Origin of the sequence: Shewanella sp. SM29 (assembly GCF_025654245.1) — a bacterium.
Taxonomy (GTDB): Bacteria; Pseudomonadota; Gammaproteobacteria; order Enterobacterales; family Shewanellaceae; genus Shewanella; species Shewanella oncorhynchi.
Window position 1 is genome coordinate 173,014 of record NZ_JAKKRN010000004.1, and the last position, 57,671, is coordinate 230,684.

Annotated in this window: 45 protein-coding genes and 1 riboswitch (2 of these 46 only partly in view); of the genes, 31 read left to right on the forward strand and 14 right to left on the reverse strand. The window is 46.1% G+C overall.

Annotated elements, in window-relative coordinates; translation table 11 throughout:
• The 12 genes from L5L77_RS04330 to L5L77_RS04385 all read left to right on the forward strand — a co-directional run.
• Positions 1-464, forward strand: the final stretch of a protein-coding gene (locus tag L5L77_RS04330; protein ID WP_105250274.1) for a cytochrome b. Its footprint begins 751 nt before the window's first position; 464 of the gene's 1,215 nt are visible here — the last part of the coding sequence; its start codon lies beyond the left edge, outside the window; its stop codon occupies positions 462-464.
• Entirely contained in the window at positions 464-1,162 is a 699-nt protein-coding gene (locus L5L77_RS04335; protein ID WP_105250273.1) for a cytochrome c1, read from the forward strand. The genes L5L77_RS04330 and L5L77_RS04335 overlap by 1 nt, the downstream gene beginning before the upstream one ends.
• 96 nt (positions 1,163-1,258) lie before the next feature.
• Positions 1,259-1,888, forward strand: a complete 630-nt coding sequence (gene sspA / locus L5L77_RS04340) for a stringent starvation protein SspA (protein ID WP_006080065.1) — start codon at positions 1,259-1,261, stop codon at positions 1,886-1,888.
• Positions 1,888-2,325 (forward strand): ClpXP protease specificity-enhancing factor, encoded by a 438-nt coding sequence (locus tag L5L77_RS04345; protein ID WP_263192085.1) that lies wholly within the window; start codon positions 1,888-1,890, stop codon positions 2,323-2,325. Before sspA ends, L5L77_RS04345 begins: the two co-directional genes overlap by 1 nt.
• Positions 2,326-2,504: 179 nt before the next feature.
• Positions 2,505-3,089, forward strand: a complete 585-nt coding sequence (locus tag L5L77_RS04350) for an anthranilate synthase component II (protein WP_263192086.1) — start codon at positions 2,505-2,507, stop codon at positions 3,087-3,089.
• 179 nt (positions 3,090-3,268) lie between these two features.
• On the forward strand, positions 3,269-5,749 hold the full coding sequence (locus L5L77_RS04355) for a prolyl oligopeptidase family serine peptidase (RefSeq protein WP_263222151.1): 2,481 nt from the start codon (positions 3,269-3,271) through the stop codon (positions 5,747-5,749).
• Between the two features lie 205 nt (positions 5,750-5,954).
• A complete protein-coding gene (locus L5L77_RS04360; RefSeq protein WP_263192090.1) occupies positions 5,955-7,100 on the forward strand; it encodes an HDOD domain-containing protein in 1,146 nt (381 codons plus the stop codon).
• Positions 7,101-7,154: 54 nt separating this feature from the next.
• Complete coding sequence (locus L5L77_RS04365; protein ID WP_263184501.1) at positions 7,155-8,066, forward strand: alpha/beta hydrolase; 912 nt, start codon at positions 7,155-7,157, stop codon at positions 8,064-8,066.
• A gap of 308 nt (positions 8,067-8,374) precedes the next feature.
• A complete protein-coding gene (locus tag L5L77_RS04370; RefSeq protein ID WP_105250267.1) occupies positions 8,375-9,592 on the forward strand; it encodes an aspartate aminotransferase family protein in 1,218 nt (405 codons plus the stop codon).
• A 127-nt stretch (positions 9,593-9,719) separates the two neighbouring features.
• Entirely contained in the window at positions 9,720-10,739 is a 1,020-nt protein-coding gene (gene astA / locus L5L77_RS04375; RefSeq protein WP_105250266.1) for an arginine N-succinyltransferase, read from the forward strand.
• 9 nt (positions 10,740-10,748) lie between these two features.
• Entirely contained in the window at positions 10,749-12,209 is a 1,461-nt protein-coding gene (gene astD, locus L5L77_RS04380; RefSeq protein WP_263184500.1) for a succinylglutamate-semialdehyde dehydrogenase, read from the forward strand.
• A gap of 209 nt (positions 12,210-12,418) precedes the next feature.
• Positions 12,419-13,222 (forward strand): DUF1338 domain-containing protein, encoded by an 804-nt coding sequence (locus L5L77_RS04385; protein ID WP_212599655.1) that lies wholly within the window; start codon positions 12,419-12,421, stop codon positions 13,220-13,222.
• Between the two features lie 103 nt (positions 13,223-13,325).
• Here the strand turns inward: L5L77_RS04385 and L5L77_RS04390 are convergent, their stop codons facing one another.
• The 4 genes from L5L77_RS04390 to crp all read right to left on the reverse strand — a co-directional run bounded on the left by L5L77_RS04390 (position 13,326) and on the right by crp (position 16,371).
• The gene (locus L5L77_RS04390) at positions 13,326-14,654 is read right to left on the reverse strand and encodes an ATP-binding protein (protein WP_131523982.1); all 1,329 of its coding nucleotides are present in this window, start codon (positions 14,652-14,654) and stop codon (positions 13,326-13,328) included.
• A complete protein-coding gene (locus tag L5L77_RS04395) occupies positions 14,651-15,325 on the reverse strand; it encodes a response regulator transcription factor (protein WP_131523983.1) in 675 nt (224 codons plus the stop codon). The genes L5L77_RS04390 and L5L77_RS04395 overlap by 4 nt, the downstream gene beginning before the upstream one ends.
• On the reverse strand, positions 15,306-15,653 hold the full coding sequence (locus L5L77_RS04400; RefSeq protein WP_105250261.1) for a PepSY domain-containing protein: 348 nt from the start codon (positions 15,651-15,653) through the stop codon (positions 15,306-15,308). Before L5L77_RS04400 ends, L5L77_RS04395 begins: the two co-directional genes overlap by 20 nt.
• Positions 15,654-15,735: 82 nt before the next feature.
• Complete coding sequence (gene crp, locus L5L77_RS04405) at positions 15,736-16,371, reverse strand: cAMP-activated global transcriptional regulator CRP (protein ID WP_006080082.1); 636 nt, start codon at positions 16,369-16,371, stop codon at positions 15,736-15,738.
• Between the two features lie 431 nt (positions 16,372-16,802).
• Between crp and L5L77_RS04410 the strand changes: the two genes are divergently transcribed.
• Complete coding sequence (locus tag L5L77_RS04410) at positions 16,803-17,582, forward strand: tetratricopeptide repeat protein (RefSeq protein ID WP_105250260.1); 780 nt, start codon at positions 16,803-16,805, stop codon at positions 17,580-17,582.
• 112 nt (positions 17,583-17,694) lie between these two features.
• Here the strand turns inward: L5L77_RS04410 and thpR are convergent, their stop codons facing one another.
• Complete coding sequence (gene thpR / locus L5L77_RS04415) at positions 17,695-18,240, reverse strand: RNA 2',3'-cyclic phosphodiesterase (protein ID WP_198571946.1); 546 nt, start codon at positions 18,238-18,240, stop codon at positions 17,695-17,697.
• Between the two features lie 200 nt (positions 18,241-18,440).
• Here thpR and L5L77_RS04420 point away from each other — a divergent pair, with 200 nt between their 5' ends.
• The 7 genes from L5L77_RS04420 to L5L77_RS04450 all read left to right on the forward strand — a co-directional run bounded on the left by L5L77_RS04420 (position 18,441) and on the right by L5L77_RS04450 (position 27,972).
• Positions 18,441-20,660 carry a putative bifunctional diguanylate cyclase/phosphodiesterase gene (locus tag L5L77_RS04420; RefSeq protein WP_263184498.1) on the forward strand — a complete coding sequence of 740 codons (2,220 nt, stop codon included), beginning with the start codon at positions 18,441-18,443 and terminating at the stop codon, positions 20,658-20,660.
• A gap of 103 nt (positions 20,661-20,763) precedes the next feature.
• Complete coding sequence (hrpB, locus tag L5L77_RS04425) at positions 20,764-23,337, forward strand: ATP-dependent helicase HrpB (protein ID WP_263184496.1); 2,574 nt, start codon at positions 20,764-20,766, stop codon at positions 23,335-23,337.
• Positions 23,338-23,428: 91 nt separating this feature from the next.
• Positions 23,429-25,747 carry a penicillin-binding protein 1B gene (mrcB, locus tag L5L77_RS04430; protein WP_198572030.1) on the forward strand — a complete coding sequence of 773 codons (2,319 nt, stop codon included), beginning with the start codon at positions 23,429-23,431 and terminating at the stop codon, positions 25,745-25,747.
• A 159-nt stretch (positions 25,748-25,906) separates the two neighbouring features.
• Positions 25,907-26,185 carry a peptidylprolyl isomerase gene (locus tag L5L77_RS04435; RefSeq protein WP_006084190.1) on the forward strand — a complete coding sequence of 93 codons (279 nt, stop codon included), beginning with the start codon at positions 25,907-25,909 and terminating at the stop codon, positions 26,183-26,185.
• Positions 26,186-26,274: 89 nt separating this feature from the next.
• Entirely contained in the window at positions 26,275-26,670 is a 396-nt protein-coding gene (locus tag L5L77_RS04440) for a DUF2391 family protein (RefSeq protein WP_006080091.1), read from the forward strand.
• A 158-nt stretch (positions 26,671-26,828) separates the two neighbouring features.
• Complete coding sequence (locus L5L77_RS04445; RefSeq protein WP_006080092.1) at positions 26,829-27,059, forward strand: hypothetical protein; 231 nt, start codon at positions 26,829-26,831, stop codon at positions 27,057-27,059.
• Positions 27,060-27,270: 211 nt separating this feature from the next.
• On the forward strand, positions 27,271-27,972 hold the full coding sequence (locus L5L77_RS04450) for a DUF3581 domain-containing protein (protein ID WP_263139755.1): 702 nt from the start codon (positions 27,271-27,273) through the stop codon (positions 27,970-27,972).
• 76 nt (positions 27,973-28,048) lie between these two features.
• Here L5L77_RS04450 and L5L77_RS22715 read toward each other — a convergent pair whose 3' ends face one another.
• The 4 genes from L5L77_RS22715 to dsrO all read right to left on the reverse strand — a co-directional run bounded on the left by L5L77_RS22715 (position 28,049) and on the right by dsrO (position 34,654).
• Positions 28,049-29,353, reverse strand: coding sequence for a PAS domain-containing methyl-accepting chemotaxis protein (locus tag L5L77_RS22715; protein ID WP_317629702.1), 1,305 nt, complete (start codon positions 29,351-29,353; stop codon positions 28,049-28,051).
• Between the two features lie 303 nt (positions 29,354-29,656).
• Positions 29,657-32,764, reverse strand: coding sequence for a tetrathionate reductase subunit A (locus L5L77_RS04465; protein WP_263222152.1), 3,108 nt, complete (start codon positions 32,762-32,764; stop codon positions 29,657-29,659).
• Positions 32,765-32,799: 35 nt separating this feature from the next.
• On the reverse strand, positions 32,800-33,882 hold the full coding sequence (gene nrfD / locus L5L77_RS04470; protein WP_025008365.1) for an NrfD/PsrC family molybdoenzyme membrane anchor subunit: 1,083 nt from the start codon (positions 33,880-33,882) through the stop codon (positions 32,800-32,802).
• Positions 33,872-34,654 carry a sulfate reduction electron transfer complex DsrMKJOP subunit DsrO gene (gene dsrO / locus L5L77_RS04475; RefSeq protein WP_263184494.1) on the reverse strand — a complete coding sequence of 261 codons (783 nt, stop codon included), beginning with the start codon at positions 34,652-34,654 and terminating at the stop codon, positions 33,872-33,874. Before dsrO ends, nrfD begins: the two co-directional genes overlap by 11 nt.
• Before the next feature lie 281 nt (positions 34,655-34,935).
• On the opposite strand from dsrO, the gene L5L77_RS04480 reads away from it, so the two are divergent.
• The 7 genes from L5L77_RS04480 to L5L77_RS04510 all read left to right on the forward strand — a co-directional run bounded on the left by L5L77_RS04480 (position 34,936) and on the right by L5L77_RS04510 (position 46,029).
• Complete coding sequence (locus L5L77_RS04480) at positions 34,936-36,957, forward strand: sensor histidine kinase (RefSeq protein ID WP_263184492.1); 2,022 nt, start codon at positions 34,936-34,938, stop codon at positions 36,955-36,957.
• Positions 36,947-37,567 carry a response regulator transcription factor gene (locus tag L5L77_RS04485; protein ID WP_263184490.1) on the forward strand — a complete coding sequence of 207 codons (621 nt, stop codon included), beginning with the start codon at positions 36,947-36,949 and terminating at the stop codon, positions 37,565-37,567. Before L5L77_RS04480 ends, L5L77_RS04485 begins: the two co-directional genes overlap by 11 nt.
• Before the next feature lie 359 nt (positions 37,568-37,926).
• The gene (locus tag L5L77_RS04490; protein ID WP_219253255.1) at positions 37,927-41,601 is read left to right on the forward strand and encodes an ATP-binding protein; all 3,675 of its coding nucleotides are present in this window, start codon (positions 37,927-37,929) and stop codon (positions 41,599-41,601) included.
• Entirely contained in the window at positions 41,601-42,254 is a 654-nt protein-coding gene (locus tag L5L77_RS04495) for a hypothetical protein (protein WP_006080105.1), read from the forward strand. The genes L5L77_RS04490 and L5L77_RS04495 overlap by 1 nt, the downstream gene beginning before the upstream one ends.
• Positions 42,255-42,302: 48 nt before the next feature.
• Positions 42,303-43,523, forward strand: a complete 1,221-nt coding sequence (locus L5L77_RS04500) for a hypothetical protein (protein WP_011790750.1) — start codon at positions 42,303-42,305, stop codon at positions 43,521-43,523.
• The gene (locus tag L5L77_RS04505; RefSeq protein ID WP_263184486.1) at positions 43,511-44,383 is read left to right on the forward strand and encodes a hypothetical protein; all 873 of its coding nucleotides are present in this window, start codon (positions 43,511-43,513) and stop codon (positions 44,381-44,383) included. Before L5L77_RS04500 ends, L5L77_RS04505 begins: the two co-directional genes overlap by 13 nt.
• A 401-nt stretch (positions 44,384-44,784) precedes the next feature.
• Positions 44,785-46,029, forward strand: a complete 1,245-nt coding sequence (locus L5L77_RS04510; RefSeq protein ID WP_263222154.1) for a dicarboxylate/amino acid:cation symporter — start codon at positions 44,785-44,787, stop codon at positions 46,027-46,029.
• Positions 46,030-46,146: 117 nt separating this feature from the next.
• On the opposite strand, the gene L5L77_RS04515 is transcribed toward L5L77_RS04510, so the two are convergent.
• Positions 46,147-46,638 (reverse strand): TIGR00645 family protein, encoded by a 492-nt coding sequence (locus L5L77_RS04515; RefSeq protein WP_105250244.1) that lies wholly within the window; start codon positions 46,636-46,638, stop codon positions 46,147-46,149.
• Positions 46,639-47,209: 571 nt separating this feature from the next.
• Here L5L77_RS04515 and L5L77_RS04520 point away from each other — a divergent pair.
• Together L5L77_RS04520 and L5L77_RS04525 are read left to right on the forward strand one after the other, a co-directional pair.
• The gene (locus tag L5L77_RS04520; protein WP_263222156.1) at positions 47,210-47,779 is read left to right on the forward strand and encodes a DUF7010 family protein; all 570 of its coding nucleotides are present in this window, start codon (positions 47,210-47,212) and stop codon (positions 47,777-47,779) included.
• A 218-nt stretch (positions 47,780-47,997) separates the two neighbouring features.
• On the forward strand, positions 47,998-48,345 hold the full coding sequence (locus L5L77_RS04525) for a BON domain-containing protein (RefSeq protein WP_263222158.1): 348 nt from the start codon (positions 47,998-48,000) through the stop codon (positions 48,343-48,345).
• A gap of 722 nt (positions 48,346-49,067) precedes the next feature.
• Here L5L77_RS04525 and L5L77_RS04530 read toward each other — a convergent pair.
• The 3 genes from L5L77_RS04530 to L5L77_RS04540 form a co-directional block, all read right to left on the reverse strand.
• Positions 49,068-50,555, reverse strand: coding sequence for a hypothetical protein (locus L5L77_RS04530; protein ID WP_113939121.1), 1,488 nt, complete (start codon positions 50,553-50,555; stop codon positions 49,068-49,070).
• Positions 50,556-50,648: 93 nt separating this feature from the next.
• Positions 50,649-51,638 (reverse strand): NERD domain-containing protein, encoded by a 990-nt coding sequence (locus L5L77_RS04535; RefSeq protein ID WP_263222162.1) that lies wholly within the window; start codon positions 51,636-51,638, stop codon positions 50,649-50,651.
• Between the two features lie 398 nt (positions 51,639-52,036).
• On the reverse strand, positions 52,037-53,035 hold the full coding sequence (locus tag L5L77_RS04540) for a class 1 fructose-bisphosphatase (protein ID WP_263222163.1): 999 nt from the start codon (positions 53,033-53,035) through the stop codon (positions 52,037-52,039).
• A gap of 266 nt (positions 53,036-53,301) precedes the next feature.
• Between L5L77_RS04540 and L5L77_RS04545 the strand changes: the two genes are divergently transcribed.
• A complete protein-coding gene (locus L5L77_RS04545; protein ID WP_263222165.1) occupies positions 53,302-55,614 on the forward strand; it encodes a S9 family peptidase in 2,313 nt (770 codons plus the stop codon).
• Between the two features lie 95 nt (positions 55,615-55,709).
• Here the strand turns inward: L5L77_RS04545 and arcA are convergent, their stop codons facing one another.
• On the reverse strand, positions 55,710-56,426 hold the full coding sequence (gene arcA / locus L5L77_RS04550) for a two-component system response regulator ArcA (protein WP_006080127.1): 717 nt from the start codon (positions 56,424-56,426) through the stop codon (positions 55,710-55,712).
• Positions 56,427-57,014: 588 nt separating this feature from the next.
• Between arcA and L5L77_RS04555 the strand changes: the two genes are divergently transcribed.
• Complete coding sequence (locus L5L77_RS04555; protein ID WP_173247481.1) at positions 57,015-57,449, forward strand: DUF3293 domain-containing protein; 435 nt, start codon at positions 57,015-57,017, stop codon at positions 57,447-57,449.
• 100 nt (positions 57,450-57,549) lie between these two features.
• Positions 57,550-57,671, forward strand: a riboswitch (Lysine riboswitch) (it continues 53 nt past the right edge of the window).

The window sequence follows — 57,671 nt, forward strand, 5'->3', positions numbered from 1 at the left end:
GCTTCCTGATAGTGTTCTGCTATGTGTTGTTCTTTATTCCTGAAGGCGGTGGTTACTTCCTTGAAAAGCCAAACTTTGAAGCGGCTAACTCGATGAAGACTCCTGAACACATTGCACCCGTTTGGTACTTTACTCCTTTTTACGCCATTTTACGTGCTGTGCCTGATAAATTGGGTGGCGTGATAATGATGGGTCTGTCGATTGCAGTGCTGTTCGTATTGCCTTGGTTAGATCGCTGTAAAGTGAAGTCAGTTCGCTACCGTAGTACGCTACATAAGCTGAATATTGCCCAATTTGCTATATCTTTCATAGTATTGGGTTATTTAGGGGTAGTGCCTGCCACACCGACGCTGACGATAGTTGCACAGGTGTTTACTTTCACTTACTTTGGTTTCTTTGTGGCGCTGTGGGTATACAGCAAGAATGAAAAAACTAAACCTGTTCCAGCGAGGTTGACACACTAATGAAAAAATTATTGATTGCATTAGTTACCTTGTTGCCGACGTTGGCTATGGCCGCGAGCGGACATAAAATTCATTTAGAAGATGCCAATGTTGATCTGCATGATAAAGCTTCTTTAGAGCGTGGTGTGGACCTGTTCCAACATTACTGTTCTGGTTGCCACAGCACTCAGTATCAACGTTATGAACGTGTAGCGACCGATATCGGTATCTCTGCGGATGATATGCGTAATAAGTATATGTTCACCGATGCTAAAATTGGTGAGTTGATGCAAAACGCTATTCCACCTAAAGATGCTGCTAAATGGTTTGGTGCTACACCGCCAGACTTAACTTTAGTTGCTCGTGTGCGTGGTGAAGATTGGGTTTATTCCTATCTGAAAGGCTTCTATAAAGATCCAAGTCGCCCATTTGGTGTGAATAACACAGTATTCCCATCTGTTGGTATGCCACATGTACTCGAAGAGTTACAAGGCACACCAGTTAAACAAGAAGATGGCACTATTGTGGTGACTGGCGGTAAATTGAATGCGGAAGAATACGACCAAGCAGTACGTGATATCACAGGCTTCTTAGTTTATTCGGCTGAACCTGTTAAGCTAGAGCGTCAAGCTATGGGCTGGTGGGTACTCGGATTCCTATTTATATTCTTTATTGTGGCCTACCTCTTGAAGAAAGAGTATTGGAAAGATGTACACTAGGCACCAATAACGGGTAAAATGTAATATCCGCATAGTGTAAACGGGGGGCTTTGCCCCTCGTTTACTTTTGTTTTATTTCGATTCTGGAGGGTATCAATGGCTGTTGCTGCCAACAAACGCTCTATCATGACACTGTTTTCAGGTGCTGATGATCTGTATAGCCATCAAGTACGTATCGTGTTAGCTGAGAAAGGGGTTACTGTTGATGTTTTACAGGTCGACCCTAACGAAATGCCTGAGGATTTGCTCGAAGTAAATCCATATAACTCAGTGCCCACTTTGGTAGACCGTGAACTCGTTTTATACGAATCACGCATTATCATGGAATATTTGGATGAGCGTTTTCCTCATCCGCCTTTGATGCCAGTTTATCCTGTGTCTCGCGGCCAAAGCCGTTTGATGATGCATCGCATCGATACTGACTGGTATTCGCTCGTTGACCGTATCCGTAAAGGTGATCGTGTTGAAGCGGCTCGTAAAGAGTTGACTGAAAGCCTGATCGCAATTGCGCCTATCTTCGGTGAAGTGCCTTACTTCATGAGCGAAGAATTTGGTCTAGCGGATTGCTACCTTGGCCCATTGTTGTGGCGCTTACCTGTATTAGGTATTGAGCTAGATAGCCGTGTAGCTAAAGATATCAAAGCGTATATGACACGTATTTTTGAGCGTGAATCGTTTAAAGCTTCTTTAACTGAAGCCGAACGCGAAATGCGTATGGGTATGTAATGAAACCTTTGACTCCAAATCGTCCTTATTTACTAAGGGCTTACTATGATTGGTTGATGGACAACCAATTGACTCCTCACGTTGTGGTTGATGCTTTTGTTGAAGGCACTCAAGTACCGCAGCAATACGTGAAGGATGGCCAGATAGTGTTGAATATTGCTGCTGGCGCAGTGGGCAATTTGCAAATTAGCAATGAGTGTGTGGAGTTCAATGCGCGTTTTGGTGGTGTTCCTCAGCAGGTGATGTTGCCAATGGCGGCGATTGTCGCTATTTATGCCCGTGAAAACGGTGCTGGCACTGTCTTCGATATCGAAGATGCTTACCTGATGGACGATGAAGTCGATTCATCTTTATCTGTTGTTGAAACAACAGATAAAGCGTTTGAACCGACAGATGAGCCTCCTAAGCGTCGCAGTCATTTAACTGTGGTTAAATAACTGTGGTGAAATGCCCAAGTCGTTTAAAAACTAAGCCAGTCTAATGACTGGCTTTTTTGTCGCTGTATTTTAATCCCCACAATTGGTTAAACCTTAAGTACAAGGTGTGATAGCATTTGCGCCCGCATTCATCCGTTAGATATGCGTTACCTTTACCCATTTAGACCAATGGATCTTGTATGTTGCTAATAATCGATAATTACGACTCTTTCACCTTTAACTTAGTGCAGTATTTTCAGCAGCTAGGGCAAGAGATAGTGGTTAAGCGTAATGACGAAATTAGCCTAGCCGACATAGAGGCGCTTGCGCCGACTCATCTGGTGATTTCGCCCGGACCTTGCACACCTAATGAGGCGGGGATCTCCCTCGCGGCGATTGAACATTTTGCTGCGCGCATGCCAATCTTAGGTGTCTGTTTAGGGCATCAGGCGATGGCACAGGTTTTTGGTTCCAATGTAGTGCGTGCCGAACGGGTAATGCATGGCAAGGTCAGTGCCATTACGCACACTGGCCAGCGGTTATTTAAGGGATTAAATCAGCCTTTAACCGTGACACGTTATCACTCGTTACTGGTTGATGCTGTGCCTGAAGGTTTTGTACTCGATGCTTGGTTTGACGATGCAATTCACGGCCGAGAAATCATGGCCATGAGCCATCAAGACTTACCGCTTTATGGGGTGCAATTTCATCCCGAATCAATTCTCACCGAGCAAGGTCTCGAACTGTTAGCCAATTTTTTAGCGCAACCGGCTGTGCCCGTATAATTTCCTCGCCTTAAAAACTCTCCACACTATCAATTTCTGTTACAAGATTTATCCTTCTTTTAAGCAAGTTTAGCGATTAACTATGCTATAACTGCCGCAAAACTACGCGAATAGGCGAAACCAGCAGATAAGTAGACTGGGTCATTTAGCCATTGCGATAACAATAAAAGGAAGGATAAATGAGAAGCGTAATGCGAAATTTGGGTTTTAGTGCGTTAGCGGTTGCCGTATTGGCAGGGTGCGCAGCGACATCGACTGAAACTGCAACTCCCGTAATAGCTCCGCCAGCATTCCAAGTTCCCTTAGCCCAACCGCCACAAGTTTCACAGGCGCTTACGCTTAATCAAATTATGGCAAATCCTGATTGGATGGGGATCTTTGCCAAAGAGGCTTACTGGAGCGACGATAGCCAAAGCGTGCTATTTGCCCGCCAAGCGAGTGCTTCACCTCTGCGTAGCTATTATCAGCAAGGCATCAATGACAGCCGCGCCGTCGAGCTAGCTCTCGATAAGTTATATGCGGCAGATCAGCAGTTTGGCGTGTTTGATCGCACTAAGTCCCACAAGGCTTACCTATATCAAGGCAACATTTTTGTTAAGCAATTAAGCACGGGTAAGATCAGCCAATTGACTCGCCAGCGCACCGCCATCGATGGTGTGCGTTATCTCAATAATGGCGATATTGCCTATTGGCAGGGCGACAATGTTTTCCAAATTCATCAAGATTCAGGCTTAGTCGAGCAACTTGCTGAAATTAAAATGGCGAAAGCACCAGAAGCGGTAAAAGAGCCGACGTCTTATATTGCGAAACAACAGCACAGATTGATTCAGTATGTAGCGATGCAGCAAGAAAATGCTAAAGCTAAAGCGCAGTACCAAGATGAATTACAAAAAAACGATCCAACGCTCGCCGCCAGCACTTGGTATTTAGGCGATAGCGAAGTGGTGTCAGAGCTGAGTTTATCACCCGATGGCCGCTATATTTTAGTTGCGCTTACAGATAAAAATTACACAGGTAGCAGCGAACACGACATCATGCCTAATTACTTAGGTAGCGAAGGTTATATCGACCCTGTGCCAGTGCGTGCGCGCGTGGCTGAAGATACGCCACCAGGGCAACGTTTTGTTGTGCTTGATTTAAAACAACATAAAAAAGTCGATATCACAATCGAGGGCCTTACTGGTTTTGATGAAGATGTGCTAGCCAAAGTGAAAGCTGAAAATGCTAAAGCGAAAGGCGAAACTTATCAAAGTACTAAATCGCCACGTAAAATTCAGTTGATGCAGGATTGGGGCTGGACTCAGAGTGCGATTCAATGGCATGAGTCGGAAAATAAATTAGCCCTGATGCTAGAAGCAACTGATAACAAAGATCGCTGGATCGCCAGTGTCGATCTTGCTAAGGGTAAATTCATTACCGAACATCGTTTGCATGATGATGCATGGGTGAATTACGACTACAACCAATTCGGTTGGTTACCGGATACGGATACCTTGTATTACTTGTCAGAAGAGTCCGGTTATTCGCAGCTTTATATTAAAGCTCAAGGCGAAAAGCCGCGTGCGTTAACCCAAGGCAAGTTTGTGGTGAGTGATATTACGCTGTCACCGGATGCCAATTACATCTATTACAAAGCGAACCAGAGTCACCCCGGCATTTATAACGTTCACCGCGTGAATCTTGCCACAGGTAAAAATGAGCAACTAACCCAGTGGGATGGCAACTTAGATTACAGCTTAAGCCCCGATGGCACTCAGCTATTACTCAATGCCTCACGCCGTACTCAGCCAAATGAGCTTTATGTTCAACCTATTGGCGGCGAGTTAAAGCAGCTGACGTCTTATACCAGTGATGCCTTCAAAAATTACCCATGGCAAGCGCCAGAAGTGGTAGCTGTACCTTCAAATCATGGTGCTGGCAATGTGTACGCTCGAGTTTATCTGCCGCAAGGCTATGATAAGTCCCGCGCTGAGAAATATCCTGCGGTTATTTTCAATCACGGCGCAGGTTATCTGCAGAATGCCGATTATGGTTTTAGCGGTTATTTTCGCGAGTTTATGTTCCACAACCTGCTGACTCAACAAGGTTATGTTGTGATGGACATGGATTACCGTGGCTCTAAAGGTTACGGCCGAGATTGGCGCACCGCTATTTATCGCAATATGGGTCATCCAGAAGTGGAAGACTTAAAGGATGGCGTAACGTGGATGGCGACTCATACCCATGTCGATACTAAGCGTGTCGGTACTTATGGTGGCTCTTACGGTGGATTCTTAACGTTTATGTCTTTGTTTACCGCGCCGGACTTGTTCCAAGCTGGAGCTGCATTGCGTCCTGTGGCGGACTGGGCACATTATAATGCGCCTTATACCTCTAATATCTTAAATACGCCTGATGTCGATCCTATCGCCTATGAGCGCAGCTCTCCGATTGAGCATGCCCAAGGATTAACTAAACCACTGCTTATCATGAGTGGCGTAATGGACGACAACGTTTTCTTCCAAGACAGTGTGCGTATGGTACAGCGCCTCATTGAACTGGAAAAACCAACCTTTGAAATGGCGATTTATCCTGTTGAGCCCCATGGTTTCCGTCAACCTTCTAGCTGGTTAGATGAATACCGCCGCATCTATAAGTTATTTGAACAAGAACTTAAATAATTCAGTTCGATTTCTTTTAAAGGTCTCCTAGTCGAGGCCTTTTTATTGGGTAACTGACTAGGAAATATCCGATATAACTCTTTGTTTGCGTTCTGCGACTTTGCATTATTGCTAAGATTAAGTGTATGTGCTGAAATTGTAATGATTTTGAGAGTTTGATTGTGTTGACGTCACTCGGGCATTAGCGATATAGGAAAGATTTATAGTGGCGATTTCGGTTGCGGGCGGTGTAAGACCCGGCAAAATTATAGAGATAGAACATAGACTCTATCAACAATTGATCCTCGGAAAGCAAAAAGCGAGCCCGACTCTTTTGGATGAACTCGACCTTGAATTAGAGGCCGATGCAAATAAGTTAGATGTTGAACGCGAAGCCATTTTGGTGCGTTTGATGAAACAAATTAAAGCTAAAGAAGTGTTTGAAGCCGTATCGAGCCAGTTGCATGAAACTGTCATTAACGCCATCGAGCATCAACTCGCGTCCCCTGAATCTGTTTTGGCTAAGTCAGATATCAATGAGTCGCAAATCCTCTTGTTGGAATTATTGCTGGCAAAAAATCTCGATGCAACGCGATTAAGGCCATTGATCAGTAGCTTAAATTGGTTGTGCCGCGACTTAACCAACATGGTCAACAGCCCATCTTTTCGCGCTCGCCGGTCTCAGAGCTCAGATGTGCGGGTCACTGATATCAAATTAGTGATGAATTACATCGGTATCGAAAACCTTCGCACCATTATCCCTTACTTTTGTTTGCGAAATTGGCTTCCTAGTGGCAATGCTAAGTTGTTATGGACTACCCGTAAATTATGGCGCTACAGCATAGTCAGTGGCATAGCGGCAAATGCTTTAGCTCAGCTTCATAATACTGACTCAGCCTTGGTTTATAGTAGTGCCTTACTTAATCAGTTAGGCACATCCGTTGTATTGAGTTTAAGTGCCCGTTTATTCGACCAAACATGGGGATCTTGGATAAGAGAAGCCAGTAGCAGCCGTGATAAGGAAGTGTATGATGCGGTGATTGCCACTGAGTTTCCTGCTAAGGCCGTGTTTGAACAAGTGTTAAGCCATGGCCTTAAACTTAATTGGCAATTATTAGAGTTACTTAAGTTTGAAGCGAGTCCCTTAACTCGGTTGTTAAAGGAGTTAGACCAAACCTTAAGCTATCGAGAATTGTCGCCTCAGTCGGCATTAGTCGCGCGGGCAAACTGTTATGCTAAGGTGGTATTGCTCGAAGAAATGCGTCAAATCGATCCCCAAGAAAAGCGCTTAATGTTTGATTATTATGAGTTAAATGAGCAAGAAGTACTGCGCTTAAAAGCACAAAACTATAGGAAGTTAGATCTGCTGTAATCCTCGGTCTGCTACGTAGCGCCATGATTGCGGCGTTTAAGTAGAGGAAGGGATATGCCAAGTTGGCAAGCATCTGTACTAAATACCATTTTATCCTATGTCGCTAGGCCATCCATCAGTCGTGGACAGGCCAAAATGCCCTTAGCGCAAGTGCGTGAAAAGTTGCTTGAGCTTGATAGACGTTGGCTCCCTTGGCCGGATAAGTTAGTCAGCGCTACCATCCCCTTACAACACTCAAACTTGTTACATTATGTGCTTCTCAACGAACCTTCTCGCCTTGGAAGTCTGTTTTATATCCGTGGCGGAGGCTTCTGTTTTAAAACGCCCCATGCCCATGCAAGACTGGTCGCAGATATCTGCCAGCGTTGTCAATTAGATGCTTATATTCCTGATTATCGTCTCGCACCTGAGTATCCTTTCCCCGCGCCATTTGATGATGTACTTGAAGCCTATAGACGGTTAATTGAGCTGAAAGGCACGGAGAATTTGATCCTCATGGGTGACTCGGCGGGCGGCAATTTAGCCTTGAGCTTGTTGCTGGAATTAAAGCGTTTAGCCCTGCCTTTACCGACCGCCTGTATCTTGCTATCGCCCGCGTTAGACTTAGCACTTACGGGGGATACTGAGTTGATACTCGCAGCCGACGATCCCTTCTTCACCATAGAGGCATTGCTGCGCTTACGTGGCGCTTATCTTGCGGGGGCCGATCCTATGTCGGCAAAAGTTTCCCCCTTACAGGGGAACTTGGCAGACCTGCCGCCTATCTTAGTGATTGCGGGTACGCGGGAGCTATTATTGCAAGATTCTGAACGTTTAGTCGCCCAAATAAAAGCCTGTGGTGGTGAGATAACGGGCTGCTTTTACCCTAACATGCCCCATGTGTTTCCTCTGTTCAATTTATTACCCGAAGCCCTTGAAGTGAGGTCGAAAATTGGCCATTTTGTACTTTCACTCTTGATTCGTTAAAATGGTGTAGTTATTCACATTCAGTGAATAGCTAGCAAAATGAGGGGCAAATAACTTTTTTTCTGACTAATTATGCTGCAAGCCATGGGCTTAACCGCTTGTATAGTTCTTAAACTGCAATCTTTATGCACTTTGGATGGAAGTGCGTGGATTGATGTTTGTGAAAAACTGGTATTTTGATCACATTTTCGCTAATAATGGTTATTAATAGACACAAGCAATCCCAGTATCACTAACTCTAGATAAAGATACCTATGGGACTCTGACGGTGCAAGGCGCCGTTAAACAAACACAAAGGACGAAGAAGAATGAGCGTTGATATGAAGTTGGACCGTGCCCAGTTTGACGCAGTGATGGTGCCTAATTATGCGCCTGCTGCCGTGATCCCTGTTCGTGGCGAAGGAAGCCGAGTTTGGGACCAAGAGGGCAACGAGTTTATCGATTTTGCTGGCGGTATTGCGGTAAATTGCTTAGGTCACTGTCATCCTGCCCTTGTGAATGCCCTAAAGACACAAGGTGAAAAATTATGGCATCTGTCAAACGTAATGACGAATGAGCCAGCCTTAGCATTAGCGACTAAATTAGTTAATAGCACGTTTGCCGACAAAGTGTATTTTGCCAACTCTGGCGCCGAAGCCAACGAAGCCGCATTAAAACTTGCCCGTCGTTATGCCTTAGAAAAACATGGCGTTGAGAAAGATGAAATCATAGCGTTCGATAAAGCTTTCCACGGCCGTACATTCTTCACCGTCAGTGTAGGTGGACAAGCTGCCTATTCCGATGGTTTTGGTCCTAAGCCGCAGAGCATTACTCACCTGCCATTTAACGATGTTGCCGCCTTAGAAGCCGCAGTGACGGACAAGACTTGCGCCATCATGCTTGAGCCGCTGCAAGGCGAGGGCGGTATTATTGATGCCGATCCTGCATTCCTAAAAGCCGTGCGTGAATTGGCTAATAAGCACAATGCACTAGTCATTTTTGATGAAGTCCAAACGGGTGTGGGCCGTACTGGTGAACTGTACGCTTACATGGGTACTGAAATCGTGCCTGACATCTTAACCACAGCTAAAGCGCTCGGTGGTGGTTTCCCTATTGCAGCTATGCTGACAACCGCTGAAATTGCCGAGCATTTAAAAGTGGGCACTCACGGTTCTACCTACGGTGGTAACCCGTTAGCCTGCGCTATCGGTAATGCTGTATTAGATGTAGTGAACACACCTGAAGTGTTAGATGGCGTAAAACATCGCGAGCAGTTATTGCGTGATGGTTTGAACAAAATCAATGAAAAATATCATGTTTTTTCAGAAGTACGCGGTAAAGGTTTACTCTTAGGGGCCGTTCTTAATGAACAATACCAAGGTCGTTCACGCGACTTTTTGGTGGCCTCTGTCGCTGAAGGCTTAATGAGCCTGATGGCGGGTGCTAACGTGGTGCGTTTTGCTCCTTCTCTGGTGATCCCTGAGGCAGATATTGCTGAAGGTCTAGCTCGTTTTGAACGTGCTGTGGCGAGCATAGCTGCCGCCTAAATGACCAAAGGAGTGCTGAATTTATTCGCACTCCTTTTTTGTCAGGGAATACTTACCTGCATCACTGCCTGTCTTTTTGAAGAGAGGTGCCTTGATGCACGGTAAGCCAAAGTGAGGAGACACTAAGATGTTAATCATACGTCCTATTCAGGCTGGTGATTTTGAGGCCTTATATCAAATTGCCGAAGAGTCTGGTCATGGTTTTACGTCATTACCTGTGAATGCGGATCTGCTCAGACATAAAATTGCTCGAGCAGAAGCCTCATTCGTCAAAGCCGTAGAGACTCCCTTCGATGAAGGTTATCTAATGGTGCTGGAAGATACCGATACCCGTGAAGTGGTGGGAACGTGCGCCATCGAAGCGGCGGTGGGAATGGAAGATGCGTTCTACCATTATCGACTCGGTACCGAAGTCTATCATTCTGAGCAAATTGACGTGCGTAACGAGGTCGAAACACTCACCCTTTGCCATGACTACACTGGCGCTGCTGAGATGTGTACGCTGTTTTTGCGTGAAGCATATCGCAAGGGCAACAATGGCCGCATGTTATCCCGCAGTCGATTTCTGTTTTTAGCTCAACATGCGAAGCGTTTTGGCGAAACTGTGATTGCCGAAATGCGCGGTGTAAGCGACGCCGAGGGGCATTCACCTTTTTATGGTTGGTTGCAAAAACACTTTTTGGGCATAGATTTTATTCAGGCGGATTATCTTTCTGGCTTAGGTAAAAAGGCATTTATGGCCGAAATGATGCCACGAAATCCTGTCTACGTTTGTCTGTTGCCGGAAGAAGCGCAGAAAGTGATTGGCGAAGTGCATACCAATACCCGTCCTGCATTAAGTCTGCTGCAGGCCGAAGGTTTTAGATGCCGCGGTTATGTGGATATTTTTGATGGTGGTCCAACGGTTGAGTGTCGTTTATCGGACATTCGCGGCGTGCGTGAAAGCCGTTTATTAACCGTCGATATTGGTGACATGGTCGAAGCCGACACTCAATTTATTATCTCAAATACCCAATTAGCCAATTACCGAGCGACGTCTGCCGCATTGGCCGTGGACGACAAATCCGAACATATTATCATTAGCCCTGAGCTGGCCGCGGGTTTGCTACTCGCAAAAGGCGATCAAATCCGTATTTTGGCAATGTAGGAATAATCAATGACACATTATATTCAAGGCCAGTGGCATGCTGGCAAAGGTCATGACGTGACCTCAATTAACCCTGCCAATGCACAATCTATTTGGACCGGTAAAACGGCCACTGCAGAACAAGTTAATGCCGCCGTTGATGCCGCGCGCGCCGCACAGTTTGATTGGTTTATGTTAGGTTTTGATGCGCGTTTAGCCATAGTTGAAGCGTATCGCAGCCAACTCGAAGCCAATAAAGCGGAACTGGCAGAAACGATTGCCCAAGAAACCGGTAAACCTCAGTGGGAAACCGCGACTGAAGTCGGCGCCATGATAGGCAAAATTGCTTTATCGGCTGCGGCTTACAATAAACGTACGGGCACAGAAGCCAATGATACGCCATCAGGACGTGCGGTTATCCGCCATAAGCCCCACGGTGTTGTGGCGGTGTTCGGTCCTTACAACTTCCCTGGTCATTTGCCGAACGGCCACATAGTGCCTGCGCTGTTGGCGGGGAATACCGTGATTTTCAAACCTTCAGAGCTCACGCCTAAAGTCGCCGAGTTGATGGTCAGCCTATGGGATAAAGCGGGTCTGCCTGCTGGCGTGCTCAACTTAGTCCAAGGTGAGGTGGATACGGGTAAAGCACTGGCTTCTCACCCGCAGCTCGATGGTCTGTTCTTTACCGGCAGCTCACGCACAGGTCATTTTTTACATCAACAATATGCCGGTCATCCAGGCAAGATTTTAGCACTTGAGATGGGGGGCAATAACCCACTGATCATTAAAGGTGTGCAGGATATTAAGGCCGCAGTGCACGATATTTTGCAGTCGGCTTATATTTCATCTGGCCAACGTTGTACTTGTGCGCGCCGTTTATATGTCGAGCAAGGCGAGCAGGGCGATGCGCTGATTGCCATGTTAGTCGATGCGGTTAAACAGATTAAAGTCGGTCCTTGGAATGCGCAGCCACAACCTTTTATGGGCTCAATGATTTCTGAAACAGCCGCTAAGGGTATGGTTGCGGCGCAGGCGAATTTGCTGAACTTAGGCGGTGTGTCTTTGGTCGAGTTGACCCATCTAGAAGCGGGTACAGGCTTAGTGTCTCCTGGCCTTATCGATGTGACAGCGATCGATGCATTGCCGGATGAAGAATACTTTGGACCTCTACTGCAGCTAGTGCGTTACAGTGATTTCGATCAAGCGATCAAATTGGCTAACCAAACGCGTTACGGCTTGTCTGCGGGATTACTTGCCGATAGCCGTGAAGATTATGACTATTTCCTCGCGCGTATTCGTGCAGGCATTGTTAACTGGAACAAACAAATCACTGGCGCATCTGGCGCGGCACCTTTTGGTGGCGTAGGGGCTTCGGGTAACCACAGAGCGAGTGCTTTCTATGCCGCCGATTACTGTGCTTATCCGGTCGCTTCGGTCGAGGCTGATGCCGTGAGTTTACCCGCGACATTAAGCCCAGGTTTGAGCTTGTAAGCGGGTAGAGATTTGACTTTTATGCGGTAAAGAATATGTGGGAAAGAGGAGGAAGGACTAATGTTCTTCCTTTTTAATAACAAGCAGTAACGTTACTTGAGTTTCTACTGTGGGTATGTGTGACGCTACAACAGTGGCATTTAGGTCGTTACATTTAGTGTTCGCGGCAAAATAACAGCAATAACCGCAGCACAATAAAAGGAGTTTTTATGCATACCGACATCAACGCGTTATTTGCCGCTCTGTGGCAAGACTATATTCAAATGACCCCTTCTGCGGCAAAAGTGCACGCGTTGTTGGGTCATGGTAAGCCGATCATCAACGACCATATTGCCCTGCGTACTTTCAATATCGCTAAGGTGAATTTGGACGTGCTAGCTAAGCATTTCACTTCGTTAGGTTATGTACCTTGCGGTGATTATAAGTTTGAACAGAAAAAACTGATCGCTAAGCATTTTGAACATCCAGATTCGACTCAGCCTAAAGTGTTTATCTCTGAGCTGTTGGTTGAAGAATTTAGCCCTGCGTTGCAAAAAACTATTCAAGGCTTAATCGCCCAAGTGGATGCTGCAGCGACAACGGCGGACAACTTTATTTACTCAGGCCGTCATTGGTCTTTAGATGCTAAAACCTATCAGGACTTATTAACTGAGAGTGAATATGCAGCTTGGGTAGCGGCTTTTGGTTATCGCGCTAACCATTTCACTGTGTCTATCAATCACCTCGATGGTTTTGAGACTTTAGAGTCAGTGAATGAAGCTCTGAAGCAAGCGGGCTTTGTGCTCAATAGTTCAGGTGGCGAGATCAAAGGTTCGCCAGAAGTCTTGTTAGAACAGTCTTCGACTATGGCTGATAAGATTGGTGTTGAATTTACTGACGCGACAGTGGAAATCCCAAGCTGTTTTTATGAGTTTGCGCTACGTTATCCTATGGCTAATGGCGAGCTCTACACAGGCTTTGTGGCGGCATCTGCCGATAAGATTTTTGAAAGCACCAATGTGAATAAAGCCTAACGTCCTCAAATTGCTTTCTGCATAAAAAAAACGCCATCAATTCGATGGCGTTTTTTATGGATATTTCAAACAAGGTATTTAATACGATTGGCATAACCTGGGGCTAGCTAAATGTCAGCTCGATCCTCAATCCACCTAAGCGAGTGCTGTGATTAAACTGCAGCTCAATCTCGTATTGCTCGGCAATTTCTTTCACTATTGATAATCCTAAACCGTGACCCATCACAGACTCATCAAGCCTTGTTCCTCTTTGTGTGAGCTTATCTAGCTCATCATCAGCAACCCCTGGACCATCATCATCAATACAAAGGCAGAGACGCTCTTGTTGACGCGATAGCTGAATGCTGACTCGGCTCTGGGCCCATTTAAAGGCGTTGTCTAGCAGGTTGCCTAAGAGCTCCATGCCATCTTCCCTGTGAATAGGCAGTCTGAGAATATTGGGATCGAGTTCGAAATCACATTCAATGGATTTATTGCGGTGAACCTTATTTAGCGTGTTGGCTAGGCTATGTAAATCCCTAGGGATCACCAATTGCGCTGCGGGGAGCATGTCGCCAGTGATCCTCGCGGCAGCCAGTTTACGCTCGACCATCTTGTGAATCGAATCAAGTTGTTGCTGCAGGGCAATGGCAGTTTCAGGATCTTTGAGGCCAAGAGCTTCAACCTGTTGCTGCATCACGGCAAGAGGCGTTTTGAGCCCATGGCTCAAATTACCTAAGTTATTGCGGCTACGTTCAATTTGCTTGGCTGTGTACTCAAGTAGTTCATTATAGGTTTTTGCTAATGGTTGTACTTCGGGAGGAATATTATTGAGCTCCAGCGCGTTAATTTCCCCTTGTCTTAGCCGAGAAAGCGCGTGCTGTATGTGCTTAACTGGCTTAAAGGATTGACGTAGGATCAAGAATATCCCCGCGATCATAGCAACTAACATCGCCAGATTGACACCAAGCTTAGTGCCATAAACTTCGCTAAACACGCGTCTACCGATACTCAAATCTTGCGCAACGGTTAAGGTGGCGCTGACATTGGCACTGCTGGAATTTAATCCCAGTGATAACAACTGCATATCGTTATTTTTTGGCCCTTTAGCTTGCCAGACGCGGGTTTGATTCGGTGCCAGTGGCTCGATATCTAACTGCATATCCCACAGGGAGCGTGAGCGAATCACTTCATTTGGCAGGTTAAGCTGAAAATAACGGCCTGAATAGGCGGGCTTGTAGAAACTGGAAAGCTGGCTTTGATCTATGCTGATCTCCCCATCGTGGATATGGGTTGCCAGCATGATATGTTCGAGATCTTCTTCTAAGCGATTGATAATAGAGTCGTGGAAGGCCTGACGTAGCATGGACTCAAACAGTATCAGTCCAATCACAGTACCTAACACGAGTAAGCCAGTTAACCATAAACTGAGCTTAGTGCGGATCGAGATCATTCAATAATGCCGTGGAAGATGTAACCTTGGCCGCGACGGGTTTCGATCGTGGTTTTACCCAGTTTCTTGCGTAGATGTGTGACATAAACCTCGACCACATTACTCTCTTTTTCATCGTCAAACTGATAGAGCTTATCGGTTAGCTGCGTCTTAGATAACAGCTTCTTAGGTGACATGAGGAAGATTTTTAACAGCCTGAATTCCATTGCTGTGAGTTCATACAGCTGCTCGGCCACTTTTACTGTTTGCTCTGCTTCATCTAAAACCACGCCACCATAACTCAATTGTTTACTTGAGGTGTTTAGACGACCATGTGCACGGTGGATTAAAGCTTGGATTCGGGCCAATAATTCCTGGGCGTGGAAAGGTTTACCTAAGTAATCGTCGGCGCCAGCATTAAAACCTTCTACTTTTTCATGCCATTGGCTGCGGGCAGTCAGCATGATGACTGGAGTGCTGATCCCTTGATTTCGCCAGCCTTCGAGCAGTTCGAGGCCGTTGCCATCGGGCAAACCTATGTCTAAGATTACGCAATCGTATTGGGTTTCTTTGATCAGATAATCGGCTTCAAGCGCTTTGTCTGTAATATCGGTTACATAGCCAGCGAGTTTGAGTTGTTTCTCCAGCTCGGTGACTAGCATTGGGTTATCTTCAACGAGTAACAGTTTCATGTTTTCGACATTCGCTCGGTAGTGCTATTGATTGATCGGCTTGACCATTTGTTGCATCAATACTGAGATTAACGATTTGGCCACGCTGAACTTTGATTTGCAAATCATAGCGCCATTTATGATCTTCTTGATAGAGATGAGCATCAATTAGTTCACCTTGGCAAAATTGGTTTACTACGGCGAGTGTACCGTTTAAGGACAATATTTGCCCAGAGTTAACTAACGCCTTGGCTTGATAATGTTCTAATTCAATAGGTTCGGCATGCAAGATTATTGGATGCACCAGCGTGAATAGGCTGAAAAAACAGATTAAAAACAGCCGTTTCATTTGAGCTCCCCAATAAAAAATGGCCTAGAATTTATTCTAGGCCACTTTAATAAGGCAGGCTTAAATCAAGCTGAAGACTAACTTAACGGGTACCGTATACCACGATTGTCTTACCATGAGCTTGGATCAAATTCTGTTCTTCTAACATCTTCAAGATACGACCCACAGTTTCCCGTGAACAGCCAACGATTTGGCCTATCTCTTGACGAGTGATCTTAATCTGCATGCCATCAGGGTGTGTCATAGCATCAGGTTGTTTAGCCAGATGTAATAGAGTTTGAGCAATACGGCCTGCAACGTCTAAGAATGCAAGGTTACCCACTTTCTGGCTGGTACTTTGTAGGCGATAGGCCATTTGCGCAGACAGCTTCATCAGAATTTCAGGGTTAACTTGAATTAACTGTCTGAATTTCTTATATGAAATCTCAGCGATTTCACAAGCTTGCTTAGCACGAACCCAAGCGGTACGTTCGGCTTGTTCTTCAAACAAACCTAGTTCACCGATAAAGTCACCTTGATTCAGATAAGAAAGGATCATCTCCTTACCTTCTTCATCTTTAATCAATACCGCTACAGAACCTTTTACTATGTAATAAAGGGTATCTGAGTCTTCACCAGCATGGATAAGAGTGCTCTTTGCAGGGTACTTATGAATGTGACAGTGTGATAAAAACCATTCCAAAGTTGGATCAGGTTTTGGCTTACCAATCAGAGCCATGTTGGTGTTCCTCGATTGATTAAAACGAAAGTAAGAGTATTCTAAATAAGCATTTTACGTCAATTAAACTCACAAAAACTTGATGGAAGTCTTAGTTTAGAATAAGTGAATAAATGCAATTAACCATCTAAAATTAGAGCTTATTTTGCTACTTTAGTGATTTAAGTCAACTAAATCGATATGAAACTCGCTGGATTCACTTAACTCTGTCGAGTTAATCACATCTTACCAGTCTATTTCAGCAGTTTTATTATAGATTATGAATAAAATATGCCACTAAATTACACAATAACATGTTTCACTTTTTAAATTTGACATTCCATTTGGCTTAGCTTCCCCCATTATCCTGAGGTTTGTGTGTATTTAGGCTCGACTTATGGGGTTAATTCTGGCTAACTTTGAGGGCAGTTGTTTTTAAGAGAGGTAAGCAAGTGAAATACAGATTATGGGTTTTAGGTGCAGGTTTAAGCTTAACAATAGGGCTGAGCTCTGCGGCGCACGCATTTTCTATCCCGCAGCCAGCAGCTGAACTTGCGGCCAGTAAGTTTGTGCATATTCAGGTGACGGCAGAGCAAGGTGATGCCGATGCTCAATTTTTGCTGGGATTAATGTATCTCTCTGGACGTTTTGTGTCGCAAGAAGTGCCGACTGGATTGCACTGGATCTCACTTGCCGCCGAACAACAGCATGAAAAAGCGCAGCAAACCTTAGCGGATCTGTCATTTGAAGGCCAATTGATCAAGCGTGACTTGTCAGTCGCTGAGCATTGGTATAAAGCGTTGAGTGAGCAGGGCAGTCGTTGGGCTCAATTCCGTTTAGGCTTTATTTATGCGTCTGGCGGTGACGGTGTGCAGCGCAACTGCGGTAAAGCGGTCGAGCAATTTTCCCAAGTGGGTGATGATGTTGCTTTGGGCAATGTGGCGTGGATTTTAGCAACTTGTCCCGAAGCAGAATATCGTGATGGCAATAAAGCGGTCGAGTTGTCCTTAAAATTACTCAAAGTGAATGAAAACGATCCTACAAATCTTGATAATTTAGCCGCGGCTTATGCGGAGTTAGGCGATTTTGGTGCTGCTATTTCGACGCAGCAGAAAGCGATCGAAGCGTTGAAAATGAATGCTGAAATGACTAAGACTGATGAGTTTATGCTGCGGTTACAAACCTACGAGCAAAAGCGTGCCTATCGCGAAACCTTACGTTTACTCGAATAGGTATTTCTTCATCATCGCTCTCTAGTTAACTGCTATTTTTATTTTAGTATTGATTCATAAGTTTAAAAATAAAGCCTGAGTGGATACTCGGGCTTTTTGTTTTTGATTAAGGTTAACCGAGTGTCCAAGAATCCAGAATGTGATATTCGACACCCGTGCTTGTGCTTTTTGAATGATATAAATGCAAATTATCGGGCGTTAACGTCAGCGTATTCATACCTTTGAGTTGCAATAAAGCCGACTCATCTAGTGTCCATTGTTTTGCTTTTCTAAATAAACTGATGTGCGGGCAAAAGCTGTGCTCACTCCGATGTAATTGCAGTAGGTCGGCAATTTCTTGCGTCTGTTTAGCTAATTGCGCTAACGGCGGCTCAATATCATCGCCTTTCAAGCAAGATACTTGCGCATTGGGCCATACATCGAGCTGGTTAAGCCGAACGCTAAATCTTGGTTTCACTAAGCGGTCAACCGCATCAAGGAGGGCGATTTTTTGCTCGTTGTTAGCTTGACCCATAAAGCAGAGTGTTAAATGCAGATTGCTGACACTCACCGCTTTCGCCTCTGGATTAAGGTGGCATATCAATTGCTGCTGCAATTCACTTAGATATACCCTTTGACTATCTGTGGGAGCGAAGCCGAGAAATAGCCTTTGTTGCATCGGTTTATCATCCTTTTGGAGCGCTTAATATGGATTATCTCAGCGAACACTTTGACGTTAAGCGCATTTGAGCGTTAATCTAGCTGTTGAATTTATCAGCTAATTTGTGACTCAAGCAGACGTTTAATTTACTGTGAGCCTATACTTAATGCACGTCGATAATACCTTAAATGGATTTTTAGGTAAGGAAGAGACTTTTCATGTCAGTAGGTTTAGCTAATCCACTCCAACAGGCTTTGGTCAGTATTTTTAGTGAATCCCCGCTAGAAACCTTAGAGCAGAATGTTGACAGAGCGCTTGAGACTATTACTTTGCAACTGCATTGTGACGGGGTATTTGTATTAACCGGAAGCCAGTCACTGGATCGTTTACGCACGCGTAATCTGTATTTAAAACCTCAATTTGCCCAAGGCCAACAAACCCGAGTCTGGCCCTTGGCACGAATGCCATTTTTTCGCTCTCTTGTCCGTACTCCGCGTCTATTAAATCTGGCTGATGTGAATACCTTACCTGCCGATGCTCAGGCTGAGCGGGCTTTATTAAGGGATTGGGACGTCAAGAGTCTATTAGTATTGCCGCCAGTCGTGTTTGGCGAAACTCGTATTGCCTTGGGGGCCGTTAATTGCTCCGAATGTTGTGAATGGAGCGAAGAGTTTATAAGTGAGTTTAATCACGCCGCTGTGATGATTGGCTCTGCGATGGAATTGACGCGTATTGCTTTAAGCATGCTTGCCAGTGAACATAAATACTGTGAAGTATTCAACCAGTTGCCCTTAGCCTGCGCCTTGTTAGATAAGCATGATCAATTGACTATGCTGAATAAAGTCGCTCTGCAAACCCTGCCAATTCAACATGGCTATGATTTATTCGACATGGTGCGTGAGGAAGAGCACGCCATGCTAACCGATACCTTACATGTGGTACGAGAAGGCGTGCTCGGCCAAGCTTGGTGTGAATTACCTTTAAAATCAATTCATCAATTAACTTGGTTGAAACTGAGTTTTAGCCAGATTAGCGGCGATAAAGATACTTTAGTCATGATTGCCGAAGATGTCAGTGAAAAGTACCGCTTAGCCGATGAGTTATCCTTCCATGCCAATTATGATGCACTTACGGGTTTACCTAATCGGCTACATTTCGAAGCCCTATTAGAAAACCTACTACATGCCCACGACGATATGCCTATTTGCGTGGCATTTCTCGATTTAGACCAATTCCAAGTCATTAACAATATCAGTGGCCATAAGGCGGGCGATAAGCTGCTTTGCCAAGTCGCATTACGTTTGAAACAGCTCGTACGTAAAGGCGATATTGTTGCCCGTTTAGGGGGCGATGAGTTTGGTATCCTGATGCATTACTGCAATGTGGACTCTGCGAAACAGATTGCTAAGCGGATTTGTACCCAGTTAGCAAATCATGAGTTTATTTGGGAAAGTCGTAGTCACAATGTCAGTGTCAGTATGGGGATTGCTAGGCTAGATAAAAAATCCGCCGATATTTATACCGTCATGAGTCAAGCTGACGCTGCTTGTCGATTGGCGAAGGATCAAGGCCGAAATGGCTGGCATTTATACAGTGCGAGCGATCCTAAAATGAACCGTCTCTACACCGAGATGATGGCCTCTGTAGATATCGTCGGCGCACTCGCATTAAACCAATTCGAGCTTTATTTTCAAAGCATAGTGCCGTTAAACCGCGAGGAAACTGGTTTACATTTAGAGATCCTACTGCGTATGGTGCAGACTAACGGCACTATAGTGTCTCCTGCTATCTTCTTACCCGCCGCCGAGCGATACAACTTGGCTTCTAAGGTTGATCTTTGGGTGATCGATAATTTGCTCAAGTGGGGTGGCAGTCATTTAGATATTTGGCAGCAATTGGATCTAGTGTCTGTGAATCTGTCGGCAACCTCTTTGGGCGACCATGAGTTTATGAATTGGCTAGAAATGCGTTTGATGGCCGAACCTGAGCTGGTGGATAAGCTTTGCATCGAGATCACAGAAACCGCGGCTGTGAGTCAGCTCGATCAAGCTACAAAGTTACTCGAGATACTTCGTCCGCTCAATTGTAAATTAGCCCTCGATGACTTTGGTGCAGGCTTTTCTAGCTTTGCTTACCTTAAGCGCCTCAATGTGGATTTTGTAAAGGTTGATGGCCAATTTGTCGTCAATATTTGCGAAGACTCTGCGGATCAGGCGATCGTAAAATCCATCTGCCAACTTGGTCAAGATATGGGGTTTGATGTGGTTGCTGAATTTGTCGAATCCCAAGAAATAGGTTGGAAATTGCAAGCCTTAGGCGTCGACTATGCTCAAGGTTACGCCATCAATAAACCGATACGCTTAGCTGAACTACAGTCAGGGCTCAGTCAACCTTGGCTCGAAAAGCGTGAGATTTTTGCTCCCTATCCACAGCTGTAATCTTGGGCATGGCAGCCTTGAGCGGTTACGTATGTCAGCACTGACTTGATAATGTTTGCTGCGAAATGGTACTCAAAGCCGATTGTTAGTACACTGACGCCCTGTGTTGGCCGCTGATGTCTTTTTCTTGAACTCTCTACCTATTCATAGCTTATTAGCACCGCTGCGCGCGGCTTTTTCTCGTCACGCTCAAGTGATCCTCGAGGCACCGACAGGTGCGGGTAAATCAACGGCGTTACCTTTGGCTATGTTGGATTGGTCAGAAATCAGCGGACGCATTTTAATGCTCGAACCGCGGCGTGTCGCGGCGCGTAGTGTGGCGCACTATATTGCCAGCTGTCGCCAGCAAAAGGTGGGACAAGAAGTCGGCTATCGCGTCCGTGGTGAAGCTAAAATCAGCGCCAATACCCGTTTAGAAATTGTCACCGAAGGCATACTGACGCGAATGATCCAACAAGATCCCGAGTTAACTGGGATTGGAATGATCATCTTCGATGAAATTCATGAACGTCACCTCACAACAGATTTAGGTCTTGCCCTAGCGCTCGAAGTGCAAGCTTCACTGCGGGACGATTTAAAGATATTAGCTATGTCAGCGACGCTATCTGCTCTTGCCTTAGCTGAACTCATGCCAGAAGCGGTGACCTTGCACAGCGAAGGCCGGAGTTTTCCTGTCGACATCGAATATCGCCCTGTGCCAACTCAGCAGCATTGGATCGATCACCTCGGCCGCTGCGTGCTCGAACTGGTCTCGGCCAGCAGCAGTGCCAGTGTTGATAAAACGGCTGCCAATAATGCCGTGCTCGTGTTTTTACCCGGTAAAGGGGAGATCTTACGATTACAGCAGTTTTTGCGCGAGCGCTTAGCGGACGATGCCTTTTTGATTTGCCCTCTTTATGGTGAACTTTCGGGTGCTGAGCAAGATAGCGCGATTGCTGCAACTATAGATGGCCGGCGTAAAATTGTGCTAGCCACTAACGTGGCGGAATCGAGCTTAACCATTGAAGATATAGGGTTTGTTATCGACAGTGGCTATAAACGACAAGCGAGTTTTAACCCTAAAACCGGCGTCACCCGCTTAGGCTTGAAACGTATAAGCCAAGCTTCGGCAACTCAGCGTAGTGGTCGCGCCGGGCGTTTATTAGCGGGTGTGTGTGTTCGCCTGTGGAGCCAAGAAGAACATGGCCGCATGCTCAGGGCCGATGAACCCGAGATCAGCCAAGCGGATCTGGTGGCTATGGCCCATGATTGTGCTTACTGGGGCGCAAAATCTTTTAGCGACTTGATGTTGTTAACGCCGCCACCAAGTGTGCATGAGGCGCTGGCGTGGAAACTGTTACAAGATTTAGGCATGGTCGATGCTCAAAATAAACTCACTCCCCACGGTAAAGCGGCCTACGAGCTAGGGTGTCACCCAAGGCTTGCTCATATGTTATTGGGCACAAAAAGTTTGGGCGCAAACAATGGGGGAGTCAATAATGCTAACGAACAAGCAACGCAATTGGGCAGTTTGGCCTGCTTGTTGTCGGGGGTTTTAGAGGCGCGCGGTTTGCCTAAAAAGGGCGCCGATATCATGAATTACCTACACTTTGCCTGTCATGGACAAGCTGGGCAACAGGCAAAACAGTGGCAGAAAAAGCTAGGATTAGCGGCGGATTTGTCTAAGATAGCGACCCATGCACACCACAGCGATGTGGGGTTATTATTAGCACTTGCTTATCCGGATCGTATCGCTAAAGCCCGCGGTGTTGAGGGCTACCAATTAGCCAATGGTACTGGCGTCGTGCTCACAGCCGATGATGCATTGGCGCAAACGCCGTGGATGGTGGTGGCGGATTTTCAAGAAACTGAAGGCAGAAACGCTGGGCGGATTTACTTAGCGAGTCAGCTTCAGCCAAGCTTGTTCGACGGCGAGCTAAAAGGTTTGCTGGACATTCATGAGATTTGTGGCTGGGATGAAGCTAAAGGTCGAGTGATTGCGCAGCGCCAATACAAGGTCGGACAAATTTTAGTAAAAACCGAGACGATTGCTAAGCCTGAACGTAAGCAAATTGTCGCGGCCTTACTGGGCTATATTCGCCAGCAAGGATTACAAATCCTCAATTGGAACGCTAACTTAGAACAGTTTCAATACAGGCTCAAACTGGCAACTGAGTTTGACGTGGGCAGTGACTGGCCCAAGGTTGATGATGAAGCATTATTAGCGAGCCTAGAAACTTGGCTGGCGCCTTACCTCGAAAATGTGAATAATCTGCCGCAATTAGTTAAGCTCGATTGCTTTGGTTTTGTGGCAAACTGTTTGAGCTGGCAGCAGAAACAGCGACTTGACGAGTTATTGCCAACTTCCTGGCCGTTAGTCACCGGTACCTCTGCGCCAATAGCATACGACGAGTCTGGGCGTGCGCTACTGCGTGTACGTCTGCAAGAAACCTTTGGCATGGCGCAGAGTCCTATGTTGGCGCAGGGTAAACTAAAGGTGACGATGGAATTACTCTCTCCGGCCCAGCGCCCATTGGCTTTGACGGCGGATTTAGCCAGTTTTTGGCAGGGACCTTATGTGGAAGTGAAAAAGGAAATGCGCGGTCGATATCCAAAACATCTGTGGCCAGACGATCCTGTGAATACACTGCCGACAAAATTTACCAAGAAGAAAACCTTGGGTTTAGCTCAGCCCTAGCACCACGCCGATGGTTTTATAACATTTTGTTATGAAACACTTTGATTCGCACCACGTTAGCTTTGTGCCTATGGCTGATGTCTTTAAATGCATGAATGATGAAGTAGATATGACAACTAAGACGACAAAAAAATCACCCGCTTCCCGTCGGGCTAATCATGGCCGCGGTTTATTTCGACGAATTTGGTCTATCAGTTGGAAATTAGGCTTGGCTGGATTAGCTGTAGTGACTTTCTACAGCATTTATCTTGATCAAATTATTGCGCAAAAATTTGAAGGCCAAAAATGGCATTTGCCAGCGCAGGTGTTTAGTCGTTCTATGGCGCTGTACCCCGGTGCGGCAGTCAGCCATCCGCAAATGATGGCTGAGCTTAAGTTGCTCGGCTATCGCAAAGTCGCTAACCCACGCCAAGTGGGAGAGTTTTCGGCATCGAGCACTCGTATTGAATTGTGGCGTCGGCCGTTTTTGCATCCAGAAGGCGATCAAGTCGAACAAAGAGTCATGATCAGCTTTGACAGCAATGGCATCAGTTCGGTCACTCGAGTCTCAGACAAGCGTCAACTCGCCATATTCCACCTTGAGCCTGTATTGCTCGACCGCATTATTACTGGCGATGGTGAAGACAGGCTGTTTGTGCCGACCGAAGAAATGCCGAAGTCGATTGTGCAGGCGTTACTGCTGGTGGAAGATCGTAGTTTTTATGAACACCATGGTGTGAATCCCTTCGCGATTGCGCGCGCGGCTTTTGTGAACATCAGCGCCGGTCGCACTGTGCAAGGTGGCTCGACGTTAACTCAGCAGTTAGCGAAAAACTTTTTCCTTTCGAGTGAGCGTTCCTTGCTGCGTAAGGTTCGCGAAGCCTTAATGGCGGTCATTATTGATTTTCGTTACAGCAAAGACGAAATCCTCGAAGCGTATCTTAACGAAGTGTATATGGGGCAGGATAAATCCCGCGCCGTCCATGGTATGGGGTTGGCCTCACGTTTCTATTTCGGCCGTCCTATCAGTGAGTTGACTATCTCCCAGCAGGCATTCTTAGTGGCTGCGATTAAGGGACCGTCTTACTACAATCCATGGAAATATCCGGATCGTATTCAAGAACGCCGTGATCTGGTATTGCGCTTGTTAATGGATGCGGGGGATTTAACCACGGCGGAGTACAAGGTGGCGGTAGAGTCACCCTTAGGGATCCGTAATCTGAATAAACCAGCACATCAAAAATTACCTTCTTTCTTCGCCTTGGTAAAACAGGAAGTGAACGAGCGTTATGGCGATGCGCTATTGAAGCAATCTGGGGTGAAAATCTATACCACGCTTGATCCTATGGCCCAAGAAGCCGCCGAAATTGCGGTGACTCAAACCCTCAAGAGCTTAGATAAGAGCAATAAATCATTGCAGATTGGTATGGTCGTGACCGACAAATACACGGGCGGTATCGCGGCTATGGTCGGCGATAAAACCCCAGGATTTGATGGCTTTAACCGCGCAGTTGAAATTCGTCGTCCTATTGGCTCGTTAATTAAGCCTTTTGTGTATGCTACGGCTTTGGCACCTAATAGCCAATTTACCTTAGCGACTCCTCTTAAAGATCAACCTATTACCTTAAAAAGCGAGCAAGGTAAGACATGGTCACCACAAAACTTTGATAAGAAGTTCAGTGGTCAGGTGCCTTTGTTAACGGCATTGAAAAAGTCGATGAACGTACCGACGGTAAATCTTGGAATTGCTGTGGGTGTGGATGCGGTCGCCACAACATTGGCTAAATCGGGTTGGCAGGAGCCGTTAAACGAGTATCCCTCCATGTTACTCGGCGCCGTCAATGGCTCGCCATTAATGGTAGCGCAAGTGTACCAAACCTTAGCTGATAGCGGTGTTTACCGTAAGTTAACCACAGTGACCGCTGTGCTAGATTCTGATAAGAACCCATTGCCAGTGACGCGATTGCCTAAAGAGCAAGCTATAGCACCTGAGACAGATTTCTTAATTCAATTTGCTATGCAGCAAGTGGTGAATACGGGAACGGCGACGCGTTTAGGTAATGCTTTCCCTGGCGTTGGACTTGCGGGTAAGACTGGCACCAGTAACGACAGCCGCGACTCTTGGTTTGCGGGCTTTGATGAGCGTAATGTCGCCGCCATTTGGGTTGGTCGTGACGATAACGGCAAAACCAGTTTGTATGGTAGCAGTGGCGCCATGGCCGTATATCTTGCCTTCTTAAAGGAACGTCCACCTATTAGTCTGCGCTCAATTCCAGTGAACGGCGTAGTGAAGGGCTTTTTTGACCGAGATACAGGTGTGGCTAAGGAATCCACTTGCAGCAATGTCGATGCGCTTCCGGCATTAGCTGCGACCTATCGTCCAGTGAATAACTGCGGCGACCCTTTGCAGTGGTGGCAGAAAATTTTCTAGGTTAATAGGGTCGATAATGGGCCAATAACGCACTTATGCGTTGGATATAAAACCTTTTAGTCAGTAGAACCTGTGCCGATGGAAGTGGTGTGATCGAGGGCAAACTCGGGGCGCCAATCTTCCCTTTGCACGGGACGTTAATCCAAAGTGAGAAATGACATGTTTAAAACCGCTGCCGCTGTGCATATTTTAGTGAAACACAAAGAACAGGCTGAGGATATTGTTAAGCAGCTGAATAATGGTGCTAATTTTGCTGTGCTCGCTAAGCGTTTTTCCTCTTGCCCTTCGGCCAAAAAAGGTGGCGATTTAGGCGAGTTCAAAAAAGGCCAAATGGTGCCACAGTTCGATAAGGTTGCATTTTCAGGTGAATTACTGGTGCCACATATAGTGAAAACTAAGTTTGGCTGGCATGTGGTTAAAGTGCTGTATCGCACTTAAACCGCAGGAATAAGCCCCAATGTAGCGTCTCTTAGCCGCACGTCATTTTCGGCTAATCAAATGGATTGGAATATTAAGGAGCGATGAGCATGACCTTTAGTTTTAATACCGAAGATGCGAGCCAAGTTTGCGTGGGGGCATTTGCGCTGGCGGTGCCCGTGGCATTTTCAGAGGAAGCTTGGCATCTCGGCGAAACCTTGCCTGTGCTCAATCTCGCCATGCTCTTTAGTTTATCGCTGTTATTTCTAGGGGTTTTTACTTACCACAGTGTGTTCCAGCAAAATATTAGTGCCAGAGTCCCTGTGTTTATTTTCCGCATCGTAGTGGCGTATTTGCTCACCGCGCTGGTGGTTTTCCTCGTCCTGCTGTGCCTCGATAAAGTGCCTTTTTTTGAAGATCCGCTGACCTCGATAAAACGGATTATCGTCATCACTATGCCAGCCTCTATGGGCGCCATTGTGGTGGATAGCTTCGATAAGGAATGATGCACCTTAGCCAAACCTCATGACTTTTGTCACTGGTGGATTAGGGTTATTTTGCGCATACTCATTCCCATACTCTGACTTTGATTGATGTCTAGAGTCGAAATAAGCCTGAGTTTTTAGCCTGATAACAATAACGCCACTAAATAAAGGAAATGACTATGAATACTGGAGCCCTCGCTTTACTTATCCCGATACTCGCCATTGTTGGCGGATATGTGGTCGCGATTATGAAAATCCGCGACAAGCAAGGTGTGTCGAGTCGTGAGCAAGAGGCCGAAAATCAAGCCTTGCGGGCCGAGTTAGCTACCTTGCGTCAGCGTGTCGAAGTGCTAGAGCAGCTAGTCACTGACGATAGTTTTCAATTGAAGCGTGAATTTAAACAAGTCTAACTATTTGTTCCTTGTTCAATGGAAGGCGCTAGCCTGTTAACCTAAGTTAATACCCTTGTAATTTGTTTGGCTTTACAAATGTGGGCAGGGTGTTACTTTGTACATCTTCCGTGGGATCAAGTCATCGGGTGAGTTAAATACCTAATTTAAGGTAGACTCGTGATAATTTTGTTATCCATCCTTGTATTGAGTTATTACAAATAGAGTTTATATGTTTCTAGCGCCTTATTTTTCCGAGCAAAATCAAGCCATTTCCGTTTCAGCACAACAAGCCAGCGACTTCGCGAAGAAAATTGCGCAGGACTTTAATCCCATACACAATGTGGGCGCAAAACGCTTTTGCGTGCCGGGAGATTTACTGTTTGCCCTAGTATTGACTCAATATGGCCTGAGTCAGAGCATGAAATTTAGCTTTGCGGGTATGGTGGGCGCGAGTGTCGAACTGCAATTCCCGGAACAAGTGAGCGAGAGTTTTTCAATTCGCGATGGCCGCGAAAAAACCTATCTTAATGTGAGCCGTCAAGGCGATGTAAGTTGTTGCGATGCGCAGACAGAATCCTTTATTCGTCAATATGTTGCTTTCTCTGGGCATAATTTTATCGATATCCTGATCCCTTTGATGAAACAACATCAAGTGATGATCAACCCAGACCGACCTTTAGTGATTTACGAAAGCATGTCGTTTGATTTAACCACCCTCGATTTTGTGCAAGTGACCTTATCACTCGTTGACCAAGATTTAAAAATCGATGGTAAACGTGGCGATGTGACACTGCACTTTGAATTACACAGTGGCGATACTTTAGTCGGCACAGGTATCAAAACCTTAGTCATGAGTGGCTTACGCCCTTACGACGAGGCGCTGGCGCAGCAAATGTGCGCCACCTATGAAGGTAGTAAAACTGATTATTGATTGACGGAACAATTGCATGGCGTTTTATCGATAGATAAAACGCCATGCAATCCTTGCGTGATGAAATGCGAGGGGATTAATGACCGTTGATTGAAAGTTGAGAGACGATTTGTGAGACGTTTTCTGCCCCGTTGCGTATTTCTCCCATCACCAAAGTTACCTCGGCTAACTGTTGTTTCCCTTCCTGTGCGATACCTTCAACTTCGTTCATCATGTCTGTTGCACTTGTGGTGAGCTGGGTATTTTTAGTGACTACGGCGGCAATTTCACTGGTTGATTTACTGGTTCTGGAAGCAAGCTGCCTCACTTCATCGGCGACAACGGCAAAACCTCGGCCTTGTTCCCCCGCTCGTGCGGCCTCAATTGCGGCATTTAATGCCAGTAAATTAGTTTGATCGGCAATCGAGCTAATGGTCGCGACTATCGCTTGAATACTTTGAGATTGTTCATTGAGTTGAGTTATCGCCAAGGTCGCTTTATGGGTTTGCTCGGCAATAGCATTAGAGGTATTTACCGTCGCATTGAGTAAATGTACGCCTTGTTCTGCTTGCTCGACGGTACGTTGTGACGTGGTCAGTGCAATATTGGCGGCTTCACGTACAGCGTGGCTTTGCTCGATCCGTTTGCTGATATCGCTCGCAAATTTAATCACTTTAACCACTTTACCTTGCTCATCCATAATAGGATTGTATGCCGCTTCTAACCAAATCGAATCGCCATAAGCATTTTTACGTTCAAAGAGACCGCTGCTATATCGACCTTGCTTTAGGTCGTCCCAAAAGTGTGGATTTTGTCGATAAAACTCATCAAAACAGAAAATACGATGGTGTTTACCAATAATCTGCTCTTTGCTAAAGCCCATTGTCTTTAAGAAGTTAGTATTGGCTTTCAAAATCGTGCCATCGGTAGTGAATTCAATAATGGCTTGCGAGCGATTCAAGGCATTAAAAATGGCCGCTTGGTCGTCAAGTTGGTGCTTATCTTCGGTGATATCAACAGCTGTTTTCATTATTTTAACGACTTTACCTGCCTGTTTGATTGGGAAGTAAATGGCTCTAAGCCAGATCTCTTGGCCATTTTTATTCACTCGTGCAAAATTACCTTCCTGTGGATGACCTGCTTTTAGATTGCTCCAAAATTGCTGGTAGGTAGCAGAATTACCATAAGCCGCCGAGCAAAATAGCTTGTGATGTTGGCCTACGACTTCATTAAGTGAATAACCTACCGTTTTTAAAAACAACGCATTAGCATCGAGAATTAAACCATCAGGCGTAAATTCTACTGTGGCAATACTGTGCTTAATCGAGTCGATGATCGACTCCGCCTCTTGGCGTTTACTTTCGCTCACTTCTAGGCTTTTACGTAATGAAGAGTTGAACACTGAGATACTCCTGATGAGTCTAACTGACTCAAAAACTGCAGTTCTTTATTGAAAGCTCGATATTTCGAGCTAGATATACTGATAAATATAGCTGTGATTTTAATATGTGGTTTATTTCTATGAAACGCGTGATCGGGATCTATATACCTAAATTGAGTAAAAAAGATCACTATTCCTCGGTTTATTCGCGAATAGGCATAGCTAGAAAGCATTAATGATGCGATTAGACTTAATCAGATTGAATTAACGCTAAAGAAAAAGCTGCCAAAGGGCAGCTTCTTAAGTGTCATCTATGCTCGGCGGTTAGCTTAGTTTTTCAATCTTAGCTGGTAGCCCTTGTCTGGCCGAAGCGCCACTTGCCCAATCCACCAGCGGGTAGCGGCCGTGGCGACTCGGATCAAACAGATTCAAGTCGTTCATATTGATGCCGACTCGGATCAGCGGATTGGCGGCGATTTTAAGGTTGTCGATCACTACGTCCCGCGCGCCGAGTTCCTTATGGCCATAACCGTGTTCGATAGCGATGCAGTCAGGGTGCACTCCGGCAACACATTCCACTAAGGCAATCACGCTGCCGTTGGACGTGCTGATCTTGACCGTGTCACCTGTGCTGATCCCAAGTCGACTGGCGGTCTTCTCGTTCAGTCGTACTGGATTATTAGGGTGCACTTGGCGCAAACGATCCGAGCCAATACTCATAGAGCTCATGGTGTGGGATTTGTAACTGCTGATCAGCAAAGGCCATTGTGATTTATTAAATGCCTTATCGAGCGGTGTGCCATTGGCTAAGGCGGGTTGATATAAGCGTGGGCAGCCACTCATAAATTCCCCTGTGAGACTGTTACGGCGACTGCCCACTTCGGGATTCCACAGCATCATAGGTTTTGGCCAAACCTTGGTTGGATTCCCCACTTCATCCCGTGCACCGCTCATATTTTCAAAGCGGCCGCCGCGGGCAAATAAGTAGCTGACTTTTTTGACTTCATCTGGCTTGAGTCTGGCGTTGAGCTCACTTTGAATACGACTCACACCGCTAAGATACATGTCCTCAGCGTTAATATCGGCGACGGCTTTACCCAAATAGGCTACATTGGCGGCGCCATAGAGTGAGTAATCCGCTGCGCGCGTTAACGGATGTAAGCTGCCATCTGCTGCCTTAACGGCATTTTCGCCAAAGCCAGGTAGTTGCAGTTTTATCGCCACTTGGCTCAAGAAAGATTCCATGCACACCACATCGCCACTGGCCATTTTTGTGACCCTTGGTTCGACAATCGGCCAGCGACCTGTCGTTTCCTTCGTCAGAGTCCCATGCCAAGAAGGGCTCCAACCCCATGACTCGTAGGTTAAGGTGTCGGGCACGATATAATCCGATAGCGCCGAGGTTTCGTTAATAAAGCTGTCGATACTGATAAACAGTGGTAGCACTTTGGGATCTTTCAGTTGTTCACCAATGGCTTCACCTAGGCCCGCTTGACCATAAATCGGATTGCCCATGTGGTTAATCCATGCTTTGAGTCGATAGGGATAACCGTGCACCGCCGCGGTTAAATGTTCGCCCAATAAGGGCGATGAAATCGGGAACCAAGGCTCCTTAGCAGGATAAGGCGATTCGCCCGCTTCGACTTTACGGCGATACTCTGAGGTTTTCTCGTAGGGGAATTTAGATCGCGATAGGAATATGCCCTTAGGCTCGACCATGCCGTCAAACTCCTGCAGATTATACCTTGGGCCTTTACCAAAGGCGGGAAAGGAACCGCCGGAAGCTAATGCGCCACCTTTTAAATTGATGTTACCTATCATGGCGTTGAGCATCATGATTGCCCACGCGCTATAAAAACCATTGGCGCTCATTGTGCCGCCGTGGGAGATCACTGCGGCTTTAGTGCCATGGCTGGTAAATTTATCCGCAAGGGCGATAATTTGCGCCTCGCTGATATCGCACTCCTTGGCATAGTGTGTTATCTCGAAGCTCTGCGCCGCTTCACTTAACAGTTGGAAACTAGATTTAACCGCAATCATTCCCTTAGGTGTGTCGACGCTTTGGTCAACGTCGAGCTTAGCTTTCTGACTTTGGCTAGCCAAAACTATCTTGCCACTCGCGGCATCGACAACCAACTGCGAGTCTTGCTCGCCATAGGCTTTGCCGTCGAAAGGTAAGCCAAGATCGCTGGCAAAGAGATATTGGCCATATCTTGGATGGGTCGGTTCGCTGACGATCAAGAAACCTGCGTTACTAAAACCACGGTAACCTGATGCTTTTGCGGCATCGACATTGGGCGCACTCAAAAAATCGGCGGCATAGCGCTCGTTATCAATAATCCAGCGCAACATGCCCATGGCGAGGGCCGAGTCGGTGGCGGGGCGGATCGGCAGCCAAGTATTGTTACCCGCGCAAGGTTGATTCGAGGTATTGGGCAGCATGGGCGACACCACCACATAACTGAAATTGGTGTTATTCACCCGCGCGTTAGCCAATTGTCTTGCTTGGCGTTTAAAGGGATTGCCCGATTGTTGCGGTGAAGTGCCGATAAAGAGTAAAAATTCACTATGATCCCAATCGGGTTTTAAGTGGGCGTATTTTTTCAAATCATCCAATAAAGCGCCCGCTCCAGCACGGTAGGTAAATCCACAGTAAGCGCCGTGGTTGGCAAAGTTGCGCGTGCCAAAGCTGTTGAAGGTGAAGCGTTTGATAATGGCATCGCGGCCTTCATCTGATGCGTTTGAGACCAGTAACTGGTTGGCCTTAGGGCCGTATTCTGGATTATTGGTATCGAGCGGCGTGGCGATATCACGAATCGCTCTTAAGCCTTCGACTTGGCCCTCACCAAATAAATCACCACCTTCGACGACTTCATTCAGCAATTGCTCAAAGCTAATGCTCTGCCATTGGCCACTGCCGCGCTTACCCACGCGTTTAAGGCATTGGGTAACGCGGTGTGGGCTATCTAATTGTTCTAGCATGGCATTACCGCGGGCGCAGGCGGTGGAACGTCCTTGCAGCCCCTGTTCTTGAAAGGCGCTAAGCCCAACAAAGGCGGTTTTGATCGGTGTATCGAAATCGATATGTTCCCGCGATGACAACGGATGATAAGGATTGCCGCTGATACGGATGATTTTATCGGTTTTTTGATCGATACGAGCGCGCACGCCGCATTTGGTCCAGCAACCTAAGCACATAGTATTGGCGATGCGTTGATCGTCATTGCTGATTAACTGACCTGACTGTAAATCGACTTTGTATTCAGGTGCTAAGGAATTGCCGTGCAGCGGATCTTGGGTTGGTTTTCCTGAGGTACCATTGACGACACCTTTACCTATTTGCGCTAATGTATGGCTATAACCCGCAGCAAATAATCCCACACCACCCGTGACAGCGGCCCCTTTGATAAAACGACGTTTACTCTTATCCATGATGGACTCCTTAATTCTGTAAACTATTTGGGTGCTCAGCGAGCAAGTTTTGCCGCAGGCGTGTGGCGAATAAGTTCGGAGACCAGCGCCATTAATGCTAACCAGAGGCCGAAGGTACCGGCTATGCCTAATAGCCCTTCAGGTCCCCAAGGCAGTTGATAGAGATAAGTCCCCGCACCGTATTTAGGATCGGTTTGCGCTTGAATTAGCACTATCCAGCGAAATCCCCACGCAAGGTGAATGGCCGTGAGGCTGACGATTAGCATTGCCATATTGGGTAAGTGACGAATGGCGAGCATCAGTGCCAGCACGGCGAGTGTGACCAGTACCCAAATCGCAGCAAGTTGCCAGCTTGGGCTGGTTTCAAGCAATAGTGCGGCTTCAGGGGCCGAGCCCTTATCGAATAACGCCCAGCCGATAAGGCATAGGGCGAATAGACCAAAACTCGCTCTTACCCAGAGTAATAGGCTGTCTTGGGTGCGCTGTTGGTAGCCCTTTAATAGTCGATTCAATACCACCAAAGTGCCACAGGCGGCGAGCAGGGCACTCATTGCCATCAAAGGTGGAAGCCAATAGGTATGCCACAGTGGCCGCGCCTTAATGGCCATGGTTTCCATGCCAGTGTAGAGGGCGATACTGCAGGCACTCAGGGCCGTGATCAGTGCGATCGGCTTGATGAATTTGTCACTGTTCCAATCACCAAATCTCAGTAATTGGCCTATTTTATTCACCCAATCTGAGTCTTGATTCGTGGTGTGCTTAGGCAGATATTGACGCAGTAGCAGCCAAGCAAACACTGCGCTGGTGCCCGAGAATACGGGCAGTAAAAAGGCGCCATACCACATCCAAGAATCAGGGCGAACTTGCGCATAAAAATGCCAAGCCCGCAGCGGTTGGTGTAAATCGGCGAGTAAGGCGATAGGGGCGACTATGCCTGCGGTTAACATTAAACAGGCGCAGAGCTTCAGCAATCTGTCATCGGGTTTGGGTTGGCTAAACAAATGTATTGTCGCTACCCATACGCTGGCGTAGGCGAGCCCCATCATAAAAAAGTATTGTACTGCCCAAGGTAGCCAAGTAATGGCGATATCAGGGGTAAAGATTTCTTTAATGACCATGGTGGATCCCCTCGCCAGTATCGGTAAGTAAGGTTCTAACGGGGGCTTGGCCGCTAATCTTGTCCTGAAAAGCGCTGCTCATGCCGATGTAGAACACCCGTGGCGCAGTGTTGGCCGTCGGTTTGAGCACCTTGATGTCGGTTTTGTTGGCGGCAAGCAGTTGGCTTATCTGGCTGTTGGGATTATTCAGATCGCCAATCACACGGGCTTCTCCTACGCAGGTTTCGACACAGGCAGGCAGTAACCCTGCATCTAACCTGTGGGCGCAGAAGGTACATTTGTCGGCGGTATTAGTATCGTGGTTGATAAAGCGCGCATCATAGGGGCAGGCTTGCACGCAATAGCCACAACCAACACACCATTCATTGTTGACGACCACTATGCCGTCCTTGCGCTGGAAGGTCGCGCCCGTAGGACAAACGGGGATGCAGGGCGGGTTTTCGCAGTGATTACAAAGTCTTGGCAGCATTAAAAACGCAGGCGGAGTGGTATTTTCCTGCTGCGAGACTTCATACTGCTGCACTGTGGTGCGAAATTGCCCGAGGGGTGGTTGATTCTCGATAGTGCAAGCGACGGTACAGGCTTGGCAGCCCACACAGCGGCGCAAGTCAATTACCATACCGTAACGTATACCCACTTGCCCTTCGCTGGCACTATGCATTTGAGGGCTGCGCTTATCATCCTGTGCATACACTTGCACGACAGGGATGAGTGCGGCGCCAACACTGACGCTGGCCATTTTGCCGAGAAACTGGCGTTTACTCTTGTCCATACAGATTTCCTTCACTACTTGCAGATGGCGAATAAACTGGCTCATAGACCTAGAGTTAAGGTTTATGGCGAGGTTTACAGGCATTCTGTAAAAGGGGAGGCGGCATAACTATAGTGGTTTTCCACATATCGGGTGTGGACTTGATCTAGCGCAACAAATATCCGTTAGAATAGCCTTCAAAATGCTAGGGTTTTATTTTTTGTTACTTGAGTTTGGCCTTTTCTTAGCTTGAGTTGGACTTGATTTTAGTGTGAGTGACTGGGGATAAAGGATTGCACTTCATGTTATTGAGGATGATGAAAACTGTGTTTCGCTTAGCTGTATCGGTCAAGTGGCCGTTATCGATTCTGAGCACTCCACATTCCGTGGTAATACCGAGAAAAAAGCCAAGGAACGCAGTGTTATTCCTATGCTTGCTGGCTTCGGTTAAGGTGTTTGCTGCGGAGCCACTGAATCAAAGTGCGCATTCGGGATTAACTGACCCTGAGGTTGTTGCTCAAGTTGCTATCGAAGAGCCCAGTTATCAAGTAGTCGATGTTGGCGTGTTAGCCATCCGCGGTTATAAGGCAACCATCAACCGCTGGCAACCTTTGATGGGGTGGCTCGAAACTCAAATTCCCAACAGTTACTTTAGGTTACATCCTCTCACCCTTGATGAGCTAGCTAAGGGCGTTGAAACCCAAGGGCTCGATTTTGTGATCACTAACCCAGGGCAATCCGTGTTGCTGGCGCGGCAATATTCCCTTACTTGGTTGGCGACCCTGCGCAGTCCGTTAAATAATGGCGCGGCAATGCAAGTGGGCTCGGCGCTGGTGGTGCGCGCCGATTCTCCCTATCAAACTTTAACTGATCTTAAGGGACGTCGACTCGGGATAGTGTCGAAAAATGCCTTCGGCGGTTACTTGACCTTAGTGTATGAAGCGCAGCTAAAGGGCATAGATTTGCCTCGCTTTGTGGGTGAGATTATTCCGCTGGGGTTTCCGCTAGACAACTTGATTTATCAGTTAGATAACAAAAAAACTTCCACAGAGCGACATCAACAGTTAGATGCTGCGGTCGTGCCTGTGTGTCAGCTTGAGCAGATGCAAACGGAAGGTCTTATTAATATCGCTCATTATCGAGTGCTCGATAATCAAGCGCCTGCGGGATTTAATTGCCAAGTCTCGACTCACCTTTATCCCAACTGGTCTATGGCAAAGACCAATCGCGCTTCCCAGTCTCTGGCTAAAAGTGTGACTCAAGCTTTGCTGGCGCTGCCCGAAGATCATCTCGCCGCTAAGTTTGCTGATTCTGCGGGCTGGACCACGGCCGTGAGTCAGCTTGCGATCGATCAACTGCTTAAAGATCTCGATATGCATCCTTTGCAGGCACCATGGTGGCAAAGGGCGTGGCAGTGGATCAAGTTACATCAACAATGGGCTTGGCTTGTTTTGGGGATTTTGGTTTTACTCAATGTGTATCATTTTTGGCTTGAATACCGCTTTAGCCGCCGCGGCCGTGAGTTGATTAACACTCAGCGCCAGCTCAATGAAAACCGTGCGTTACTGGAACATGCCCAACGTATTGCTATCGCGGGTGAGCTTGGCGCGAGTCTCTCCCATGAACTCAATCAACCTTTGGCGGCGATTGGCCATTATTGTCATGGCGCCGAAGTGCGATTACAGCGGGGGACGAGCCCTGAGGAGTTGCAATCTGTATTGGCGCTGATCCAGCAGGAAGTCACGCGCGCCGACAATATTATCAGTCGCTTACGTAATTTATTGAAGAAGCGACCTGTGTCGAAACAGCCTTTGTATTTGCATGAGCTGGTCAATGAGACTGTGCCGCTACTCGCCTATGAGTTTGAACAACATCAGATAAACCTTGCCGTCAATGTGAATGGTGAACCCTATTTACAGTCCCTCGATGAAGTTGGCATGCAGCAGTTGTTGCTTAACTTGCTGAAAAACGCCTTTGACGCCTGCGTTCAGCGGTTAGAGCTTGAATCCAGAGGCACCGAACAGATCATCACGCAAAAGCCATACACACCCACGATCGATATCGATCTTCGCTATCAAGAATGTACGCTCTTGCTGACAGTCACAGATAATGGCACAGGGTTAACCGAAGAGACCAGTCTGCTGATGCAAGCATTTTATTCCACTAAATCAGAGGGGTTAGGTTTAGGCTTAGTGATTTGCCGTGATATTGCCGAGAGCCATGGTGGTACGTTTAGCCTAGAAAGCGCTATGGGTGGCGGTTGCCAAGCGCAGGTTGCTATACCGCGTAAACCTGAACCCAATGGAGCCAATAATGAGTCTTGATCTACCTGTGTATTTAATCGATGACGATGACTCAGTGCGTCGTTCTTTGCGTTTTATGCTTGAAAGTTATGGCCTTAAGATCACCGACTTTGATAGCGCCGAAGCCTTTTTTACCGCCGTAGACTTAACACTACCGGGTTGTGCGCTAGTCGATGTGCGAATGCCGGGTTTGAGTGGTCAGCAGTTGCATCTTGAATTAGTGGCAAAAAATAGTCCGCTAGCGGTGATTTATCTCACCGGCCATGGCGATGTGCCTATGGCGGTAGATGCGCTTAAATTAGGTGCGGTGGATTTTTTCCAAAAGCCCGCCGATGGCGCTAAGTTAGCCGAAGCGGTCGTCAAAGCGTTGGAACATACCAAGGCGCATCATCAAGATAATCAGTATCTTGAGACGTATCAAGCGCTCACACCAAGGGAGCGGGAAATACTCAACCTGATTGCCCAAGGGCTGAAGAACCAAGAGATCGCCGATAGCCTCTGTATTGCCATGCGTACGGTCGAGATCCACCGCGCCAATTTGATGAAAGGCATGCAAGTGGGATCGCTGGCGGAAATGATGCTGATCTATAGCCGGATCGCTGATCGCCTGCGCCTTGAAGATAACCGCTAAAATTTACCTTTTACTGCGCTAATTGCCGCTTTGTTAGCCGCCTATTTTGGCTAAGTTGTCGTATCATTGGCGGTTAGTATTGGCTTTGCTAGTAGCTTAGTTCTGGGCTTAAAGAAGAGCTTAGTTCTGGGCCCAATTCTGGGCGTAAAGATTGTGAGCCATGGCATTAGTGCAGCGCCGCTTAATTGCCAATACACCGCGATTGCCTTATTTTAGGGGCACTATTTTTAGGTCATGATTTTAAAATCACTTTTTACAGTGCATTTTAAGGTCTGTGGCCCTCTTGGATTGTTTTCTCTTTGTCCTGTAGAAGGCTTCTGCAGCTTAGATAAGACTCTCCTGTTTGCATAAGGAATGAAATGGCAAGCTTGATTCGTATTGTGCTGATTGATACGCACCTTCCGGGCGTGGTGGAACTCGCCCTCAATGGTCATACCAACATTTGTGGTACTAACGCCTCGGGTAAAACGACATTACAACGTCTAGTCCCTGTTTTTTATGGTGAATACCCAAGCCGCGTGGTGCCTTCGACCCGCGACAGTTTCGAGCGTTGGTATTTGCCACACGATTCAAGCTACATCATTTACGAATATCAAAAGGCCGATGGCTTACTGTACCAAGCCGTGCTGGCCTCTGCGGGCGATGGTAAGGGCGTTAACTATCGCTTTATCGCTAAAGGTTTTGAGCTAAGCGATTATATTAAATCGCAAAATGGCGACACTATTCTGTGCCACACCATGGCGGAATTAGGCCGTGATTTAAAACGTGCCGGCATCGCCACCACTAATTTGCTTAATACCCGTGAATATCGCGCCATTATTCAAAACGATCGCACCCTATTAAGCACGGGCAGCAACCGCAGTGAACTACGCGGTTATGCACGCCAATTTGCCCTGTGTGAGGGCGAGCATTCGCTGCGCCACATCGAAAAACTCGCCAAAGCGGTGCACTCCAAAGAAGGCAAGATGGAGACGGTCAAATCCATGATCGCCGCCATTTTAGAGGAGGACGGGGTTAATCCGCCCAGCTCACGCTTAAACCCACAGCGCGTTGAGGCGTGGATCCGTGAGAGCCAACTTATCCAAGGCTTTGAAGTCATTCGCCCTGAGTTTGAAAAACTCGAGCAAGAATTTAACCAACTGCTCAGCGCCGAACTGCGTTTATCGAGTTTATCCCGTGGTTATCGCAACGATGAAACCTTAGAAGCCGATCGCCAAGATATTCAGCAAACCTTATCTAAAGAGCTGAATTTAAAACTCAGATTGCTCGACGATGAATGGAAAGAGCAACGCGATGAGCTTAATCTCGATTTATCGGCAGCTAAGGGCGATGTGGCAAAGTGCGAGTATGAGCTCGATGCGATTGAAGATCAGCACGCTGCCTTTTTAGATGCCAACATAGAACAAGCCAAGGCCGATCTTGAGATGCTGCCGAACTGGCGCACCGATGTTGAAAACCTAAGTGAACGCCATAAGCTGCAAACCGAGAAGCACCAAGATATTGAGGCGGCGTACAATGCCCGTCGCAGTAAGATTGGCGAGCAGTTAAACCGCGAGCTTGAAGGTTTGCATGCCGACCAAGACAAGCAGCGTGAAGCCCGCGATAAACAACGTGAAGTGGCGCGCACCGATATTGACGCCCTAGAGCTGCAATGGCGCAACCAAATGGATGCGGGCAAGGCTAGCTTTAGCGAGCAGGAATACCAATTCAAACTCACTGCCGCCGAGCTTAAATTGCGTGTTGATGGCGTGACTTACACCGAAGAAGAAAAGCTGAGTCTCGCGATTTTCGACGAGCGTATTCACCGCGCCGACGAAGAACAAGAAAGCTGCAATGCCAAGGTTGAACGCTTAAGCAGCGATGAACGCAAGCTCAGAGCCAAACGTGACCAAGCCAACGAAGCCTTGCGTATCGCCACCTTAAGGGTGAACGAGCGTCAAACTGCGTTGGATGAACTGCACCATATGCTGTTCCCGCAATCCCACACCCTATTGGAGTTTCTGCGTAAAGAATCCCAAGGCTGGGAGCAAAGTTTAGGTAAAGTGATCGCGCCTGAACTACTGCATCGCACTGATTTACATCCAAGCTTAGTGACTGAATCGAGCGAAGCTTTCTTTGGCGTGCATTTAGATCTTAAAGCGATCGATGTGCCTGAATATGCCGCCTCCGAACAAGAGCTGCGTATTCGGTTAAGCAAAGCCGAAGAAGCCCACACTAGTGCCCAAGAAATGCAGGCCGAGGCCGAATCTCAGCTGGTGGCCATTAATGGCGAGTTGGATAATCTCAGCCGTGAACTGACTTTTGCTCGCACGGCGTACAAAAATAGCCGTGACGATCTGCGTCGCCTATTTGATGAAAAGCGCAGCGAGCAAGAGAAAATCAACAAAGCATTGAGCGAGCGCAAAGCCCATGCGGGACAAAGACTGACTCAACTCGATGGTGAGCTAAAACAACTTAAACATCAGCACGAACTCTGGCTCGAAGATCAAAAAGAGCAAGCGCTCGAAGCACGCATGGAAAAGAATGCCTATTGGCAGGAAGTCATCGGCGCGCTCGACAACCAACTCGGCCAAATTAAAGCGACTATTGAAGGACGCCGTGAAAGTGCCAAAATCGAGCAGAAAGCCTGCGAGACTTGGTACAAAAACGAGCTTAAATCCCGTGGTGTGGATGAGGATAATATCCTCAAACTCAAGCAACAAATTCGTGAGTTAGAAACCAAAATCAGCCGCGCCGAACAGCGTCGCAGCGACGTACTGCGCTTTGACGATTGGTATCAACACACTTGGCTTGCGCGCAAACCTAAACTGCAAACTCAGCTTAGCGATGTGAAGCGTGCGGTATCGGAAATCGATCAACAGCTTAAGGCGAAAACTCAGGATGTTAAGGCCCGTCGTCAACAACTTGAAACCGAGCGTAAAGCGTCCGATGCGGCGCAGGTTGAAGCTTCTGAAAACTTAACGAAGTTACGTGCCGTAATGCGTAAACTCGCCGAGCTTAAGTTACCGACCAATAACGAAGAAGCCCAAGGCAGCCTAGGCGAGCGTCTGCGCCAAGGTGAAGACTTACTGCTAAAACGCGATTACCTGATGGGTTCGGTGAAGCAATATGTGGAGCATTTTGACTCAGTGATCGCCAGCAAGTCAGGTTCTGGCCTTGCCGAAACCTGGGAGCGTGCCCGCGAAGAATCGAGCTTTATCAACGATAAAGGTATTCGTCTGCTGGATTACCGTAAGTTAGTGCCACAGCTTGAGCAATTGCTGAACGTGATCGTGCCGCAATCGATTACTGCGCTGCGTGAGCAAGGACGGATTTTTGGTGTCGACTTAACCGCTTTCTACGATGTGTTAGCCGATATCGACCGCCGCATTGCCTCCCAAAGTGCGCGTATTACCCGCGAAGTGGGCGAAGAGTTATTCCTCGATGGCGTGTCTGAATCGGCTGTACGTATTCGTTCGCGCATCAGCGAGTTAGAGTTCTGGCCTGAGCTTGAACAGTTCGTCAAAGCCTTTAAACATTGGAAAGCCGATGGTTTTAATGGCTTGCCCGATGAGGATTACACCAACAGCATGCGCCGCGCCTTAGACATTATCGGCCGTGCCGCATTAACGGGGGGCATCTCCAAGTTGCTGGAAATCGAGCTGCGCCTTAAAGAAGGTAACAGCGACTTAATCATCCGCACCGACAGACAGCTTAACGAATCCTCAAGTCACGGTATGGCGTATCTGATTTTGTGTAAGTTCTTGTTGGCATTCACGCGCTTGCTGCGTGGACGCGCCGATGTGACCATTCACTGGCCAATTGATGAGTTGGGCACTTTGCACCATACCAACGTGAAGAAGATTTTTGACGCCTGCGAAAATAACAATATTTGTGTGCTGGGCGCCTTCCCGAACCCTGAGTCTGAGGTGCTGAACTTGTTCGCTAATCGTTACATTATCAACAAACAAACTAAGAAGTTGCAGGTGGTTAAGCCTAAAGTCAACCCAATTGCCGACATGTTGAATAAGCGTTTGTCGAAGGAGGCCATCTAATGAGTGATGCAACCCAAACCGTATTAGTTGGCACTGGCGCTTTGATTGAGCTGTTACTCAAGGGCGAGTTTATTTGCCGCACCACTAATGAAGAAGGCTGGCGCGCCCTTAAAAATAGCAGTACCCGCGAGCGGGTTGAAGCCTACTTAAACCAGATCAACCGTACCGTGGCGTCTGCCGCCGAAGGTGATGTGTTCTTCTGCGGTTATTTGCAGCTCGGCGATAGCGAACGTAAAGTGATTTCATCGCAGTTTAAAGATATCTGTCAGGCATTGATCCCGCTGGTGGAATGGTTGGTATTAGTGCAAGAAGCCAGTGGTCAAGATGCGCCGCTGAGCGAAGGTGCGCCCGTGCGTTTAACCGAGCTGCAAAGCCGTATCGAAGACACGCCGGCGTTTCGTGAGCAGTTAGCCAAACTCAGCCAATATCGTTTATTTGGCTCGACCAGTACCAACAGCGATGCGCAAATCAAATTAGTCTTCAAACGATTAGTCGAACTCGGCTATTTAGTGCGCCCCAATGCGGAGAAGCAAATCTATATCGCCACGGGCAAGCTGGATTATTTGTATGAAGTCATTCGGTTTATCGACGAAACTGAAGGTTTAAGCCTAGAAGCGCAGGCGGAAACAGCGACCCAGCGGGACTTAATATAATGTTGGCACTGTTAAACCTAGGTAAAAGCTGTGACCAAGGAGGCCATGATGAGCAGTAACTTACATCAGGCGGGTGTGAAACTGCTCAAGCAGTTAGGTCGCCATGCTGACATCATTATGGACACCTATTTGGCGGGCTCTCTTAACGAGGATGCGCACGATCCAAGCGTGGTCGAAAAGCTTAAACAGGCGGGGATTTTATGGCGGCCAGAGCCAGATCAGGAGCTGCGGCTTAAGCGTTCTGTGCGAGCCTTGCTCGAAGAAGGCTTAAGTGACGAGCGCAATCGCCAAATCGACTCTAACGTCGGTTCGGCCTTAGCCACGATTAAAACCTTGGCCGATCATTATAAAGAGGCGCGTCATAGCTCAGACTACAGCGCCGCCGAGGCCTATTTGTCGGATTTGAGCGAGCATGTTTATAGTTTCGCCGACAGTCTGCGTTATTCGATCCGTGTGCTCTGGGGCCGCATTAATAACGAGTTCGGTTACGTTGGTACGATCAACGCTAAGATCCGCGAAAACGAATTAGCTCAAAGCCAAGTGTCTGAATTACTTAATGGCTTAGAGATGTTCCAGTTTAGTGAGCTAGGCGAAATCGCTGGCGATATACGTGAACTGCGCAAACTCTTAGTGACGACTTTGCAGGAAACCATGAGCGACTGCGCCCAGGAACTGAGCGTAGTGCAGGGGCGTTTACTCGAACTCTTAGGACGCTTCAGACAAATCCGTGGGCGTACCCGTTTACTCAAGGGCTGGTTGCTCTACACTGATTTGCATCCGGATTATCGGCCTGCGGACCATGTGTCCCACAAGGAAATCCCGAGTCTATTCAATCGCGCTGAAATCTTGCTCGCCCCTGCATCGGTAGATGTGCACAACGCCAGCCAAGAACTGGAGTTGATGGGCATAGTCGCGCATATCAAGGCCATCAGCCGTCATCCTGTAATTGCGGCGGTGCGTGAGCATGATGTGTCCGTTTCTATCACCCAAAGTGAAGACTTCGATGTGCCGGATAATCCACTCAAACAAGCGGTGGATGAGTATTTCGTCGATGTAATTGAGTCTGGCCTGCGTCAATCTGCGCTGGAATATCTGGCGGATAAGGCTTTGCCTTGGGACGCTGAAAGCTGGATTTATCAAGTGATTGGCGGCTATGAAGGCCTACCCGATGAACACAAAGCTTATTTTGAGCTTGAGCCATTGGGTGAACCGCATCCCATCTATAGCGGTAACTTTATTATTCGCGATGTGGAATTATGGCTCGCCTAGGCCAGCAACAATTACAACTGTTGGAGAACGCTTTTATTAAGCGTTCTGTAAAGGTTAAGCTCACGGCTAACTGGCGCGCGATTTACCGCGAGTTAGAAGTGGGTGAGTTAGACGGATCCGAAAAGTATCTGTGTTTTGCGCCCAAAGATTTTGAACTGCTAAGGCAAAGCGTGTTGGCGTTAATGGGGCTTGATTTAAGGCAGCTTGATTTTAATGTCGATCGCATGGCGATGTCCGCCAAAAGTCACGATGAAAAGCTCGCTAAGATCCGCCCCGAAGCCGAATACGTTTTGATGAAGTATCTAGGTTTCGAATCTTCACCAACTGGGATTTCAACACGCACATCACTGCGTATTCCTTTGGATGAAGCACAAAAGCATTGCCATGAACTCAATGTCGCAGCCATCCTAGTGATTGAAAACTTAGATGTATTTGATGTTATCCATCAAGCGCGTTTGCCACAGGATTTAACTCATGTGATGGTTATCTACCGAGGTAGCGGTCATCATTCTCCGATTGGCGTGCAGCATTTTTTGCGCTCAATGGTAGGGAAACTGCCGATTATCGCCTTTACCGACTTAGATCCCGCAGGGTTACAAATCGCCCATACCTTAACAGGCGTGACCCATTGCCTTGTGCCACAACTTGCGCTGACAGCACCTGCTGAGTTATTGGCAATAGCACAAATTAATTCTACTGATGATTTCGACAAGCAAGCGAAACAGGCTAAGTACTTGCAAAATGCCGAGTTAAAGCATTGGCAAAAATTAGCCGTTTGGCTAAATCAACACCAGATTAGTATCAAACAGCAACACCTGCTGGCTCACGGACTTGAACTAGTGTTAGTGCCATATATTTAGCTGTCATCCATTCCATCTCTCTGCTTTACTATAATTAACTGGTTTTAAATCCTGTTATAAATTTAAATTCAGTTATTAAGTCTGAGTTTTATTTGGTTGTTGTTTCTTATATGTTTAATTTGATGTTATTTGGTGTTTATTTTGTTTGTTTATACTGGTTTAAATATATTTCGTTAGTGCTCAAATATTGTGCTGGTAAATTTTTTATGATTTAAAATCAGTTTATTACTGTTTTTCTGTGATGGTGTTAACTTAATTCAAGATGAAAAAATGAAATTTATTCATTGAATTAACGGCTAGCATGTTTCACTATCCCCGCCTGAGCCAAAAATGGATTGGCAATTGTGCTCATCATGGAAGATGAATAACAAATAAATGACCTTTCTGGGGAAATCACAAGCATGATGAAATCACTTTCGACGCGGATCTTTATTGGTCTGTTTGCCGGCCTTATTTTCGGCACAATAGTGCAATACTTCTTAAACGATATCGGTTTTTTCTCGGGTAATTTAGTCGAGCTTGCCGGTGGCGTTGGTACTATGTTCGTTAATATGATCATGATGCTGGTGGTGCCACTCGTGTTTGTGAGCATCGTTTGTGGTGTCTGTGAGCTGCAAGATCTCAAAAGTTTTGGCCGCTTGGGCGGTAAGACCTTCGGTTTTTATATCATCAATACTGTCGTCGCAATCGCGACCGCAGTATTAGTGGTGGTGCTACTCGAACCCGGTAAAGGTGTAGATATGAGCAGCACGGATGGCGTAGCGATTACAGCAACTGAGCTGCCAAGCCTGATGGCGCTGGTGATCGACATAGTCCCACGTAATCCTGTGACAGCTTTTATGTCAGGTAATATGCTACAAGTGATCTTTATGGCCTTGTTGCTGGGCGGTGTGATTAAGTCCCTTGGGGAGCATGTTGCGGGTGCTGTCCAAGGTTTTCAAACCGCCAATAAAATCATGATGAAATTGATTTCTGTGGTGATGAGTCTTGCGCCCTATGGTGTATTTGCCTTGATGTTTAAACTCGGCGCGACCTTAGATGCAGGTGTGTTTATGAGTGTGGTTGAGTATATGGTGCTGATCCTCGCGCTGCTGCTACTGTGGATTTTTGTGGTTTATCCTATGGCAGTGGGGATATTTACCCCAATTTCAGCCAAAACCTTCCGCGAGAAGACCCAAGAGCAAGTGCTGTTTTCACTTTCGACCGCAAGCTCAAATGCGACTATTCCCGTGACCATGCGTACTTTAACGGACAAGTTAGGCGTGAACCGTGCCGTTGCTGGTTTTGGCGTACCGCTGGGTGCGACCATGAACATGGGCGGTGTGGCGATCTATATCACTATTGCGATTTTCTTTGTCGCCAACGCCTTTGGCATGCCCATTACCACTGAGCAATTGCCTTCGCTGTTATTTAGTGTCTTCCTATTATCTGTCGGTGCGGGCGGTGTTCCCGGTGGCGGCATGGTGATGATAGGTGTGTTAATCCATCAAATGGGTTTACCGATAGAAGCCTTTGCCATAGTGGCGGCCTTAGATCGGATTATTGATATGGTGCTGACATCCTGTAACGTGGTTGGTGATACTGCGGTGTTGACCATAGTGGATCAAACCGAGAAAGTGCATCAGCTTGAGTCAGCGAAGAGTTAATGTGCCATTAAGTCGTATTCTATAAAAACAAAAGCCACTGAAAACAGTGGCTTTTGTTTAATATTTTCCATGCTGGTATTGATGCGTTGCTAGGTTCGCATCAACTATGTTAGCCCATTACTTAGTGCGAGTAATTTTATCCAGATAGCCCATGGCAAAGGCTGATAATACAAAGGTGATGTGTATTAACAGATACCACATGATTTTGTCGTTATCGATATTCTTCACATCCATAAAGATTTTCAGTAGGTGAATCGACGAAATCGCCACAATCGACGCCGCCACTTTGTTTTTCAGTGAGCCAGAATCTAATTTACCCAGCCAACTTAGCTTCTCACTGTCTTCGCCCACATCCAGCTGCGAGACAAAATTCTCGTAGCCAGAAAACATCACCATCACAATCAGGCCACCCACGAGGGTGATATCAATCAAGGATAGGGTCACCAGCACTAAATCCACTTCAGTCATCTCAAAAATGATCGGCAGAATATGGAAGATCTCTTGGAAGAATTTAATGCCTAAGCCCAATAAAACAAAGCTGAGTCCCAAATAAATTGGCGCCATAATCCAGCGCGATGCATACATTAATTTTTCAAATATTTGTTCCATATGGAGTAAACCCTTAGTGGTTAAAGCGTAAAAATCGAATCTATGATGCTAAAACAATAACATACTGGGTTAAAGCCGCGCTATCGGCGGATAGTTTTTCAATTCGATAATGGTATGAAACTCTTTATGCGGCCTTGCGGCCGAGGTGGATCAAAGTCGTGGGGCTTCACCCCACACCCGACCAAGGAGGACTGCTCGTCCTATCCTCCTTGGATGCTCCATGACGCCCCTAGCGAAGTTACATGCATTGATTAGTGGCTTCGTGCTTATTCGAAAATCGCTAACGCTTCCGATGGTACATCCTGTACCCCGAAAGCTAGCTCGGCATCCATGCCTCGCTCACGCTATTTTTTCAACGCCCTTCAGCAACTTCGCAGGGGAGGTGAACTTCTGTGGCCACTGTGTGGGCTGTAACTACTGAAAGAGTTATGTCTGTGCCATCTTTCCCGCTCATTTTCCCTAATAAGTTTATCATCGATGACATTTGTCATCCTAGATTGCTGACAACTCACACTGCCGTGATGGACATTTTACGCAGATACTTAAGTCATCTAAACAAGGGGGCTTAATCATGCAACATAAATCACTGGACCAACAATTAATCGAATACCGTCAACAACGTGCTTTAGCTATGCCTTTATCCGGCATGATTGTGTGGAGCTTATTGTTTGTATTGAGCTTTGTATTACCTCCTTCGCAGTTGGTGATGGCGGTCTTTATTGGTACTGGTTCTATTATCTACCTTGCCATGGGTATTTCGCGGCTGACGGGCGAGAATATCTCGTTTAAGAAAAGCGCTGAGCGTAATTGGTTTGAGACTGTGTTTCTCGCTGCGATGGGGATGAGTTTTTTAACCTTTAGTATCAGTATTCCCTTTTTTATGGAAAATTATCTGGCCTTGCCTTTCGCCCTTGCGGTGCAAACAGGTTTAATGTGGTTAGTCCACGGTGTTTTAGCTGCGCAAAAGGTGGCCATAGTGCATGCGATAGTGCGCACTTTAGCCTGTGTGGCAGCTTTCATGCTCTGGCCCGAGCTGAGCTTTCAAATTCAGCCTCTAATCGTGGTGTTTTGTTATGGTTTTTCAATTCCTGTGATGCAGCGCAGTTGGAAGATTCAGCAAAATCTGTGTGCTAGCAATTAGTGGGTTATCTTTGGGATATTGTGTAGATTTTGGCTTTGCGGCCTAATGGCCGAGGTGAATCAAAGTCGTGGGGCTTCACACCTGACGCTTAATCAAGAGTCTAACAAGGTGATCTCGCCCTAGATCGATTTGTATGTCTGCCAGCGCACAGAGCTCAAACTGGTGTTATTGCATTATGGTTATTACCCTGCACTTTTTGCAGTGTGAAGGAGCTTATAATGCAAACCATGAAACTTACGTTCGTTACCGCTGGTGTTGTACTCGTTGGTAGTTTGCTGCTTAACGGTTGCGATAGTGGCAATGTGAATACCCAAACAGGTACACCAGACTTAACTGTAACAACCGAGGATGGTACTGGTGATGATATTAAAATTGCCACAGCAGTTAATACTGCGTTGATCGCTGATCAGCAGCTACAAAATTTAGATATTCAGATAGAAACCCGCAAGGGCGATGTCACCATTTCCGGCAATGTAAATAGCCAAGCTCAGAAAGACCAAGCTGAACGGGTGACGGCAGCGACCTCTGGTGTGCACTCGGTAAATAATTGGTTTGAAGTAAAATAGCAATGTCAGTAAAGCCGCCTGTTTGATGTATTCAATCGACAGACGACAAACAGGAGCGGCAGCTCTTATCTGGCTTTAATTCACCGCTTATGCCACAAAATACCAATCCCCGCCAACCATGCTGCGGGGCGTTGGCCTTCTTGATTTATAAATGTGTGAGTCCAGCTATGGTCACTCACACTGGCCTTGCGGCTGCTGTGGCAAATTTGTGCTTTGGAGTTTGTACCTGTCGTGATTTTCTTTGCGCCACATTTCGCACTTGCTATGTAGCTTTTGGCTTTGTGGCCTTACGGCCGAGGTGAATCAAGGGGCTTCACCCCACACCCGATAATAGTGCTGGTTTGTTTGGTGTTGAATTGGCAAGGTTATCGCTGTGAGTATGTTAGCAATTGCGGCCTTACGTCCGAGGTAAGTCAAAGTCGTGGGGCTTCACCCCACACCCGACCAAGGAGGACTGCTCGTCCTATCCTCCTTGGATGCTCCAAGACGCCCCCAACGGAGTTGAAAGCCCCTTGGGCATTTAGCGTCCTTATGCTATCGCGTCAGACGCTCGTCCCTGATTCGACTGACGCTATCTCGGCATCCATGCCTCGATCACGCAACGAACGCAAATGCCCTGCGGCAACTCCGATGGTAGGGTGAACTTCTGTAGCCTCGGTGTGTGGGCTGTTAACCTTGAAAGAGTTGTACCCGTCACATTTTTATTTTGTGACGTAATATTTTTATACCTGTCCAGACTCTTTTACTGTTGATATTGCTTGTGCCACTTTTTCTTCTGTATCTTTTAGAATGTCTTTTGATTCTTTTTCCAATTTTGCAGTCAATTTTGAAAATCCTGGTATATTTCTTAATTTTTCTACAGCATCACCTAGTTTCACACTTTTATCTAAAGCATCCATCAAGGGGTGATCTGTCGTTTTGTAATCTGAAATTAATTTACCAGGATTTTCAGAGTTAACATGCAGCAAGTTAAAAAGTAATTTAACTCTTAGTTCACTTGATGTATCACTATCACCAAGCTCCTCAATTTGTGTTGAAAGACCTTCGAAGGTTTTGCTTAGTACGCCCTTATGTGTATATTCTTCTATTAGCCTTTTTGATAAATTCATTTTTTTATTAGATGAATAGGCCATCCAAAGTATTGGGAAGTATAGTGGCAATATTGATAGTACTAATTTAGGAGTTTCAGAAATTACTGACACAAGATCTTTTTGTAAGATAATTAATAAGTATAAGTCAACGAGAAATGGAATGAATGACACTCCAATAAGCCATGTTATTGCTTTTGAGAAAGTGTTGTTATGTGTTTTTAACTCTAGGCTTTCAGATGTTATTTTTTCATTATATGCAGCGCTAAGACCAGTAGTAAGTGCAGCAGGTAAAAGAGTGATAATTTTCTGATAAACATCATTATACTGATTTTCTTGAGTTTTTAGTGTTTCAGCTATTTTTTCATTGGAAGTTTCTAGTAATAAATTGTAGTTTTTTGTTGTATCTAATGATAATTTTTCTAAGTTTAAATCTAAATCATTTAAATCATTTTTTATTATCAAGTAACTAGATGCTAATTCATCTTTTATCCCATCAATCCTTTCACTTTCACCATCTTCATTCTCAGTCTCATATCCTAATATTTCATCTCTTAGCTCTCTGACTTTTGAATGATAAGATGTTATGTTTTTCAATATCCCTTGTGCTTTGGAATCAATCTCACCTATAGACTCTAACTGTTCTGATGCCTCATTTAATCGAGTGTTGAGATCTTGATGTTTATCAAGTAATTCATTTGTGTAAATTATTTTTTGTTCTACTTGCTCATGCATACTCTTAATTTGGTTGAATAATTCTTCTCCATTTTTAAATGTTGCATCGTAAAACGAAACTTTTTTGTTAAAACTTTCAGTTGTATATTTTATTTCATCTAATAACTTTTTTAATTCTTCTAATATTGATGTTGAATCGTTATAGATAACTTCAATATCCTCTCTTGTTCTTTGAATTTTACCTTTGTGTTGGGCCGCTGACCTTGCCGCTTGTTGGGCAATTACTTGATTCTCAGAAGGTTGTTTGATTTTAAATTGCAATGCTTCAATTTCTTCTTTCTGAGATTTAATTGTTGAATATTGCTCTTCATATAGCTTCTCGAGAGGAACTAACCGCTGCCACAACCGTCCTATTTCTTCAGCATTATTTTTTTCACTTCCAAACATTTTTTGGTTTCCTATAGATGTAGCTAGGGTTTATTGGCATCGGTGTAGTATTACAGAATATAATAATTTTATTTTAAATAAGCGAGAATTACTCTAAATTACTTTATAACTATTTTCACAGCTATGGCATTGCAGTGTATAGGTTTCTTTAGCTTTAGTTATCTTCGTTTGTGGGCTTTGGCACTGTGGACAGGCTTGTTTCATTGGCGTGTTTTTAGTGCATTGGTTGCATTTGATGTAGTAACCAAACTTACCGTACATTGGGGTGTAGTTTGTTGATTCTCCGCAATGTTTACAGCTAAGAATGCTGTGTGTGACAGATTGAGTTATTGCAGGGGGTTTAGCTTCAACTGCTTTGTTAACTTCAAAGTGTGCAACAGGCTCATTGATTTGTTGTGTCTGCGAGAGCGTTATTTCATTGGTTGATTTATGTGGTTCTATATGTCGATCGATTAAGAAATTGGTAATGGAATTGAGTTCTTGTTGATTAAAGTCGGGGCGGGTGTCGCTTACATTTATAATGCGCATGAACTTACTTTTAAGATTCATGATTTTTTCAAGTTTATCGACTAAAAACTCTGTTTTAACTAACAACTCAGAAATGGCCGTTGGTATAGTATCTCTGTTGATTACCGCATCACTTGAGACCGCGCACACATGGTTCCAGCAACGCATACTAAAACTTTGTTGTCTTAGACCAAGTAATTTTCCTAGAATTTCACTTCTATGCTGTTTTAGCATTTCTTTAAGCAGTGCTTGTTGTAGTTCAACTTGCTTGATAGGAGACGGCATACCAAACCATTTACTTCCGTGACTGCGAGTCCATTCACCCTGCTGGTTGACTTCTACATGGCCTTTTATGCTTTTAGATTCAATTAAAACAAAGCCATAGGGGTAAATGATTAAGTGATCAATTTGCGCGGTTTCGTCATTAAAGGTGAATCGAAAATCATTGATGACCAACACTTCTGGATGATCTTTGAAGGCGCGGCGTAAATAGAAGGCAACATCCTGTTCTTGTTTTTGACCCGCAATCGTTTGTGGTGTTTGGGTATTTTGAAGTGATTTGGTTTTTAGAATCATTTATCAACAGCATCCATTCATAACTTGATAATAATCAGCCTCATAATACCTACTTTGCCGTTCAAAGATAAAGATAAAAATAGTTAGGCGTGAACGCTGGGGCAGGCATTACTGGCTATTAGATATACGTAGGGCTTAACTGGATTAAGCTCTGTCATGTAAATGACCGTTCGTGGCATGGATGCCAAGTTAAATTGTGCCACCCATACTAACTAATTTACATTGGTATGAAAGTGACCGTTGACGGCAGGGATGCCGTCGTCGAGCCCTCAGGGATGAGTTAATGGCGTGTCACTGGAGTAGCAATGTGAATTTGTTTTCGATGCTTGAAACAATAAGCCAAGTAAAAAGCCACTGAAATCAGTGGCTTTTTACTCTATAAATCAGCTAGAAAGAGATTACGCTTCTTCTATGTTTGGCTCTTCGCTGTAATCAATACCGTGATAGCTCAGGCAAGCGTCGACTTCGTTGCTGCTGCCTAGGATGACGGCAACACGTTGGTGAATTTGAGTTGGTTGAATATCTAAAATGGTTTCATAACCCGTTGAGGCTTTGCCGCCAGCTTGTTCGACTAAGAAAGCCATTGGGTTGGCTTCGTACATCAAGCGCAGTTTGTAAGGCTTTTTCGGATCTTTATTGTCGGTTGGGTAAGTGAAAATACCACCGCGAGATAGCACGCGGTGTACATCGCCGACCATGGCCGCAATCCAGCGCATGTTGAATGACTTTTCGCGTGGGCCAATTTTACCGAGCAGTAAATCGGCAATATAGGTTTGCATTGGCGCTTCCCAAAAACGTTGGTTCGACATGTTAATGGCAAATTCGGCGGTGTCTGCGCTAATACTCATGGCGGCGTTAGTCAGTAAAAACTCATTGGTTTCGGGGTGCAAAGTAAAGAGTTGCACGCCTTGGCCTGTGGTTAATGCCAGCATGGTTGATGGACCATAAAGTACATAACCTGCGGCTAATTGTGCGCGGCCAGATTGTAAAAAACTGGTTTCAGTCAACTCGCCAGCAGGGGCGGGCAGGACGGAGAAAATGGTGCCGACTAACGAGTTGATATCGATATTAGATGAACCATCAAGTGGATCGAAACATACCAGATATTGACCATTTCGGCTGACTTCAACCACATGATCTTCTTCTTCCGACGCTAAACCGCGCACTGTACCGTCAGCTTTTAAGGCATCTTTGAGCATGTCGTTGGTGATGATATCCAGTTTTTTCTGGGTTTCACCTTGGACGTTTTCTTGCTCAGTCGCGCCTAACACGCCTGCAAGCGCACCGTGGCGAACGGCATGGCTAATGGCTTTTGAGGTGTCGGCTAAGGTTAAAATTAGGTGGGAGAGGGAGTCGTTCACTGCCTGTGAGGTCAGGTGCTGGGCCAGAGTCTGCATGTTATGTCCTTTAGAGGTTCAACAATGAGGTCAATTTCGTTATTTGCCGCGAATGATAACTCAGTTAGTCGACAATTTCAGCGATGTTGCTGATGCTTTTAGCGAATATTAGGGCTTTTTGGGATTATTTGGATTGAGCTTGGCGCAAGGGCCTAATTTGTATCGGCATATTGCATGCTATTTCTATTTAGGGTTTGCCTCTGGCACAATGTCGGCTTGTTTTTAATCGCTGACATCTTAGGCGATTATGCTCCCAAGGAATAATAATGATTAAAAATAGGTTAACTTGGTTCCCTGCGTGCTCACTTAAGGTGCGCGCCGTTCCCCTACTGATAGCGAGCCAAATGGCCATGATTTCGACAGCTATGTTTTCAATTCCCCCAGCTTTTGCAATGGAAGGCGGCAAACTGCCACTGACGATTGAGCGAATGAATGCCTCGCCCGCCTTAGCAGGCACTAGTCCCCGTGGTTTAAAATTGTCACCCGATGGGCAGCGCGTCACCTATCTTACTGGCCGTAAAGACAATCAAAACTTTTATGATCTCTGGCAGATGGATGTAAAGACGGGCAAATCTAGCCTATTGCTCAATGCCGATAAGTTGGCAAGCAATGAATTATCCGATGAAGAAAAAGCCCGCCGCGAGCGCCAACGTATTTATGGCGAAGGCATTATGGAGTACTTCTGGGCCGATGATAGCCAAGCGCTATTAATTCCGGCTGCTGGTAATCTGTATTACTTTTCTCTTACCGATAGTAGCGTGACTCAATTGCCGATTGGCGAAGGGTTTGCTACAGATGCACGCTTATCGCCCAAGGGGCATTTTGTGTCTTTCGTGCGGGATCAAAATCTGTATGTGTTAGATCTGGCGACCAAAAAACTCCAAGCTATGACGAGCGATGGCGGCGGGGCTATTAAAAATGCCATGGCCGAGTTTGTCGCTCAGGAGGAAATGGATCGCATGACAGGTTATTGGTGGGCGCCCGATGAATCGGCCATCGCCTTTACCCGTATTGATGAGTCCGGTGTCGAGCAAGTAACCCGTAACGAAATCTATGCTGATGGTATTAAACTTACTGAGCAGCGCTATCCCTATGCCGGCAAAAACAACGTCGATATCGCCCTCGGTGTGGTCACGTTAAAAGATAAGGCTATCAATTGGGTGACCCTGCGCGAAGAGAGCAACGAAGACAAGAGCAAAGATATTTACCTGCCGCGGGTCGATTGGTTGCCCGATAGCAAACATTTGTCGTTCCAGTGGCAGAGTCGCGATCAACATAAGCTAGATTTGCAACTGGTGGCGTTAGATGCGCTTACTAAACCAAAAACCTTAGTGAAAGAACGCAGCGATGCTTGGGTAAACCTTAATAACGATCTGCACTTCTTAAAGCAGCAGTCGGCCTTTATTTGGGCATCTGAGCGTGATGGTTTTAATCATCTGTATCTGTTTGACTTAAAAGGTAAACTCAAAACGCAATTGACTCAGGGCGAGTGGGCTGTCGATGCGTTGGAATACATAGATGAAACCGCTGGTTGGGTATATTTCACTGGCCGCAAAGATACGCCAATCGAGAAACAACTTTATCGCGTGCCTTTAGCGGGTGGCAAGGTTGAGCGGGTAAGCAAGCAAGCGGGCATGCACGATCCTGTGTTTGCCGACAATCAAAGTGTGTATCTGGATTATTTCAATAGCTTATCTCAGCCACCGCAGATCAGTTTACACGGTGACAAGGGCCAACAACTGGCTTGGGTTGAGCAAAATGAAGTCAAGCAAGGCCATCCTTTATATGACTATGCGGGTCTGTGGCAAATCCCTGAATTTGGTGAACTAAAAGCCGAAGATGGCCAAGTGTTGCAAACCCGTTTATTCAAACCTGTTCCCTTCGATGCGAGCAAGAAATACCCTGTCGTCGTGCGGGTTTACGGTGGGCCGCACGCACAGTTAGTGACCAACAGTTGGAGCGAGCAGGACTACTTTACCCAGTATCTGGTGCAACAAGGCTATGTGGTGTTCCAGTTGGATAACCGCGGCAGCGCCCACAGGGGCACAAAGTTTGAGCAAGTGATTTACCGTCATTTGGGTGAAGCTGAAGTCAAGGATCAAAAAGTGGGAGTGGACTATTTACGCAGTCTGCCATTTGTCGATGCCGATAATGTGGCAATTTACGGCCACAGTTACGGCGGTTACATGGCCTTGATGAGTCTATTTAAGGCGCCCGATTACTTTAAAGCCGCGATTTCGGGGGCTCCTGTCACCGACTGGCGCTTATATGACACCCATTATACTGAGCGTTATTTAGCTCATCCCGAGGGGAATGAAAAGGGTTATGAAGCCAGCAGCGTGTTTCCCTATGTGAAAAACTATCAATCGGGTCTGTTGATGTATCACGGCATGGCCGATGATAACGTCTTGTTTGAAAACAGCACTCGGGTTTATAAGGCGTTGCAGGATGAGGGCAAACTGTTCCAGATGATCGATTATCCTGGATCTAAACATTCGATGCGTGGCGAGAAAGTGCGTAATCACTTATATCGCTCACTGGCAGATTTCCTCGATAGGCAGTTGAAAAACGCCAAATAGCAGGCATAAAAAAACCAGATCCTAGGATCTGGTTTTTTGTGAATTGATTTTTATCAAACCAATCCAGTTTCTAATGCGGGTTGCTTAGCGGGCTATTAGCCTTCTAAGTTACCGCAAAAACGATAGCCTTCACCGTGAATAGTTGCGATGATTTCTGGCGTATCTGGCAAGCTTTCGAAATGCTTACGGATACGACGGATAGTCACGTCTACGGTACGATCGTGTGGCTTAAGTTCACGGCCAGTCATTTTCATCAGTAGATCGGCACGAGTCAAAATTTTGCCTGGGTTTTCAACAAAGTGCAGCATAGCGCGGAACTCGCTACGTGGCAGTTTGTAAGATTCACCCTGTGGGCTCACTAATGAACGGCTGTTGATCTCTAAGCTCCAATCATTGAAGCGGTAGTATTCTACTGAGCTCTTTTCTTCGACTTCAGCGCCAGCGCTGTTGACACGAGTCAGAAGGTTACGAGCACGAATCGTTAATTCACGTGGGTTGAACGGCTTGGTAATATAATCGTCCGCGCCAATTTCAAGTCCAAGAATTTTGTCGACTTCGTTGTCACGACCTGTCAGGAAGATAAGACCGATGTTGTTGATTTCACGTAGTTCACGTGCCAACAATAGACCATTCTTACCTGGCAAGTTAATGTCCATAACGACCAAGTTAATTTTGTTTTCCTGCATAGCCTTATGCATTTCTGCGCCATCATTGGCCTCAGTTACCACATACCCTTCTGCCTCGAAAATACTTCTCAGCGTGTTACGGGTAACGGCTTCATCTTCAACGATCAGAATGTGCGGATTTTGCATATTATTTACCTAAATTTTAATCAGTTTATACTAACCAATAAGAGCAACTTACTTCGGGCTCTTATATTCATAAAAGCGTTGATACTTCCTTGAACTGCTTTGTGCTCAAAAGGAAAATCTTTACGGTGACATCTATATCTTGATGTAGATTAAGTGCACGTTTAAGTGTAATACGAGAAAACGTAATCAGTACCAACTTCGATAAGCAATAGTTAGAATAAGTTCCTTAACTATTGTTTTTTTTAAATGTTTAAAAGACAAATCAAATGTAGAACAGATTTTAAACAGATGCCCGGTCAGTTCACGTTACTTTAAGCGATATATGTAACAAACTGTATTGAACGATAAGCATCTTGCTCAATCTGTTTCAACTCACCAGTACGTACATTGTACTCGTTTTAGTCATTTGTTAACAAATGAAATGTTAACAAATTTTAGGTGAGCAGGGGTTTTTACCATGATATTTACTTTAGCTATTGATTAGTATAACTAATGTATTTCTTATTCCTGTGAGCCAGTTCACGCCTCTTTGGATTTTACAATCACTCTGCTACACTAGCTTGGGTTCATTTTTCGACTAGACTACCAATGGACAATACGACTCAAAATTTGTGGCAATGTTACCAAGCGCCGTTGTTTTTGCTGACTCAAGCATTATCCTGTGATTTTTCCTTTGCTGTTATTACCGCTCATAATCCCGCTTCAAAGCTTCTCTCTCCTAGCCAAAACCGTTTACTCGATCGCCAACTTCTCCGTGAAATTGAATTACTCGGTAGCCCTTATCGTGCTTTAGTGGGCGCAGCACCGGATTTATCCCACATGGAAAAAAGTTGGGCCGTGTTTATCGATAGAACGATGGCATTGCAATTGGGTAAGAAATTTAATCAATATGCGATTTATGTTGTCGAACAAGGGGATGTGAGCTTAGTGCCTTGCACCTTGGATGGACATGATGAAGTGTGTTTAGGCAAATTTAGAGATTATGTGCAGCTGGTATACGAGCTACCCGATTTGAACATTTAGTTGTTTTCAAAAGATTTTATTTAAATTGTTCATTTGTTATGAAATTAGCATTGACTTCATTAGGGGTTTATTGCTACTTTTTTCGTCCCTTTCCTAGGAAAGGAACAGAAGAGGAGCGTTAACTAGGTAGTCGGTCAGAGGAGCACAAACTCCAGCGATGACTGATGAGGGAGATTAACGCCGAGGCATAGATATGGTTGCTGCATGTTTATGTCGGTCGCT

What these genes read in the sequence shown, in the direction of transcription:
- L5L77_RS04335 (WP_105250273.1), top strand. Translation starts at nt 464, where the DNA reads ATGAAAAAATTATTGATTGCATTAGTTACCTTGTTGCCGACGTTGGCT.
- sspA (WP_006080065.1), top strand. Translation starts at nt 1,259, where the DNA reads ATGGCTGTTGCTGCCAACAAACGCTCTATCATGACACTGTTTTCAGGT.
- L5L77_RS04345 (WP_263192085.1), top strand. Translation starts at nt 1,888, where the DNA reads ATGAAACCTTTGACTCCAAATCGTCCTTATTTACTAAGGGCTTACTAT.
- L5L77_RS04350 (WP_263192086.1), top strand. Translation starts at nt 2,505, where the DNA reads ATGTTGCTAATAATCGATAATTACGACTCTTTCACCTTTAACTTAGTG.
- L5L77_RS04355 (WP_263222151.1), top strand. Translation starts at nt 3,269, where the DNA reads ATGAGAAGCGTAATGCGAAATTTGGGTTTTAGTGCGTTAGCGGTTGCC.
- L5L77_RS04365 (WP_263184501.1), top strand. Translation starts at nt 7,155, where the DNA reads ATGCCAAGTTGGCAAGCATCTGTACTAAATACCATTTTATCCTATGTC.
- L5L77_RS04370 (WP_105250267.1), top strand. Translation starts at nt 8,375, where the DNA reads ATGAGCGTTGATATGAAGTTGGACCGTGCCCAGTTTGACGCAGTGATG.
- astA (WP_105250266.1), top strand. Translation starts at nt 9,720, where the DNA reads ATGTTAATCATACGTCCTATTCAGGCTGGTGATTTTGAGGCCTTATAT.
- astD (WP_263184500.1), top strand. Translation starts at nt 10,749, where the DNA reads ATGACACATTATATTCAAGGCCAGTGGCATGCTGGCAAAGGTCATGAC.
- L5L77_RS04385 (WP_212599655.1), top strand. Translation starts at nt 12,419, where the DNA reads ATGCATACCGACATCAACGCGTTATTTGCCGCTCTGTGGCAAGACTAT.
- L5L77_RS04390 (WP_131523982.1), bottom strand. Translation starts at nt 14,654, where the DNA reads ATGATCTCGATCCGCACTAAGCTCAGTTTATGGTTAACTGGCTTACTC.
- L5L77_RS04395 (WP_131523983.1), bottom strand. Translation starts at nt 15,325, where the DNA reads ATGAAACTGTTACTCGTTGAAGATAACCCAATGCTAGTCACCGAGCTG.
- L5L77_RS04400 (WP_105250261.1), bottom strand. Translation starts at nt 15,653, where the DNA reads ATGAAACGGCTGTTTTTAATCTGTTTTTTCAGCCTATTCACGCTGGTG.
- crp (WP_006080082.1), bottom strand. Translation starts at nt 16,371, where the DNA reads ATGGCTCTGATTGGTAAGCCAAAACCTGATCCAACTTTGGAATGGTTT.
- thpR (WP_198571946.1), bottom strand. Translation starts at nt 18,240, where the DNA reads ATGCAACAAAGGCTATTTCTCGGCTTCGCTCCCACAGATAGTCAAAGG.
- L5L77_RS04420 (WP_263184498.1), top strand. Translation starts at nt 18,441, where the DNA reads ATGTCAGTAGGTTTAGCTAATCCACTCCAACAGGCTTTGGTCAGTATT.
- mrcB (WP_198572030.1), top strand. Translation starts at nt 23,429, where the DNA reads ATGAATGATGAAGTAGATATGACAACTAAGACGACAAAAAAATCACCC.
- L5L77_RS04435 (WP_006084190.1), top strand. Translation starts at nt 25,907, where the DNA reads ATGTTTAAAACCGCTGCCGCTGTGCATATTTTAGTGAAACACAAAGAA.
- L5L77_RS04440 (WP_006080091.1), top strand. Translation starts at nt 26,275, where the DNA reads ATGACCTTTAGTTTTAATACCGAAGATGCGAGCCAAGTTTGCGTGGGG.
- L5L77_RS04445 (WP_006080092.1), top strand. Translation starts at nt 26,829, where the DNA reads ATGAATACTGGAGCCCTCGCTTTACTTATCCCGATACTCGCCATTGTT.
- L5L77_RS04450 (WP_263139755.1), top strand. Translation starts at nt 27,271, where the DNA reads ATGTTTCTAGCGCCTTATTTTTCCGAGCAAAATCAAGCCATTTCCGTT.
- L5L77_RS04465 (WP_263222152.1), bottom strand. Translation starts at nt 32,764, where the DNA reads ATGGATAAGAGTAAACGTCGTTTTATCAAAGGGGCCGCTGTCACGGGT.
- nrfD (WP_025008365.1), bottom strand. Translation starts at nt 33,882, where the DNA reads ATGGTCATTAAAGAAATCTTTACCCCTGATATCGCCATTACTTGGCTA.
- dsrO (WP_263184494.1), bottom strand. Translation starts at nt 34,654, where the DNA reads ATGGACAAGAGTAAACGCCAGTTTCTCGGCAAAATGGCCAGCGTCAGT.
- L5L77_RS04480 (WP_263184492.1), top strand. Translation starts at nt 34,936, where the DNA reads ATGTTATTGAGGATGATGAAAACTGTGTTTCGCTTAGCTGTATCGGTC.
- L5L77_RS04485 (WP_263184490.1), top strand. Translation starts at nt 36,947, where the DNA reads ATGAGTCTTGATCTACCTGTGTATTTAATCGATGACGATGACTCAGTG.
- L5L77_RS04490 (WP_219253255.1), top strand. Translation starts at nt 37,927, where the DNA reads ATGGCAAGCTTGATTCGTATTGTGCTGATTGATACGCACCTTCCGGGC.
- L5L77_RS04495 (WP_006080105.1), top strand. Translation starts at nt 41,601, where the DNA reads ATGAGTGATGCAACCCAAACCGTATTAGTTGGCACTGGCGCTTTGATT.
- L5L77_RS04500 (WP_011790750.1), top strand. Translation starts at nt 42,303, where the DNA reads ATGAGCAGTAACTTACATCAGGCGGGTGTGAAACTGCTCAAGCAGTTA.
- L5L77_RS04505 (WP_263184486.1), top strand. Translation starts at nt 43,511, where the DNA reads ATGGCTCGCCTAGGCCAGCAACAATTACAACTGTTGGAGAACGCTTTT.
- L5L77_RS04510 (WP_263222154.1), top strand. Translation starts at nt 44,785, where the DNA reads ATGATGAAATCACTTTCGACGCGGATCTTTATTGGTCTGTTTGCCGGC.
- L5L77_RS04515 (WP_105250244.1), bottom strand. Translation starts at nt 46,638, where the DNA reads ATGGAACAAATATTTGAAAAATTAATGTATGCATCGCGCTGGATTATG.
- L5L77_RS04520 (WP_263222156.1), top strand. Translation starts at nt 47,210, where the DNA reads ATGCAACATAAATCACTGGACCAACAATTAATCGAATACCGTCAACAA.
- L5L77_RS04525 (WP_263222158.1), top strand. Translation starts at nt 47,998, where the DNA reads ATGCAAACCATGAAACTTACGTTCGTTACCGCTGGTGTTGTACTCGTT.
- L5L77_RS04530 (WP_113939121.1), bottom strand. Translation starts at nt 50,555, where the DNA reads ATGTTTGGAAGTGAAAAAAATAATGCTGAAGAAATAGGACGGTTGTGG.
- L5L77_RS04535 (WP_263222162.1), bottom strand. Translation starts at nt 51,638, where the DNA reads ATGATTCTAAAAACCAAATCACTTCAAAATACCCAAACACCACAAACG.
- L5L77_RS04540 (WP_263222163.1), bottom strand. Translation starts at nt 53,035, where the DNA reads ATGCAGACTCTGGCCCAGCACCTGACCTCACAGGCAGTGAACGACTCC.
- L5L77_RS04545 (WP_263222165.1), top strand. Translation starts at nt 53,302, where the DNA reads ATGATTAAAAATAGGTTAACTTGGTTCCCTGCGTGCTCACTTAAGGTG.
- arcA (WP_006080127.1), bottom strand. Translation starts at nt 56,426, where the DNA reads ATGCAAAATCCGCACATTCTGATCGTTGAAGATGAAGCCGTTACCCGT.
- L5L77_RS04555 (WP_173247481.1), top strand. Translation starts at nt 57,015, where the DNA reads ATGGACAATACGACTCAAAATTTGTGGCAATGTTACCAAGCGCCGTTG.